General features: G+C 63.6%; 54 protein-coding genes and 3 tRNA genes (2 of these 57 only partly in view). 40 read left to right on the forward strand and 17 right to left on the reverse strand.

Features of this window, described 5'->3' with window-relative positions; genetic code table 11:
* Positions 1–1,317: the 5' portion of a cryptochrome/photolyase family protein gene (locus sphantq_RS00560; protein WP_272800268.1), read on the reverse strand. 60 nt of this gene lie to the left of the window's left edge; 1,317 of the gene's 1,377 nt are visible here — the first part of the coding sequence; its start codon is at positions 1,315–1,317; its stop codon lies beyond the left edge, outside the window.
* Positions 1,318–1,549: 232 nt separating this feature from the next.
* On the opposite strand from sphantq_RS00560, the gene sphantq_RS00565 reads away from it, so the two are divergent.
* The 11 genes from sphantq_RS00565 to sphantq_RS00615 all read left to right on the forward strand — a co-directional run bounded on the left by sphantq_RS00565 (position 1,550) and on the right by sphantq_RS00615 (position 11,666).
* Entirely contained in the window at positions 1,550–2,035 is a 486-nt protein-coding gene (locus sphantq_RS00565) for an RNA pyrophosphohydrolase (RefSeq protein ID WP_272799313.1), read from the forward strand.
* Between the two features lie 55 nt (positions 2,036–2,090).
* Positions 2,091–2,999: a DUF481 domain-containing protein gene (locus sphantq_RS00570; protein WP_066601489.1), complete on the forward strand. Its 909-nt coding sequence runs from the start codon at positions 2,091–2,093 to the stop codon at positions 2,997–2,999.
* Positions 3,000–3,058: 59 nt separating this feature from the next.
* Positions 3,059–4,303 carry a hydrolase gene (locus sphantq_RS00575; protein ID WP_272799314.1) on the forward strand — a complete coding sequence of 415 codons (1,245 nt, stop codon included), beginning with the start codon at positions 3,059–3,061 and terminating at the stop codon, positions 4,301–4,303.
* Complete coding sequence (locus sphantq_RS00580; RefSeq protein ID WP_272799315.1) at positions 4,300–5,319, forward strand: arginine N-succinyltransferase; 1,020 nt, start codon at positions 4,300–4,302, stop codon at positions 5,317–5,319. The genes sphantq_RS00575 and sphantq_RS00580 overlap by 4 nt, the downstream gene beginning before the upstream one ends.
* Positions 5,316–6,575 (forward strand): N-succinylarginine dihydrolase, encoded by a 1,260-nt coding sequence (locus sphantq_RS00585; RefSeq protein WP_272799316.1) that lies wholly within the window; start codon positions 5,316–5,318, stop codon positions 6,573–6,575. Before sphantq_RS00580 ends, sphantq_RS00585 begins: the two co-directional genes overlap by 4 nt.
* Before the next feature lie 29 nt (positions 6,576–6,604).
* The gene (locus sphantq_RS00590) at positions 6,605–6,820 is read left to right on the forward strand and encodes a hypothetical protein (RefSeq protein ID WP_066605181.1); all 216 of its coding nucleotides are present in this window, start codon (positions 6,605–6,607) and stop codon (positions 6,818–6,820) included.
* Between the two features lie 196 nt (positions 6,821–7,016).
* On the forward strand, positions 7,017–7,901 hold the full coding sequence (locus sphantq_RS00595) for a PAS domain-containing protein (protein WP_272799317.1): 885 nt from the start codon (positions 7,017–7,019) through the stop codon (positions 7,899–7,901).
* A 170-nt stretch (positions 7,902–8,071) separates the two neighbouring features.
* Positions 8,072–8,536 carry a TadE/TadG family type IV pilus assembly protein gene (locus sphantq_RS00600; RefSeq protein WP_129926432.1) on the forward strand — a complete coding sequence of 155 codons (465 nt, stop codon included), beginning with the start codon at positions 8,072–8,074 and terminating at the stop codon, positions 8,534–8,536.
* The gene (locus sphantq_RS00605; protein ID WP_272799318.1) at positions 8,533–9,603 is read left to right on the forward strand and encodes a pilus assembly protein TadG-related protein; all 1,071 of its coding nucleotides are present in this window, start codon (positions 8,533–8,535) and stop codon (positions 9,601–9,603) included. The genes sphantq_RS00600 and sphantq_RS00605 overlap by 4 nt, the downstream gene beginning before the upstream one ends.
* 5 nt (positions 9,604–9,608) lie before the next feature.
* Positions 9,609–10,160 carry a hypothetical protein gene (locus tag sphantq_RS00610; protein ID WP_272799319.1) on the forward strand — a complete coding sequence of 184 codons (552 nt, stop codon included), beginning with the start codon at positions 9,609–9,611 and terminating at the stop codon, positions 10,158–10,160.
* A 54-nt stretch (positions 10,161–10,214) separates the two neighbouring features.
* Complete coding sequence (locus tag sphantq_RS00615) at positions 10,215–11,666, forward strand: cobyric acid synthase (protein ID WP_272799320.1); 1,452 nt, start codon at positions 10,215–10,217, stop codon at positions 11,664–11,666.
* A 51-nt stretch (positions 11,667–11,717) separates the two neighbouring features.
* Here the strand turns inward: sphantq_RS00615 and sphantq_RS00620 are convergent.
* Positions 11,718–11,794 (reverse strand) — tRNA-Arg (locus tag sphantq_RS00620).
* Between the two features lie 58 nt (positions 11,795–11,852).
* Positions 11,853–11,929: transfer RNA gene (locus sphantq_RS00625), tRNA-Arg, on the reverse strand.
* 113 nt (positions 11,930–12,042) lie between these two features.
* On the opposite strand from sphantq_RS00625, the gene sphantq_RS00630 reads away from it, so the two are divergent.
* The gene (locus tag sphantq_RS00630) at positions 12,043–12,543 is read left to right on the forward strand and encodes a hypothetical protein (protein WP_082678988.1); all 501 of its coding nucleotides are present in this window, start codon (positions 12,043–12,045) and stop codon (positions 12,541–12,543) included.
* A gap of 40 nt (positions 12,544–12,583) precedes the next feature.
* Here sphantq_RS00630 and ppdK read toward each other — a convergent pair whose 3' ends face one another.
* The 3 genes from ppdK to sphantq_RS00645 form a co-directional block, all read right to left on the reverse strand.
* A complete protein-coding gene (gene ppdK / locus sphantq_RS00635) occupies positions 12,584–15,283 on the reverse strand; it encodes a pyruvate, phosphate dikinase (RefSeq protein ID WP_272799321.1) in 2,700 nt (899 codons plus the stop codon).
* 145 nt (positions 15,284–15,428) lie between these two features.
* On the reverse strand, positions 15,429–17,621 hold the full coding sequence (gene glyS, locus sphantq_RS00640; RefSeq protein WP_272799322.1) for a glycine--tRNA ligase subunit beta: 2,193 nt from the start codon (positions 17,619–17,621) through the stop codon (positions 15,429–15,431).
* Positions 17,621–18,520, reverse strand: a complete 900-nt coding sequence (locus sphantq_RS00645) for a glycine--tRNA ligase subunit alpha (RefSeq protein ID WP_129926437.1) — start codon at positions 18,518–18,520, stop codon at positions 17,621–17,623. The genes glyS and sphantq_RS00645 overlap by 1 nt, the downstream gene beginning before the upstream one ends.
* Positions 18,521–18,701: 181 nt before the next feature.
* Between sphantq_RS00645 and sphantq_RS00650 the strand changes: the two genes are divergently transcribed.
* The 6 genes from sphantq_RS00650 to sphantq_RS00675 all read left to right on the forward strand — a co-directional run bounded on the left by sphantq_RS00650 (position 18,702) and on the right by sphantq_RS00675 (position 24,479).
* On the forward strand, positions 18,702–19,616 hold the full coding sequence (locus sphantq_RS00650; RefSeq protein WP_082678987.1) for a TraB/GumN family protein: 915 nt from the start codon (positions 18,702–18,704) through the stop codon (positions 19,614–19,616).
* Positions 19,616–20,500 carry a TraB/GumN family protein gene (locus sphantq_RS00655; protein WP_443021564.1) on the forward strand — a complete coding sequence of 295 codons (885 nt, stop codon included), beginning with the start codon at positions 19,616–19,618 and terminating at the stop codon, positions 20,498–20,500. Before sphantq_RS00650 ends, sphantq_RS00655 begins: the two co-directional genes overlap by 1 nt.
* A gap of 147 nt (positions 20,501–20,647) precedes the next feature.
* Positions 20,648–21,265, forward strand: a complete 618-nt coding sequence (locus tag sphantq_RS00660) for a 50S ribosomal protein L25/general stress protein Ctc (protein WP_066601468.1) — start codon at positions 20,648–20,650, stop codon at positions 21,263–21,265.
* A gap of 137 nt (positions 21,266–21,402) precedes the next feature.
* Positions 21,403–21,972, forward strand: a complete 570-nt coding sequence (gene pth / locus sphantq_RS00665; protein WP_066601467.1) for an aminoacyl-tRNA hydrolase — start codon at positions 21,403–21,405, stop codon at positions 21,970–21,972.
* Positions 21,973–22,061: 89 nt separating this feature from the next.
* Positions 22,062–23,690 carry an alpha-D-glucose phosphate-specific phosphoglucomutase gene (locus tag sphantq_RS00670; protein WP_272799324.1) on the forward strand — a complete coding sequence of 543 codons (1,629 nt, stop codon included), beginning with the start codon at positions 22,062–22,064 and terminating at the stop codon, positions 23,688–23,690.
* 105 nt (positions 23,691–23,795) lie between these two features.
* Positions 23,796–24,479 carry a DUF2490 domain-containing protein gene (locus tag sphantq_RS00675; protein WP_272799325.1) on the forward strand — a complete coding sequence of 228 codons (684 nt, stop codon included), beginning with the start codon at positions 23,796–23,798 and terminating at the stop codon, positions 24,477–24,479.
* Between the two features lie 200 nt (positions 24,480–24,679).
* On the opposite strand, the gene sphantq_RS00680 is transcribed toward sphantq_RS00675, so the two are convergent.
* Positions 24,680–25,423, reverse strand: coding sequence for a hypothetical protein (locus sphantq_RS00680; RefSeq protein ID WP_272799326.1), 744 nt, complete (start codon positions 25,421–25,423; stop codon positions 24,680–24,682).
* 157 nt (positions 25,424–25,580) lie between these two features.
* Here sphantq_RS00680 and sphantq_RS00685 point away from each other — a divergent pair, with 157 nt between their 5' ends.
* Both sphantq_RS00685 and rarD read left to right on the forward strand, forming a co-directional pair.
* Positions 25,581–25,802 (forward strand): hypothetical protein, encoded by a 222-nt coding sequence (locus sphantq_RS00685; protein WP_066605161.1) that lies wholly within the window; start codon positions 25,581–25,583, stop codon positions 25,800–25,802.
* A 41-nt stretch (positions 25,803–25,843) separates the two neighbouring features.
* Positions 25,844–26,698, forward strand: a complete 855-nt coding sequence (gene rarD, locus sphantq_RS00690; protein WP_066601458.1) for an EamA family transporter RarD — start codon at positions 25,844–25,846, stop codon at positions 26,696–26,698.
* 4 nt (positions 26,699–26,702) lie between these two features.
* On the opposite strand, the gene sphantq_RS00695 is transcribed toward rarD, so the two are convergent.
* Positions 26,703–28,034 carry a dihydroorotase gene (locus sphantq_RS00695; RefSeq protein ID WP_272799327.1) on the reverse strand — a complete coding sequence of 444 codons (1,332 nt, stop codon included), beginning with the start codon at positions 28,032–28,034 and terminating at the stop codon, positions 26,703–26,705.
* A 69-nt stretch (positions 28,035–28,103) separates the two neighbouring features.
* On the opposite strand from sphantq_RS00695, the gene ygfZ reads away from it, so the two are divergent.
* The gene (gene ygfZ, locus sphantq_RS00700) at positions 28,104–28,841 is read left to right on the forward strand and encodes a CAF17-like 4Fe-4S cluster assembly/insertion protein YgfZ (protein WP_066601451.1); all 738 of its coding nucleotides are present in this window, start codon (positions 28,104–28,106) and stop codon (positions 28,839–28,841) included.
* On the forward strand, positions 28,838–29,590 hold the full coding sequence (locus tag sphantq_RS00705) for a glutaminyl-peptide cyclotransferase (protein WP_129926445.1): 753 nt from the start codon (positions 28,838–28,840) through the stop codon (positions 29,588–29,590). Before ygfZ ends, sphantq_RS00705 begins: the two co-directional genes overlap by 4 nt.
* Here the strand turns inward: sphantq_RS00705 and sphantq_RS00710 are convergent.
* A complete protein-coding gene (locus tag sphantq_RS00710; RefSeq protein WP_272799328.1) occupies positions 29,587–30,030 on the reverse strand; it encodes a DUF983 domain-containing protein in 444 nt (147 codons plus the stop codon). The two genes, sphantq_RS00705 and sphantq_RS00710, sit on opposite strands and share 4 nt — an antisense overlap.
* A gap of 160 nt (positions 30,031–30,190) precedes the next feature.
* On the opposite strand from sphantq_RS00710, the gene ychF reads away from it, so the two are divergent.
* From ychF to sphantq_RS00730, 4 genes are all read left to right on the forward strand, one after another.
* A complete protein-coding gene (gene ychF, locus sphantq_RS00715) occupies positions 30,191–31,291 on the forward strand; it encodes a redox-regulated ATPase YchF (RefSeq protein ID WP_272799329.1) in 1,101 nt (366 codons plus the stop codon).
* A 4-nt stretch (positions 31,292–31,295) separates the two neighbouring features.
* On the forward strand, positions 31,296–31,826 hold the full coding sequence (locus sphantq_RS00720) for a DNA-deoxyinosine glycosylase (RefSeq protein WP_066601448.1): 531 nt from the start codon (positions 31,296–31,298) through the stop codon (positions 31,824–31,826).
* Between the two features lie 70 nt (positions 31,827–31,896).
* Positions 31,897–33,177, forward strand: a complete 1,281-nt coding sequence (locus sphantq_RS00725) for an alkaline phosphatase family protein (RefSeq protein WP_272799330.1) — start codon at positions 31,897–31,899, stop codon at positions 33,175–33,177.
* 64 nt (positions 33,178–33,241) lie between these two features.
* Positions 33,242–33,715 (forward strand): MaoC family dehydratase, encoded by a 474-nt coding sequence (locus sphantq_RS00730; protein WP_066601444.1) that lies wholly within the window; start codon positions 33,242–33,244, stop codon positions 33,713–33,715.
* A 56-nt stretch (positions 33,716–33,771) separates the two neighbouring features.
* Here the strand turns inward: sphantq_RS00730 and sphantq_RS00735 are convergent, their stop codons facing one another.
* Positions 33,772–34,263 (reverse strand): hypothetical protein, encoded by a 492-nt coding sequence (locus sphantq_RS00735; RefSeq protein WP_066601443.1) that lies wholly within the window; start codon positions 34,261–34,263, stop codon positions 33,772–33,774.
* A 4-nt stretch (positions 34,264–34,267) separates the two neighbouring features.
* Positions 34,268–36,058, reverse strand: a complete 1,791-nt coding sequence (gene mutL, locus sphantq_RS00740) for a DNA mismatch repair endonuclease MutL (protein WP_272799331.1) — start codon at positions 36,056–36,058, stop codon at positions 34,268–34,270.
* Between the two features lie 161 nt (positions 36,059–36,219).
* On the opposite strand from mutL, the gene sphantq_RS00745 reads away from it, so the two are divergent.
* The 6 genes from sphantq_RS00745 to sphantq_RS00770 all read left to right on the forward strand — a co-directional run bounded on the left by sphantq_RS00745 (position 36,220) and on the right by sphantq_RS00770 (position 42,085).
* Entirely contained in the window at positions 36,220–37,266 is a 1,047-nt protein-coding gene (locus sphantq_RS00745) for a rod shape-determining protein (RefSeq protein WP_066601439.1), read from the forward strand.
* Between the two features lie 17 nt (positions 37,267–37,283).
* Positions 37,284–38,198 carry a rod shape-determining protein MreC gene (mreC, locus tag sphantq_RS00750; protein ID WP_129926448.1) on the forward strand — a complete coding sequence of 305 codons (915 nt, stop codon included), beginning with the start codon at positions 37,284–37,286 and terminating at the stop codon, positions 38,196–38,198.
* Entirely contained in the window at positions 38,195–38,722 is a 528-nt protein-coding gene (mreD, locus tag sphantq_RS00755; protein WP_129926449.1) for a rod shape-determining protein MreD, read from the forward strand. Before mreC ends, mreD begins: the two co-directional genes overlap by 4 nt.
* On the forward strand, positions 38,719–40,794 hold the full coding sequence (mrdA, locus tag sphantq_RS00760) for a penicillin-binding protein 2 (RefSeq protein ID WP_272799332.1): 2,076 nt from the start codon (positions 38,719–38,721) through the stop codon (positions 40,792–40,794). The genes mreD and mrdA overlap by 4 nt, the downstream gene beginning before the upstream one ends.
* Positions 40,791–41,903 carry a rod shape-determining protein RodA gene (rodA, locus tag sphantq_RS00765; protein WP_066601435.1) on the forward strand — a complete coding sequence of 371 codons (1,113 nt, stop codon included), beginning with the start codon at positions 40,791–40,793 and terminating at the stop codon, positions 41,901–41,903. Before mrdA ends, rodA begins: the two co-directional genes overlap by 4 nt.
* 106 nt (positions 41,904–42,009) lie before the next feature.
* Positions 42,010–42,085, forward strand: a tRNA-Lys gene (locus tag sphantq_RS00770).
* Between the two features lie 773 nt (positions 42,086–42,858).
* Here sphantq_RS00770 and istB (sphantq_RS00775) read toward each other — a convergent pair.
* Together istB (sphantq_RS00775) and istA are read right to left on the reverse strand one after the other, a co-directional pair.
* A complete protein-coding gene (istB, locus tag sphantq_RS00775; protein ID WP_272798407.1) occupies positions 42,859–43,587 on the reverse strand; it encodes an IS21-like element helper ATPase IstB in 729 nt (242 codons plus the stop codon).
* A complete protein-coding gene (istA, locus tag sphantq_RS00780; protein ID WP_125999130.1) occupies positions 43,574–45,088 on the reverse strand; it encodes an IS21 family transposase in 1,515 nt (504 codons plus the stop codon). The genes istB (sphantq_RS00775) and istA overlap by 14 nt, the downstream gene beginning before the upstream one ends.
* 95 nt (positions 45,089–45,183) lie before the next feature.
* Here istA and sphantq_RS00785 point away from each other — a divergent pair, with 95 nt between their 5' ends.
* From sphantq_RS00785 to sphantq_RS00800, 4 genes are all read left to right on the forward strand, one after another.
* Entirely contained in the window at positions 45,184–46,344 is a 1,161-nt protein-coding gene (locus sphantq_RS00785) for a hypothetical protein (protein ID WP_272799333.1), read from the forward strand.
* Between the two features lie 859 nt (positions 46,345–47,203).
* The gene (locus sphantq_RS00790) at positions 47,204–48,778 is read left to right on the forward strand and encodes a flavin-containing monooxygenase (RefSeq protein WP_272800269.1); all 1,575 of its coding nucleotides are present in this window, start codon (positions 47,204–47,206) and stop codon (positions 48,776–48,778) included.
* A gap of 225 nt (positions 48,779–49,003) precedes the next feature.
* On the forward strand, positions 49,004–49,219 hold the full coding sequence (locus sphantq_RS00795; protein WP_272799334.1) for an AMP-binding enzyme: 216 nt from the start codon (positions 49,004–49,006) through the stop codon (positions 49,217–49,219).
* Positions 49,216–49,644 (forward strand): nuclear transport factor 2 family protein, encoded by a 429-nt coding sequence (locus sphantq_RS00800; protein WP_272799335.1) that lies wholly within the window; start codon positions 49,216–49,218, stop codon positions 49,642–49,644. Before sphantq_RS00795 ends, sphantq_RS00800 begins: the two co-directional genes overlap by 4 nt.
* On the opposite strand, the gene sphantq_RS00805 is transcribed toward sphantq_RS00800, so the two are convergent.
* Complete coding sequence (locus tag sphantq_RS00805; RefSeq protein WP_066602698.1) at positions 49,634–50,341, reverse strand: TetR/AcrR family transcriptional regulator; 708 nt, start codon at positions 50,339–50,341, stop codon at positions 49,634–49,636. The two genes, sphantq_RS00800 and sphantq_RS00805, sit on opposite strands and share 11 nt — an antisense overlap.
* 131 nt (positions 50,342–50,472) lie before the next feature.
* Between sphantq_RS00805 and sphantq_RS00810 the strand changes: the two genes are divergently transcribed.
* Positions 50,473–51,249: a DUF2889 domain-containing protein gene (locus sphantq_RS00810; protein ID WP_272799336.1), complete on the forward strand. Its 777-nt coding sequence runs from the start codon at positions 50,473–50,475 to the stop codon at positions 51,247–51,249.
* Positions 51,246–52,379 carry a 3,4-dihydroxy-2-butanone-4-phosphate synthase gene (ribB, locus tag sphantq_RS00815; protein ID WP_009821814.1) on the forward strand — a complete coding sequence of 378 codons (1,134 nt, stop codon included), beginning with the start codon at positions 51,246–51,248 and terminating at the stop codon, positions 52,377–52,379. Before sphantq_RS00810 ends, ribB begins: the two co-directional genes overlap by 4 nt.
* A 159-nt stretch (positions 52,380–52,538) precedes the next feature.
* Here the strand turns inward: ribB and sphantq_RS00820 are convergent, their stop codons facing one another.
* On the reverse strand, positions 52,539–52,856 hold the full coding sequence (locus sphantq_RS00820; protein WP_009821815.1) for a 2Fe-2S iron-sulfur cluster-binding protein: 318 nt from the start codon (positions 52,854–52,856) through the stop codon (positions 52,539–52,541).
* A 4-nt stretch (positions 52,857–52,860) separates the two neighbouring features.
* Entirely contained in the window at positions 52,861–54,114 is a 1,254-nt protein-coding gene (locus sphantq_RS00825) for a cytochrome P450 (protein WP_272800270.1), read from the reverse strand.
* Between the two features lie 156 nt (positions 54,115–54,270).
* Here sphantq_RS00825 and sphantq_RS00830 point away from each other — a divergent pair, with 156 nt between their 5' ends.
* The gene (locus sphantq_RS00830) at positions 54,271–54,975 is read left to right on the forward strand and encodes a MerR family transcriptional regulator (protein ID WP_272799337.1); all 705 of its coding nucleotides are present in this window, start codon (positions 54,271–54,273) and stop codon (positions 54,973–54,975) included.
* A gap of 136 nt (positions 54,976–55,111) precedes the next feature.
* The gene (locus tag sphantq_RS00835; RefSeq protein WP_272799338.1) at positions 55,112–55,690 is read left to right on the forward strand and encodes a TetR/AcrR family transcriptional regulator; all 579 of its coding nucleotides are present in this window, start codon (positions 55,112–55,114) and stop codon (positions 55,688–55,690) included.
* Positions 55,691–55,923: 233 nt separating this feature from the next.
* Here sphantq_RS00835 and istB (sphantq_RS00840) read toward each other — a convergent pair whose 3' ends face one another.
* Positions 55,924–56,427: the 3' portion of an IS21-like element helper ATPase IstB gene (gene istB / locus sphantq_RS00840; protein ID WP_272798407.1), read on the reverse strand. It continues 225 nt past the right edge of the window; the window shows 504 of its 729 coding nt (coding positions 226–729); its start codon lies beyond the right edge, outside the window; its stop codon occupies positions 55,924–55,926.

Below are 56,427 nucleotides of genomic sequence, written 5' to 3' on the forward strand. Positions count from 1 at the left end.
GATCTTCGCCGGATAGTCCGTAGGGCGCGCGTCATGGGCGTCGGGGTCGTGGATCGCCGCGTCCGACAGCTCCGCCAGTTCGGGCACCCATGACCGAATATAGTCGGCCGAGTCGAACTTGTCCGACTGGGTCAATGGCGCCATAATTCGCGTGAACAGATTGGCGTCCACGCCGCTGCCCGCGACCCATTGCCAATTGACGCTGTTATTGGCGTAATCCGCATCGACCAGCGTGTCCCAGAACCAGCGCGCGCCATGCCGCCAGTCGATCAGCAGATGTTTGATGAGGAAGCTGGCGGCGATCATGCGCACCCGGTTATGCATCCAGCCCGTCGTCCAAAGCTGCCGCATACCCGCGTCCACGATCGGATAGCCTGTCCTGCCCGCCTTCCACGCGGTGAAATCGGCCCTCGCCTCCCGCAGGTCGCGCCAAGGCAGCGCATCGAAATTCGATCGCGCATTTTCAGAGCCATAGGCGGGAAATTCGCAAATCTGGACATGCGCATAATCGCGCCAGATCAATTCCTTAAGGAAGATCGTTGCATCATGCCCTGAAGATTCGACCCGGTGCCACACATAGGCAGGCGACACTTCGCCGAAATGCAGATGCGGCGACAGGCGCGATGTCCCCTCGATCGAGGGCAGATTGCGCGCGGTCGGATAATCGCCGGCCTCGTCCAGAAAATGCGCGACATTGGCGCGCGCGCCCTTCTCGCCCGGCGTCCAGTCCGCCGCGAAACCCTGGGCCCAGTCCGGCTTCGTCGGCAATAAGCCCCAGTCGTCCAGCGAATCGCTCGCCGGCCAGTGCGCCGGCCCGTCGATCCGATGCGGCGCGGGATGCGGCGCGGCGGGCGGCATATGCTCCATCACCGCGCGGGAAAAGGGCGTGTAGATACGGTACATGCCGCCCGCCCCGGTCCGCACCGCGCCGGGCGGCAACAACAGGCCGCCGTCATGCAGGCAGAGGTCGAGCGCCTTGCCCACCGCCTTTTCCGCGTTGCGCCACCAGGGTTCATAATGATGCAGCGCATGGACCCGCGACGCGCCGGCCTCCTTCGCCAGCGTGGCCAGAACATCCGAGCACCGCCCGCGCCGCAGAATCAGGCGCGATCCCTTGGTGCGCAGGCTTTCGTCCAACCGCGCAAGGCTATGGTGCAGCCACCAGCGCGTCGCGCCGCCCATTGCCCATTGGCGCGGGCTTTCATCATCCAGGATATAGACCGGGATCACCGGCCCTTCGCTGACGGCGGCGGCCAGGGCGGCCTGATCGGACAGGCGGAGATCCTGGCGGAGCCAGAGGAGAAGGGGAGCGGACATGCCGGGGCAATGCGCCGCGCCGCCGCCGGTTCCAAGCGGCCATTGGGGCATATTGCCGTCATCCCGTCTCTCGTCGCCTCTTCCACCGCATCGCCACAAATCGGCAGGCGGACGATTCGACCGATGGACGCGGAGCCTTCCGCTGCCTATTCTGACCCAAGCGTCGGGAAGCGGCGCCAATGGCGGTCTTTGGAACGGACAACGCCCGAAACCGAACTCTTTTGGGGATGATATGGCATCGATGCCGAACGATACAGAATTGCCATACCGCCCCTGCGTCGGGATCATGCTGGTGAATATGGACGGCAAGATATTCGTCGGCCAGCGGCTCGATAATCTGGTCGAGGCGTGGCAGATGCCGCAGGGCGGGATCGACGAAGGCGAGGATGCCAGGGCGGCTGCGCTGCGTGAATTGCAGGAAGAAACCGGCATCCGCCCCGAACTGGTCGAGATTATCGCCAAGGCGAAGGACGAGCATTTCTACGATCTGCCGCCTGAACTGGTCGGCAAATTATGGGGCGGCAAATATCGCGGCCAGCGCCAATATTGGTATCTCGCCCGCTTCGTCGGCCAGGACGGCGACATCGATATCCAAACCAAGCATCCCGAATTCCGGGAATGGAAATGGACGATCCCCGATACGCTGCCCGACCTGATCGTGCCGTTCAAGCGCAAGCTGTACCGCGACATATTGCAGGAGTTTCGCGCGCTTATCTGACCCGACAGGCGTTTTGGGGGCTTAAAATCCCCGGTCGCTTGGCTATGACGGGACCATGTATGCCCGTCTGATCCCCCTGTCGTTGCTGCTCTTCGCCCTGCCCGCCGCGGCGCAGGCTGGCGAATCGGCACTATTGCCCCCCGCCGTCCGCGAAATGATGGAGGCGGCGATCGCCAACGGCAATGAAACCGACATCGCCACCGTGTCCAAGATCGCCAAGCAGACCAATCCGGCGTCGGCCGACGAAATCCAGCGCATGGTCAATAGCTGGAAGGAGCGGACCAAGGCGACCCACGACACTGTGATTCGCGAAGCGCGCTTCAACGAACTATGGACTGGCCGGGTCGAAGCGGGCGGCTTCCGCTCTACCGGTTCCACCAGCGAACTGGGCATTACCCTGGCGGCGACCGCGACTCGCGCCGGGCTGCAATGGTCGCACAAACTGACCGCCGCCGTCGATTATCGCCGCGCCAATGGCGTAACCTCGCGCGAGCGCTATTTCGCGGGTTACGAACCCAAATATGAATTCGATCCGCGCGGTTTCGTCTACGGTCTCGCGCAGTTCGAACGTGACACGTCGATCGGCTATGACGAGCGATACACCTCGTCAATCGGCGTCGGGTATAAGCTGATCGTCAGCAAACCGATTGATCTATCGGCCGATATCGGTCCATCCATCCGCCACGTTAAATATATGATCGGCGAACGGGAAACCAAATTGGGCGTCCGCGGATCGATGGCGTTGGCCTGGCGCGCGACGCCGACGGTGACGTTCAAGCAGACCGCATCGGGCTACGCCGAAAGCGACGTCTATACCCTCAACGCCCTGTCCTCGGTCGAAACCAAGGTCAGCACACGGCTGTCGGCGGCTTTTTCCTATAACATTCAATATGAATCGGAGACATTGCTGTCCACCCGCGACCTGGACACCCTCAGTCGCCTGACCCTGACCTATGATTTCTGAACCACGCAATTTTATTGCGGGGGTGGAGACGCGCCCGGCGCTCTGATAGACCAGAGCGGATGAGGGATTTTTCATCGCAGGAACGAATGCTGCTCGACCGCGCTGCCGCCGCACCCATGCTGGCGCAGACGCAGGATTGGGCGGCGATCAACAGCGGATCGCGCAATCTGGCCGGGCTGGCCCAGATGGCGGATGTGCTGGCCGACGCCTTTTCCGCGCTGCCCGGCCCGATCCGACTGGTCGATCCCGCGCCGGTCGAAAGCATATCGCCGGACGGCCGCGTCCAGACGATCGACCATGGTCGCCATCTCCATCTGTCCGTGCGCCCCGACGCGCCCATCCGCCTGCTCCTGACCGGGCATATGGACACGGTGTTCCCCATCGATCACCCTTTCCAGCAGCAACGCTGGTTGGAGCCGGGCGTCCTCAACGGCCCCGGCGTCGCCGACATGAAGGGCGGGATCGCGGTCATGCTCTCAGCGCTCCATGCTATCGAGGGATCGGACGCTGTCGCCACGCTGGGCTATGATGTCGTCATCAACAGCGACGAGGAAGTAGGCAGCGCATCGTCCGCGGCGCTGTTGCGGGGACTGGCGGCGGGTAAGCTGGCGGCCTTCACCTACGAGCCGTCCGCATTGCCCGACGGCACGCTGGCCGGCGCGCGGGCGGGGAGCGGCAATTTCTCCATCATCGTCACGGGCCTGAGCGCCCATGCCGGGCGCAACCCCGATGACGGCCGCAACGCCCTGCTCGCCGCCGCTGACCTGGCGCTGCGGCTGAAGGCGGGCAGCGGTGCCGGATTTTCCTGCAACCCTGCGAAGATCGATGGCGGCAGCCCGAACAATGTCGTGCCCGACCATGCCGTGTTGCGCGTCAATTTCCGGCCGCGCACGCCGGAAGACGAGGTCGTCGCCCGCGCCCTGATCGACCGGTCCATGGCCGATGTCGCGCGCGACCATGACGTCAGCCTGCATCTCCACGGTGGCTTTGGTCGCCCGCCCAAGCCCATGGACCCCAAGGCGCAGGCGCTGTTCGGGCTGGTGCGGCAATGCGGCGCGGACCTCAGCCTCACCATCGGCTGGCGCGATACCGGCGGGGTATGCGACGGCAATAATATCGCGGCCTGCGGCGTGCCGGTGGTCGACACGATGGGCGTGCGCGGCGGTAACATCCATAGCGACGCCGAATTTCTGCTGACCGACAGCCTGCCCGAACGGGCGCAACTATCCGCGCTGGCGCTGTGGCGGATCGCGCAGGGCCAGTTCGATCCGGCGCAATTTATAAAAGAGGGGATCACCGCTTGAGCTTCATCATGCGCATCGCGCGCGCCGACGATTTGCAGACGCTCTATGAGATGGCGAAGCTGACCGGCGGCGGCTTCACCAACCTGCCGCCCGATCGCACGGCGCTGTCCGCCAAGCTGGAGCGCACCGAAAAAGCGCTCGCACGCCAAGGCGACGGCATCGAAGACGAACTGATCGTCATGGTGCTGGAAAATGTCGAGACGGGGCAGGTCCGCGGCACCTGCCAGATATTCTCGACCGTGGGCCAAAGCTGGCCCTTCTACTCCTATCGTCTGGGCGTGCTGACCCAGCATAGCCGGGAACTGGGCCGCACCTTCCGCGCGCAGATGCTTTCGCTCACCACCGATCTGGAAGGATCGGTCGAGGTCGGCGGCCTGTTCCTTCACCCGCGCGAGCGGGCCGAGGGGCTGGGGTTGTTGCTGGCGCGCAGCCGCTATCTCTATATCCGCAGCCATCGCGCGCGCTTTGGCGACCGGGTGATTGCAGAATTGCGCGGCGTCATCGACGAAGCGGGTGGATCGCCCTTCTGGGACGGCCTGGCCGGTCGCTTCTTCGGCATGAATTTTCAGGAAGCGGACGAGTTCAACGCGGTGAACGGCAATCAGTTCATCGCCGACCTGATGCCCAAGACGCCCATCTATACCGCCATGCTGACCGACAGCGCCCGCGCCGTCATCGGCCTGCCCCACCCCAATGGCCGCGCGGCGATGCGGATGCTGGAGACGGAGGGGTTCGACAATGCCGGCTATGTCGATATCTTCGACGGCGGCCCGACCATGGTGGGACAGATCGACCAGCTAAAGACGATCGCAGCGGCCCGCGACGTCATCCTCTCCGCTACCCATGAAAAGGGTGGGGACAAGATGCTGATCGCGACCGGCAAACTGGCCGATTATCGCTGCACCTGGGGCTTCGTGCAGGAAGGCGCGGATGGCGCGGTGTCGCTCGACGCGGCCAGCGCGGCGCGGCTCGGCCTCGAAACCGGCGGCTCCTTCACCATGGCGGGGCGGGCATGAGCGTCCGGGAAATCAATTTCGACGGGATCGTCGGTCCCAGCCACAATTATGCGGGCCTCAGCCTCGGCAATCTCGCGTCCGCGCGCAATGCCGGCGCGGTGGCGCATCCGCGCGCGGCGGCGCTACAAGGGCTGGAAAAGATGCGCGGCAATATCCACCTCGGCCTCGCCCAGGGCATCTTCCTGCCACAATGGCGGCCCGACGTCGCCTGGCTGACGAAGCTGGGCACCGATGTCGGCGACGCCGATCCCCATATTCGAGCGGCCGCCATGTCCGCTTCCTCCATGTGGGCGGCCAACGCCGCCACGGTGTCGCCCGCCAGCGACACGGCGGATGGGCGGACACACCTGACCGTCGCCAATCTCGTCACCATGCCGCATCGCAGCCATGAATGGCCGCAGACTCTGGCGCAGCTCCGCATCGCCTTTTCCGACACCCGCGCCTTTGCCGTCCATGATCCCATCCCCGCCCCCTTTGGCGACGAGGGCGCGGCCAATCATATGCGTCTGGCCGAACGCCACGACCAGCCGGGCGTGGAGGTGTTCGTCTATGGCCGGTCGGGCGGCGCCTTCCCCGCCCGCCAGCATCGGGAGGCCAGCAAGGCGGTCGCCCGCATCCATGGCCTCGATCCGGCGCGCACCCTGTTCGTCGAACAGTCCGAAGCCGCGATCGCTGCGGGCGCCTTCCATAATGACGTCGTCGCCGTGGCGAACGAGCGCGTGCTGTTCACCCATGAGCAGGCCTTTGCCGACAAGGACGCTTTCTACGCCGATCTGCGCGCCGCCCTGCCCTGCGTCGAGATCGTGGAGGTGCCCGCCAGCGCGGTCAGCCTGGCCGATGCGATCAAATCCTATCTGTTCAACGCGCAACTCGTCACCCTGTCTGATGGCGGCATGGCGCTGATCCTGCCGACAGAGGCGCGGGACACCCCCGCGGTCTGGACCTGGCTGGAACAGATGATCGCGGGCAACGGCCCGATCCGCCGCGTCGTGCCGGTCGATGTGCGTCAATCCATGGCCAATGGCGGCGGCCCCGCCTGCCTGCGGCTGCGCGTCGTCGCCGATCCCGTCGACATCGATCCGCGCTTCCTGGTGGACGAAGCGCAGTTGGATAATATTGCGCGGATCGTGTCCCAATATTGGCCAGAATCGATCGCGCCCCAGGATTTGAGCGACACACGGCTGATTGCCCGGATCGAGCAATCATGGTTAACGCTTGTTGACCATTTGCAGCTGTCGGGCGATCTTTCGCCCTGATGGCGGGGGCAACGCCGGATGGAATCGATATGGAACGGATCAAGAGCCTCTTCATCATCAAGACCAAGTTCGAGGCGTTTCTGGTGATCTATGCCCTCGCGCTGGGCGCTGCCGAGCGCGGCCATGTCTATATGCAGCAATATCCCGGCGCCGGCGGCCATCTGCTGGCGCTCGCCTGTTCCGGCGCCGTGTTCATGGCGGGTGGCAAGATCCTCGACGCGCTGGATTATCAGCGGGGAATCTAGAGCGTTTTTCAAGCAGGCAGATTCACCTGCTGACTCGGAAAACGCGCCAAATCAAAAGACTAGAGCAACTGAGCAGATGCAATCGGATCGGCTGCTCTTGCGACTGCCCTCGTTCCGAAACGGATCGAACTGCGCCACAACCACAGTCCGTTCTGCATTATCCTGCCTGCGTTCACGACAACGGAGTGCCGACAGGATGCTGGACGATCGACGCAGGCGCAGCGTGCCCGCCGCCGAACTGGTGCGCAATTTCGCCCATTGGCGCGAGGTCGGATCGCACGAACCGGTGATGGTGACCCATCATGGCCGCGAAACCCATGTCTTCATGGGGCTGGACCGGTTCCGCACGATGACGATCGGCGATGATGGCGCGGTGGCGCCCGACCGCACCTTCGAACTCGCCGCCCGCATCCATCAGGGCCTGGTCCTGTGCCGCGGCGACCTCACCATCGACTATGTCAATGGCGTCGCTCTGGCGATGGCCCAACGCTGGGACCGGCATCTGGAGGGACAGTCGCTATGGGACGCCTTTCCCGAACTGGCCGGCACGTTGACGGAGGCGCATATCCGCCACAGTCTGGCCTCTGGCGAAGCGAGCACGGCCGATATCCCGTCCCCCTTTCGCAGCGATGTCTGGCTGCATGTCCAGACCTTCCCCTTTGCCAGCGGCGTCGCGCTGCTGCTACGGGACATCACCGCCGACATGCAGCGCCACCGGCTGGCTGACGTCAAATCGGCCATCCTCAAGGCGATGGGCGTGCATGGCGGTGTGGGCTATGTCCGCGTATCGATGCGGGGTTTCATCGATGTCGTGAACGACAGTTTCTGCGCGATGGTGGGTCTGACCGCCGATCGGCTGGCGGACGCCCCAGTCGCCGATCTGGTCGCGCTGCCCGCCCGGCCCCATTTTCGCGAGCGGATGGAGCGGGTGCTGCGCGGCGAAGGCGACATGCGCTTTCCCACTCAATTGCTGACCAACGATGGTTCGCTCGCGCCGACCGACGCGGCGATAGCCCGGTTGCACGGCATTTATGGAACGGAGGGGGCGGTGATCGTCATGACCCCCACGAACGCCGCCTGAATGTGCGACAACAACGTCCATATCGGAGGATGCCAAGCGGCCCTGCGCAAGCTTTGCGCCAAAGTCCGCTTTTCGCCTGCCGGACGCGCCTGCCGACTATGTAAAATCCGTCAATCGCGCGGTTGGCGAAGCAAACCCGATATTGAGCCGCGCGCTCTAGCATCCCCCTCATGCCCTACGATAGCGCCCGCCCTGTCACCCGCCATCCTGTCACCCGATCGCGTCGACCGCTGGCCGCCCTGCGGCGCCATCAGGCCGGCAGCAGCCTGATCGAGGCGGCCTTCGCCCTGCCGCTGCTCATCCTGCTGCTGATGGGCATATTGGCCTATGGCAACTGGTTTATGACCGCCCACAGCCTCCAGCAAGCGGCGAATGACGCTGCTCGCGCATCGGTGGCCGGGCTGAACGCGACCGAACGCCGCACCCTGGTCGATCAGAGCGTCGTCGCCGCCCGCGCCGCCTTTCCGGTCGCCGGCGCCCAGACGATCGCCGTCAGCACTGGCGAAAGCAGCGGCTATTACACCGTCACGCTGCGCTACACCCTCGCGAGCGCGCCGCTATTCGCGGCCATGCCCTTGCCCATGCCCGGCAATGTGCTGGAACGCAGCGCCGTCGTGCGGATCGCCAGCCAATGATCGGCGCGCGCCTTGGCCGGGCGCTGGCGCGGGACCGGCATGGCGGCGTGACGTTCATCCTGGCCGGGTCGCTGTTCATGCTGGCGGGCGCCGCCACCGTCGCGGTCGATCTGGGGTCGGTCTATCTGGCCCGTCGCCAGTTGCAGGGTGTGGCGGACGCCGCCGCGCTGGCCGCCGCCGATGGCGGACGCACCGCCGCCGAACAACTGGTCGGGCGCAGCGGGATCAGCGGCGCGGCGCTCGCGACCTTCGACAGCGGCAGCTATGTCGCCGATCCTTCTCTTCCGATGGACCAGCGTTTCCGCGCGGGCGACGCCAATGGCGGCGCGATGCGGGTGGAGGTGCGCCGCCGCGCGCCGCTCTTCTTCGGCCGCTTGCTGGTCGGCCGCGACGGCATCGACCTCAGCGCCCGCGCCACCGCCGCCCGCACCGACGCCGCCGCCTTTTCACTCGGCACCGGCCTCGCCTCGATCAGCGGCGGATTGCCTGACATGCTGCTGTCCAACCTGGCCGGGACCGAACTCAACCTGTCGGTCATGGACTATAATGGCCTGGCCAGCGCGAATCTCGACCTGCTGCATGTCGCCGATGCGCTGCGGGTGCGGACCGGGCGCGACGGGGAAGCCTATGGCGCACTGTTCGACCGGGACATTCCGTTGACCGACCTGCTGGCCGCGATGGCGGACAGCGCCGGGACCAGTCCCGCCGCCGCCACGCTGCTGGCGCTGTCGAGCCGCATTCCCGGCCGCTCCACCCGCCTGAGCGACATCGTCGATCTTGGCCCGATGCGCGGCGCGGTCAGCGCCACCGGCCAACCCAATATCCTGCTCGATGCTTTCTCGATGCTGCGCATGGTGCTCAGCCCGCCATTGGGAACGACCGTGCCGATGGACCTGCGCGTCACCGTGCCGGGCCTCACCAGCACCCGGCTGATGCTGGTGACGGGCGAGGGACAGGCCAGATCGCCGCTGATGAGCATCACCGCCAAGCGCGACGTGGTGCTGCGCACCGCCCAGACGCGCGCATCTATCTGGAAAGCACGGTCGCCACCGTCCTGTCCGGCATAGCCTCCGTGCGCGTGCCGCTTTATGTCGAACTGGCGGCGGCGGAGGCGCGCCTGTCGGATATCCAGTGCGGCAGCGATGGGGGCGTCACCCTGGCGGTCACGCCATCGGTCGGCACCGCGGCGCTGGGCGATGTCGATATGACTGCGCTGACCAATTTTTCGGTCCCCGCCAACCCGCGCGCCGCCATGCTGGCACAGGCGCTCGGTACGCGCGTCACCGGCTATGCCAATATCAGCCTGGGCGGCACCCAGACCCATAGCGTCCATTTCTCCCCGTCGGAGATCAGCGCGCAGCAGGCAAAGACCGTCAGCACGCAGGATCTGACACAGGGCATCGCCGCCAGCTTGGCGGGCCAGACCCAGATACAGGTGTCGCTGCTGGGCATCACCATAGGCAATAGCCCGCTCAGCCCACTGGTCGGCGCCGTACTGGGCACCACCGCACCGCTGCTGGACGGCATCATCAACAGCGTCACCGCCACGCTGGGCGTCCGCGTCGGCTCCGCCGAAGTGCGCGTGCATCAGCGGCGCTGCGGCATGGCGGCTATCGTCGCCTGACCCTGGCCTTGATCTCCCCTTGCGCTGGCGGCGCTGCACCGTCAGGAGCAGGCCATGGGCGCTATCATGTTGCAGGGAACCGGATCGGACGTCGGCAAATCGGTGCTGGTCGCGGGACTATGCCGCGCGCTGCTGCGCCGGGGCTATCGGGTCCGCCCGTTCAAGCCGCAGAATATGTCGAACAACGCCGCCGTCACCAGCGATGGCGGGGAGATCGGCCGGGCGCAGGCGTTGCAGGCGATCGCCTGCGGCATCGCGCCGCATACGGACATGAACCCGGTGCTGCTCAAGCCCCAGGCCGACCGGACGTCGCAACTGATCGTCCATGGTCAGGTGCGCGGGACGCTGGGGTCGGGCAATTTCCGCAGCGCGCGCGGGCCGTTGCTGGGCGCTGTGCTGGAAAGCTACGAACGGCTGCGCGGCCAGTGCGACATCGTCGTGGTCGAAGGCGCGGGATCGCCGGCCGAGATCAACCTGCGCGCCGGCGATATCGCCAATATGGGTTTCGCCCGCGCCGCCGATGTGCCGGTAATCCTGGTCGGCGACATCGACCGGGGCGGCGTGATCGCGGCTGTGGTCGGCACCCGCGCGGTCATTGATCCCGACGATGCGGCGATGATCCGCGGCTTCCTCATCAACAAATTCAGGGGCGACCCGGCGCTGTTCGAGGATGGCTATGCCCAGATCGAAGCGCTGTCGGGCTGGCGCGGCTTTGGCGTCGTGCCGTGGCTGAACGCCGTCGCCCGGCTACCCAGCGAAGACGCGGTGGTGCTGGAACGGCGTGGTTTTTCGACCGCCGCGCCGCTGGTCGTCGCCTGCCCGGTGCTGCCGCGCATCTCCAATTTCGACGATCTCGACCCGCTCAAGCTGGAACCGGGTATCGATCTACGCATGATCGGACCGGGCCAGGCGATCCCCGGCGACGCGGCGCTGGTGATCCTGCCCGGATCGAAAGCCACGGTCGCCGACATGCGCGCGATGGTCGCGCAAGGGTGGGATATCGACATTCGCGCCCATCATCGGCGCGGCGGCGCGGTGCTGGCCCTATGCGGCGGCTACCAGATGCTGGGGCGCCTGATCGCCGATCCCGACGGGCTGGAGGGACCGGCTGGGTCCGTCGCGGGGCTGGGGCTGCTTGACATCGAAACGCGCCTGTCCGGGGTCAAGACGCTGGAGCAGGTGCGCGGCCGCGCGCTCGATGCCGACTTTACCGGCTATGAAATGCATATGGGCGTAACCCACGGCCCGGATTGCGCCCGCCCCTTCGCCCTGATCGACGGCGGGCGCCCGGATGGAGCGATCAGCCGCGACGGACGGGTGATGGGCAGCTACATCCATGGCCTGCTCGCCAGCACGGCGCTGCGCGATGCGCTGTTGCGGCGGCTGGGCGGCGCGTCGGCGGGGCATGACTATGACCAGTCGGTCGAGGACGCCCTGGACGAGGTCGCTACGCTATTGGAAAGCCATGTCGATATCGACGCCATGGTGGCGCTGGCGATGGCCTGACCGGCACGTAAAAAAGGCGGCCAGATGCCGCCTTTTTATTCGATCATAATATGGTGCACCCAGAGCGATTCGAACGCCCGACCCTCAGATTCGTAGTCTGATGCTCTATCCAGCTGAGCTATGGGTGCGAAGGAAAGACGAACGAACCGCGGCTGTAAGCCCGGACCAAAAGCCCTTCTGAAACTATGGTGCACCCAGAGCGATTCGAACGCCCGACCCTCAGATTCGTAGTCTGATGCTCTATCCAGCTGAGCTATGGGTGCGTGGAGACGCGCAGATAGAAGCGCTTGGCCGATTGGGCAAGCCCCTTTTTTGCACTTTTATGGCCGGGCAACTTTTATCCCCCGTCCCTCGTTCAGTGGGGCAGGAGGACGCCATGATGAGCTTCAATCTGAACGAGGTTGCGTTGCTGCTGGTGGTGCTGGTCATCGGCTGGCTGCTGGGTCTGATGATGAGCGGTCGCGGCAAATATCGGCGGCTGTGGCAGGACGAACAGGCGGTGCATCGCAGCGCTATCAAGGAGCGGGACGCCCGCATCGAAGCGTCCCATAAGCGGATCGCCGAACTGGAGCGCCACTCGGCCGCCCCGATCGCCGTCGGCGCCACCACGACGGCCGCTGGGGTTGGTCATGGCCGCGACGATCTGAGCCGGATCAGCGGCGTCAGCCAGGCGCAGGAAAGCGCGCTGAACGAAGCGGGCTATCACCGCTATGGCCAAATCGCCGCGCTCAATGCCGAGCAGGAAGCGACGCTGGAGGCGCGGCTGGGCCTGAAACCCGGCGCCATCGCGCATGACGACTGGCGCGGTCAGGCTCTGGCGCTGGAACGGGGCGACAGCAAGCCCGGCTTGCTCAGCCGCCTGACCGGATCGCACTGAAACGAAAAAAGGGCGGGGTTGACGCCCCGCCCTTTCCTCATCACTTCCGGGCAAGCGCCGCCTGCGCCGCCGCCAGTCGAGCGATCGGCACGCGATAGGGCGATGCCGACACATAATCCAGGCCTGTCGCCTCGCAGAAGGCGATCGACGCCGGATCGCCGCCATGTTCACCGCAAATGCCGAGCTTGATGTCGGGACGGGTCTTGCGACCACGCTCGGCGGCGATCTCGATCAGTTCGCCCACGCCTTCCACATCGATGCTGACGAAGGGATCGCGCGCAAAGATGCCCTTGTCCACATATTGCGTCAGGAACCGGCCCGCATCGTCGCGGCTGATGCCGATCGTCGTCTGCGTCAGGTCATTGGTGCCGAAGGAGAAGAATTCGCCCACCTCGGCAATCTCGCCCGCCTTCAATGCCGCGCGCGGCAGTTCGATCATGGTGCCGACCAGATAGTCGACGCGCTCGCCCTGCTCTTCGAACACTTCGGCCGCGACGCGATCGACGATCGCCTTCATCAGCTCCAGCTCCTTGGCGGTCGCGACCAGCGGGATCATCACTTCGGGGATCGGCGCTTCGCCGCCCCGTGCCTTGACGATCAGCGCGGCTTCGAAGATCGCGCGCGCCTGCATCTCGTAGATTTCGGGATAGGTCACGCCCAAGCGGCAACCGCGATGGCCCAGCATCGGATTGAACTCATGCAGTTCGTTCGCGCGGCGCTTGAGCGTATCGACGCTGACGCCCGCCGCCTTCGCCACTTCCTCGAACTCCGCTTCGCCATGCGGCAGGAATTCGTGCAGCGGCGGATCGAGCAGGCGGATGGTGACGGGCAGGCCCGCCATCACCATGAATATCTGTGCGAAATCGTCGCGCTGTTCCGGCAGCAGCTTGTCGAGCGCGACGCGGCGGCCCTTCTCGCTGTCCGCCAGGATCATCTCGCGCACCGCGGTGATGCGCGCCGCGTCGAAGAACATATGTTCGGTGCGGCACAGCCCAACGCCTTCCGCGCCGAACTCGCGCGCGACCTTGCAGTCCTGCGGTGTTTCCGCGTTGGCGCGCACCTTCAGGCGACGGACCTTGTCGGCCCATACCATCAGCGTGCCGAAATCGCCCGCCAGTTCGGGCTGCACGGTCGGCACTTCGCCCGCCATCACTTCCCCGGTCGACCCGTCGATGGTCAGGATGTCGCCTTCCTTCAGCTCGCGGCGGCCGACGCGCAGGATCTTGGTCTTGCCGTCGATCGAAATGCCGCCCGCACCGGACACGCAGGGACGACCCATGCCGCGCGCCACCACGGCCGCGTGCGACGTCATGCCGCCGCGCGCGGTCAGGATGCCCTTGGCCGCATGCATCCCATGAATATCTTCCGGGCTGGTTTCCACGCGCACCAGGATGACCGCGTCGCCCATTTCCGCGCGCCGTTCGGCGGTGTCGGCATCGAACACGATCGCGCCCGAAGCCGCGCCTGGCGAAGCCGGCAAGCCCTTGGTCAGCACGTCGCGCGGCGCCTTGGGATCGAGCGTGGGGTGCAGCAACTGGTCGAGCGCAGCCGGATCGACGCGGGCGACGGCTTCTTCCTCGGTGATGAGGCCCTCATGGGCCATGTCCACAGCCATTTTCAGCGCAGCCTTGGCGGTGCGCTTGCCCGACCGGGTCTGGAGCATCCACAGCTTGCCCTGCTGCACCGTAAATTCGATGTCCTGCATGTCGCGATAATGGGTTTCCAGGATCTGGAAAACGCCTGCCAGTTCGGCATAGGTTTCCGGCATCGCTTCTTCCATCGACAGCGGCTTGGCCCCTGCCCGCTCACGCGCGGCCAGCGTCAGATATTGCGGCGTGCGGATGCCCGCGACGACATCCTCGCCCTGCGCGTTGATCAGATATTCGCCATAATAGGCGTTCTCGCCGGTCGACGGATCGCGGGTGAACGCGACGCCGGTCGCCGACGTTTCGCCCATATTGCCAAACACCATCGCCTGCACGTTGACGGCGGTGCCCCATTCGCCGGGGATGTTGTTCAGGCGGCGATAGACCTTCGCGCGCTCCGACTGCCACGATCCGAACACGGCCGAAATCGCGCCCCACAACTGGTCATGCACATCCTGCGGGAAGGGCTTGTTCCACAGCTTCTGCACCAGCGCCTTATATTCGGCGACCAGCGCCTTCCAGTCGGCGGCCGTCATTTCGGTGTCCAGGCTGTAACCCTGGTCTTCCTTGGCGACCTCCAGCGCTTCCTCGAACGCGCCATGGTCCAGTTCCAGCACCACGTCGGAATACATCTGGATGAAGCGGCGATAGCTGTCCCAGGCGAACCGCTCGTCTCCGCTGGTCGTCGCCAGGCCGATGACGGTCTCGTCGTTGAGGCCCAGGTTCAGCACCGTATCCATCATGCCCGGCATAGACGCGCGCGCGCCCGAACGGACCGACACCAGCAGCGGATCGGCGGCATTGCCGAAACGCTTGCCGGTGATCCCCTCGATATGGGCGATGCCGTTTGCGACTTCGGCGTTCAGGCTTTCGGGATATTGGCCGCCATCTTCATAATAGCGGGTGCACATGGCCGTCGTGATGGTGAAACCCGGCGGCACCGGCAGGCCGATCGCGGCCATGCCGTCCAGATTCGCGCCCTTGCCGCCCAGCAGGTTGCGGTCACCCTGCCCGCCATCATCCACGCCGCCGCCGAAACGATAGACATAGCGCGTCGCGGTGCTGTTCATGATGGCCTCTTCCGTCGTAACCATGTGATCCGGCTCTCCCTGCACTGATTGCCGTGAATATTGTGCGCTGCAACAGCCTTTACAAAAGACGTGCGGGAATTGCACCCGCCTTTATTGGACTTTGTCGTCATATCGTCATTTTTATGGACGGATATGTCCGACTTGTCTCTCAGCCCGTAATTTTCGAAAAGTCCGCGACGCCATGCACAGCCGCCCGCACCCGGTCGAGCAGCGCAAGACGCGCGCCCCGTTTTGCAGGATCGGCGTCGTTGACCGTAACGGACTCGAAGAAAGCGTCGATCGGCGCGCGCAGCGTGGCGAGCGCGGCCATGGCGTCTGCAAAGCGTTCGTCAGTGACAGCCCGCGCCGCGAGGGGCTCGGCAGCGTCGAGCGCGGCGAGCAAAGCGGCTTCCGCCGGTTCGGACGGCGCCGCCGGGACGATCGCGGGATCGACGGCTTCCTTTTTCAGGATATTGGCCGCCCGCTTGTACCCGGCGAGCAGGTTCGCGCCATCATCCGTCGCGACGAAGGATTGCAAAGCATGGACGCGCGCCAGCAAGCGGACGAGATCATCCTCCCCGCCAAGCGCGAACACCGCGTCGATCAGGTCGTGGCGGACGCCGGCTTCGCGTTGCTGGACTTTGAGGCGGTCGGCGAAGAAGTCGAGGAACGGCACATCCGACGACGCGAACGCGCCCACGAAGGATTTGATCTCCGGCCGCGACAGATTGGCCGCCTGCCAATCCACCTCGGTCACCTTCGACGGATCGAGCCCGAACTTCGCCAGCGTCTGCGCATCGACATCGGCCAGCGCCTTGGTGTTCAGGAACACATGGCGATAGACATGGTCGCTCAGCGCAAAGGCGTGCACCTTCTTCAGGTTCAACCGCAGCCCGTTGGTTTCCAGCAGTCGCAGGATGGACAACGCAGCGCGACGTAGCGCGAACGGATCTTTCGACCCGGTCGGTCCCTGCTCAATGCCGAAGAAGCCGACCAGCGTATCCAGCTTGTCCGCCAGGCTCACCGCCACCGTCACTGGCGCGGTCGGCACGTCATCGCCCTGCCCGACCGGCTTATAATGGTCGCGGATCGCGTCGGCCACCGCGTCGGGCAAACCCTCCGCGCGGGCGTAATAGCCGCCCATGACGCCCTGCAATTCGGGGAACTCGCCGACCATCTCCGTGACGAGGTCGGCCTTGGCGAGGCGCGCGGCCTGTTCGACCAGGTCTGCATCCGCGCCCTTGACGATCCCCTCCTCCACCAGCCACCGCGCCAGCTTCGCAACCCGCTCCACCTTGTCGGCGACCGTACCCAGCTTCTCGTGGAACGTAATCCGCTCCAGCTTCTGCGCATGATCGACAAGCGCTGTCTTGCGATCCTGCTCCCAGAAGAAGCGCGCATCGCTCAACCGCGCGGCCAGCACCTTGCGGTTGCCCGCGACGATCGCCGCGCCGCCGTCCTTCGCCTCGATATTGGCGGTGCAGATAAAGGCGGGGGCCAGCTTGCCCGCGCTATCGCGCAGCACGAAATATTTCTGGTTGATGCGCAGCGTCAACTGGATGACTTCGGGCGGCACCTCCAAAAAGGCCGGGTCGAAATCGCCCAGCAGCGGCACCGGCCATTCGGTCAGCCCCGCATTCTCCGCGACCAGGCCCTTATCCTCGATCACCGTGTAACCATGCGCCGCAGCAGCCTGCGCCGCCTTCGCCGCGATGATCGCCTGCCGCTCCTGATGGCTCACGATCACATGGCAGGCGCGCAGCTTTTCGACATAATCGTCCGCGCCGCCGATCGTGATCGCGCCGGGATGGTGAAAGCGATGGCCCAGCGTCGCATAGCCCGACCGCACATCCTCGACCACGATATCGACCAGTTGCTCACCCAAAATGGCGACGATGCCCTGCAACGGGCGGACCCAGCGCAGGCTCTCCGTCGTCTGGCTTGCCACGCCCCAGCGCATCGCCTTGGGCCAGGGAAAGGCGCGGATGACGGCGGGCACGGCGTCGCCAAGCACATCCATGGTGGCGCGGCCGGGCTTGTTCACGACGGCGAACCAGACGCCGTCCCGGTCTTCCAACTGGTCCTGGGTCAGGCCGGTCTTGCGCAGAAAGCCTTCGAGCGCCTGGGGCGGCGCGGATGTGCGCGGACCTTTATGCTCTTCGCTCACCGCCGCGGTTTCCAGCGGCAGGCCACGCGCGATCAGCGCCAGCCGGCGCGGCGTGACAAAACTGTCGATCGTAGCGGGCTTGAGGCCGGCCCTGGCCAGTTCTTCGCTGAACAGGCGGGCAAGGTCTTCGGACGCCTTCAATTGCATACGCGCGGGAATTTCCTCGCAGCGCAATTCGAGGAGGAAATCAGTCATCACGCGGTCCACCCCGGAAATTTGGCGCTCCAGGCGTCGGCATTGCTGGCGATCCACGCCTCGCAACTGCCCTTCGCCATGTCGCGCACCTGGCCCATATAGCTGGCGCGTTCCTGCACGGAAATCACGCCGCGCGCCTGGAGCAGGTTGAACACATGGCTCGCCTTGATCGCCTGGTCATAGGCGGCCAGCGGCACGTTCGCTTCGATGCAACGACCATATTCGGCCTGGCAATCCTTGAACCAGCGGAACAGCTTGTCCGTGTCCGCGACCTCGAAATTCCATTTCGACATCTGCTGTTCGTTGGCCAGAAACACGTCGCCATAGGTGACGCCGGCGTCGTTGAATTTCAGGTCGTAAACGCTGTCGACGCCCTGAATATACATGGCCAGCCGCTCCAACCCATAGGTCAGCTCGCCCGCGACCGGCTTGCAGTCGTAACCGCCCATCTGCTGGAAATAGGTGAACTGGGTGACTTCCATCCCGTCGCACCACACTTCCCAGCCCAGGCCCCAGGCGCCCAGCGTCGGGCTTTCCCAGTCATCCTCGACGAAGCGAATGTCGTGGACCAGCGGGTCGATGCCGATCTCCACCAGACTGCCCAGATAGAGTTCCTGGAGGTTCGCTGGCGACGGCTTCATGATCACCTGATATTGGTAATAATGCTGCAACCGGTTGGGATTTTCGCCATAGCGCCCGTCGGTCGGGCGGCGGCTGGGCTGGACATAGGCGGCGTTCCAGGGCTGTGGCCCCAGCGCGCGCAGCGTGGTCGCCGGATGGAATGTGCCCGCCCCCACTTCCATGTCATAGGGTTGGAGGATGACGCAGCCCTGTTTCCCCCAATAGGCATGGAGGGTCAGGATCAGGTCCTGGAAGGAAAGCGCTTTGCCTTCGGCCACGAAACGTCCTTATCGAAATCGCTGAATTACGTGGCCGCGCCTTGGCGCATGGGGCCGATAGGGTCAAGGGCCAAGGGTCGGGGCCAAGGGTCGGGGGCCAAGGGCCAAGGGTTGGGGAAAGCCGCCCTAAACAGGGTTAAGCGGCTTGCCCTCCCGCCCCGCGCTCCCCATTGAAGGAGGCATGAAGCTGCTTCCTACCCTGTTGCGGGCCATCGGCGCCGCATGGCTGCTGATCGGCGGCGTCCCGGCCCATGCCAAACCCGCCGTCACCACGACGACCGCCACCCCGGCGCTGTGGGCGGTGCAGGATGCCGACACCACCATCTATCTGTTCGGCACCGTCCATGTGATGAAGCCGGACATTGACTGGTTCCATGGCGACATAAAGCGCGCCTTCGACCGCTCGAACGAACTGGTGCTGGAAATCATCGAGCCGGACGATCCAGACGCGATCGGCGCGGCGATGGCGGGCATGGCGCTGGCCAAGGACGGGGTGAAGCTGTCCGACCGGCTGACCCCGAACGCGCGCGCGCGATATCAGGCGGCGATGGACGCCAATAGCCTGCCCTGGCGCACGTTCGACATGTTCAATCCCTGGATGAGCGGCATGGCCCTGTCGGTCGCGCCGCTCGCAAAGCTGGGCTATAAAAATGATCTGGGCGCGGAGAAAATCCTGCGCATCGCGGCGCAGGCCGCGAGCAAGAAGGTCGATGCGCTCGAAACGGTCGAACAACAGCTAGGCTTCTTCGCCAGCCTGCCGATGGCGCAGCAGGTGCAGTTCCTGAACGCCACCGTGGACGGCCTGCCGGACATGGAGAGCGAATTTGGCGACCTGCTGCGTTACTGGCAGGCGGGTCAGCCGGACAGGCTGGCCAAATCGATGAACGAATCGCTCGAAGCGACGCCGGAACTGGCGCAGGTGCTGCTGACCGGCCGCAACGCCAACTGGGCCAAGTGGATCAAGGCCCGGCTCGACCAGCCCGGCACCGTCTTCGTCGCCGTGGGCGCGGGTCATCTGGCCGGCAAGGGCAGCGTGCAGGACCAACTCAAATCTTTGGGCCTGCGCGCCCGCCGCCTGAAGGACGTAAAACCATGATGCGCCTCGTCACCCGCCTCCTCGCTCTGTTCGCGCTGACGCTGGTCGCGGCGTGCGGACAAAATGACGCGCCGGCCGCCAAGGCGCAGGGCGGCCCCGCCCTGTGGCAGGTGCAGCGGGGCGAACTGAACGGCTGGCTGTTCGGCACCATCCATGTCCTGCCCAAGGGGCTTGCCTGGCAAACGCCCGCCATCACTGAAGCGATGACCGCGTCCGACCGGCTGGTGCTGGAGGCTGCCGATTTGCAGGACGAACAGAAGACCTTGTCGCTGTTCGAGAAAATGGGCCGCAGCGCCGGCCTGCCGCCACTGGAACGGCGCGTGCCGGACGAGGAAAAAACGGCCCTGGTCAAGGCGATGGCCGATGGCGGCACCAACAGCCAGCTGCTGTCGGGCTATGAAAGCTGGGCCGCCGCGATGCTGCTGTCCGCTTCCAGCCAGCAGGGCCTGGGCGTCAGCCAGGATGACGGCGTGGAGCCGGTGCTGATCGAGGCGTTCAAAAAGGCCGGCAAGCCGATCGGCGGGCTGGAGACGGTGGAGCGGCAATTCGCCGCCTTCGACACGCTGCCCGAAGCGGCGCAATCCCGCCTGCTGGTCCAGACCATCCATGAAGCCAAGGGCATGAAGGCGCTCTACGACCGCATCCTCGCCGCTTGGGGCAAGGGCGACATGGAAGCGATCGCCAAGGAAGACCAGATTGGCGAGCAGCCCGACCCGATGGTCGAGGAAGCCGTGCTGGTCGCCCGCAACCGCGACTGGGTGAAGGCGATCGAACCGATGCAGGGCCGCCCCTTCATCGCGGTGGGCGCGGGCCACCTGACCGGCCGGGAAAATCTGATCGAGTTGTTGAAAGCCAAGGGGTTTACGGTGACGCGGGTGCAGTAACGCCTCCCCCACCACCAAACGGAACTTGCGCAATATAGCTCCCGCTCTTGCATTCCCGCCCTTTTCTGCTAAAGGGCCGCCTCCCGCTATGGTCATCCCTGGAGGCGTGGCGGGAAAGTACATCAATTTTGCTTTTGGAGACACGCAATGAGCGAGCAGCTTACGCTGTCGGCCGAGGCACGCGATCGGGCAGGCAAGGGAGCCTCCCGCGCCCTCCGCCGTGAGGGCCGCGTACCCGCCGTCATCTATGGAATGAACGAAGAACCCCTGTCGATCCATGTCGAGGAAAAGCTCCTCAACAAGCAGCTCGGCACCGGCCACTTCTTCAATTCGGTCATCATGGTCGAAGTCGGCGGCAAGACCGTCCGCACCCTCGCCAAGGACGTGGCCTTCCACCCCGTCTCGGACCGTCCGCTGCACGCCGATTTCCTGCGCGTTTCGGAACATGCCTCGGTCAACGTCAACGTCCCGGTGCGTTTCGAAAATGAAGACGCTTCGCCTGGTCTGAAGAAGGGCGGCGTGCTGAACGTCGTTCGTCATGAGATCGAACTGATCGTCGATGCCGCCGAAATCCCCGAAGACGTCGTTGTCGACCTCAAGGGCTTCGAAGTCGGCGATTCGATCCACATCAGCGCGGTGACGCTGCCCAAGGGCGCGAAGACCGCGATCGACGATCGCGACTTCACCATCGCGACCATCGTCGCCCCTTCGGCTCTCAAGAGCGCCGAGGGCGAATCGGAAGCTGAAGCGGGCGAGGCCGAATAAGTCTTTCGAGCTATACGCTAATGGCTCAACCCCGTTCGGGCTGAGCCTGTCGAAGCCTGATCCTTCCCTATTCGGAAGCAGAAAGGCCCTTCGACAGGCTCAGGGCGAACGGGGTTTTGCTTTTCTGGAGGATATGGATGCAGATCTGGGCGGGCCTTGGCAATCCGGGGCAGCAATATGCGATGCACCGGCACAATGTCGGCTTCATGGTCGCGGATCTGGTCGCGGACATGCACCGTTTCTCCCCGCCCAAAAAGCAGTTCCAGGGCTGGGTGCAGGAAGGACGGATCGGGCCGGAAAAAATCATCCTGCTCAAACCCGCCACCTTCATGAACGAAAGCGGCCGGTCGGTCGGCGATGCGATGCGCTTCTACAAGCTGACGCCGCAGGACGTCACCGTCTTCCACGACGAACTCGACCTCGTGCCCATGAAGGTCAAGGTGAAGCGCGGCGGCGGCAATGCCGGGCATAACGGCCTGCGCTCGACCGACGCGCATATCGGCAATGATTTCCGCCGGGTGCGGATCGGCATCGGCCATCCGGGGCATAAGGACAAGGTCCATGGCTATGTCCTGGGCAATTACGCCAAGAGCGAGATGGACGCCCTGACCGACATGCTGGCCGCGATCGGCGCGGAAGCCGAATGGCTGGCGAAGAATGACGACGCCCGCTTCATGAACGAAGTGGCGCTGCGGCTGGCGGCCTGAAAAAGCTTAACCCGATTGCGCGTTGCAACATTGCCGGGCCATAAGGCCCATAATATTGCAGTGCGCAAACGCAGTTCAGGGGATATTGGGTGATTCACACCGTTGCCACGACGCCGTTCGACGACCAGAAGCCCGGCACGTCCGGCCTGCGCAAAAAGGTCCGCGTCTTCGCGCAGCCCCATTATGCCGAAAATTTCGTCCAGTCGGTGTTCGACAGCCTTGATGGCTTTGCCGGGCAGACGCTGGTGGTGGGGGGCGATGGCCGTTACCTCAACCGCGAAGTCATCCAGATCGTCCTGAAGATGGCGGCGGCCAACGGCTTTGGCCGGGCGCTGGTCGGCCAGGGCGGCATCTTGTCCACCCCCGCCGCCTCCCACCTGATCCGCGCATCCGGCGCGTTCGGGGGACTGGTGCTGTCGGCCAGCCACAATCCGGGCGGCCCGGACGAGGATTTCGGCATCAAATATAATATCGGCAATGGTGGCCCCGCGCCGGAAAAGGTGACCGACGCCATCGCCGCCCGTTCGCTCGTCATCGACCACTACGCCATCCTCGACGCCGCCGATGTTGACATCGACACGATCGGCGAAATCCAGTTGGGCGACATGACGGTCGAAGTGGTCGATCCGGTGGCCGCCTATGCCGATCTGATGGAAAGCCTGTTCGATTTCGCCGCGATCCGAGCCCAGATCGCGGGCGGCTTCACCCTCGCCTTCGACAGCATGAGCGCTGTGACCGGCCCCTATGCGGTCGAGATTTTCGAACGCCGTCTGGGCGCGCCGCAGGACACGGTGATGAACGGCACCCCGCTCCCCGATTTTGGCCATCATCACCCCGATCCCAATCTGGTCCATGCCAAAGCGCTTTACGACCGGATGATGGCCCCCGACGCGCCCGATTTCGGCGCGGCGTCGGACGGCGATGGCGACCGCAACCTCATCATCGGCCGGCACAGCTATGTGACGCCCTCGGACTCGCTCGCGGTGCTGGCCGCCAACGCCCATCTGGCGCCCGGCTATGCCGCGGGCCTAAAGGGCATCGCCCGTTCCATGCCCACCAGCGGCGCGGCCGACCGGGTCGCCGAAAAGCTGGGCGTGCCGCTCTATGAAACGCCGACCGGCTGGAAATTCTTCGGCAACCTGCTTGACGCGGGCATGGCGACCATCTGCGGCGAGGAAAGCGCCGGCACCGGCTCCGACCATGTGCGCGAAAAGGACGGCATCTGGGCGGTGCTGCTGTGGCTCAATATCCTGGCCGTCCGTCAGCAAAGCGTCGCCGCGATCATGGCGGACCATTGGGCGACCTATGGCCGCAACTATTATGCCCGCCACGATTATGAAGCCATCGCCAAGGACAAGGCCGATGCGCTGATGGCGGCGTTGCGCGCCAAGCTCGACAGCCTGTCCGGCACGGTAAATAGCGGCGGCACGGTCAAGGCCGCCGACGATTTCGCCTATACCGACCCCACCGACCAGTCGGTCAGCCGCAACCAGGGCGTCCGCATCCTGTTTACGGACGGATCGCGCGTGGTGTTCCGCCTGTCCGGCACTGGAACCGAGGGCGCCACCCTGCGCGTCTATATCGAACGCTATGTCGCCCCTGACGGCGACCTCGCCCTCGAAACCGGCGACGCCCTCGCCCCTCTGATCGCCGCCGCGCAGGAATTGGCCGACATTACGGGTTATACCGGCATGGATCAGCCTAGCGTCATCACCTGATCGCCCGGCTTCGCTGGCGCAGATATAAACTAACGCATCGGCAACAAAGTGGAAACGCGCGCGGATTAGAGGGACGGGCATCCCTTTCCCAACTCCAGGACATCCATGCGCCGCCTCGCTCTCTGCCTGTCCGCCTGCCTCGCGCTGCTCTCTGCCCCTGCCCGCGCGGCCACCAGCGAGGATGAGCAATTCTGGCTTAACCTGACCGCCATGGGATCGATCAAGGACGAACTGGTCTATTTCGCCGAAATTCAGCCGCGCTTCGGCGATGGCGTCTCGCGGATCGACCAGTCGCTCTTCCGCGGCGCTGTGGGCTGGAAATTCTCGCCCACGCTGACCCTCTATCAGGGCTATGCCCATGTCGTCGCACCGATCGAGGGCGGCAAGGACGTCAACGAGGAACGCAGCTTCCAGCAGCTAAACTGGACGCTCGGCAAGCCCTGGGGCGGCGAACTCTCGTCGCGCACCCGCCTCGAACAGCGCTGGCGCTCGGACGGCGACGACATGGGCTGGCGCGTGCGCGAAATGCTCCGCTACGAAAAGCCGCTGCGCGCCGACAGCGACGCCGTCAACGCGCTGGTCTATGCCGAGGGGTTCGCGGCGCTCAACGACACGGACTGGGGCGCGCGCAACGGGTTCGACCAGCTACGCAGTTTCGTCGGCGCGGAAATCGGCCTGCCCGGCGCATCGACGCTGGAGGTGGGTTACCTCAACCAGTTGGTCAACCAGCGCGCGGGCAACATGCGCGTCAACCATGTGGCGTCGCTGACGCTGTTTTTCCGGCACTAAGGACAGCGGCGACGTCCTCGTCAGGATGATTTGCGCGAATTTACCGTCAATCACAGACGTCACAAGTCATTGGTTATAAAGAAAAATAGGATGATTACCGTCCACATCGAATGACAGGCTGTCAAAAAATCCCCGCATAACAATAGCTTGCAATCGCCCGATGTGGCGCAACTGTCCAACTCGCTGTCTCGGAACGCGGCTTATCGCCCGTTGTCGGCGATGATGTCGACGCTGGTCTTGCCGCCCGGCGCGTCGGTGAACAGGATGAAATAGGCGCTGCCGTCGGACCTGCGGGTGCCGCCCAGCACATGGTCGCCGCCCAATATCTTATGCTCGCCATCATAGCCTGCGCGGCGCGCCAGCGTGTAATAATAGTCCATCACGCCCTGCCGCGGCGCCGGCGTCACGAAACTCGCCGCGCGCAGGGTGCAGCCATCGACCTGCGCGCCCGCCGCCTCGGTCAGTTGCGCGCCGGGAAACAGGCCGAAGGGTTCGGGCAGCCGCTGCGCCCATTCCATGCCGTAATTCAGCTTCTTCGCGCAAGCGCCGTTGCCGCCACGACGGCCGGAGTCCGCGCGCGCGACCGCGCCCAGCGTCACGGTCGACGCCATGGCCTCACCCTCGCTCGCGGTCGGCGTGGATAGCAGCTTGCCGCCGGCCAGCTTCACCGCTTCCGCCTGCGCCGCGCCCGCATCTCCGGCCAGCGCCGGCAGCGCGCCATTGGCGGGCCGATCGGCGGAGCGCACGGCGTTGCGATTGGCCTGGCCCACCAGTTGCGGATCGACCACGATCGGATCGGCGAGCACCCCCTTGAGCGCCGGGTCGGTCGCATTGTTGGTCAACTGCGCGTCGAGCGCGGCCAGGCTGGCGTCCTTGTCCCCCTTGCCGCAGGCGGCCAGCGCCAACGCCAAAGACACCATCGCTATAGATCGGACACGCGCCATGCTTCACTCCTTCGTAAACAAGCCATGAAGAGGGCAAGTTAATTTTCCATTAGGATATGTGGTGAATCTGCCGATTTTTGCGCAGATGGCCAGCGCTTATCGACTGGCCTTGTCCCGCTGTCTTGCTCTGGGACAATATCGCGGCCATGATGGGCCGATGCTCAATATATTGTCAGGCTTCATCGGCCTTGTCACCCTCATCCTCATGATCCCGGCGGTCATCCCGCTGCTCGGCGCGCTCAACTGGATATTGGTGCCGCTGGCCCTGTTCGGCGCGCTTGTCGGCATGATCTCGTCGAAAAATGGCGGGCGGAACTTCTGCCTGATCGTCGCCGGCTTCGGCGCGCTGCGACTATTCCTGGGCGGGGGCATTTTCTGAGCGACATCGACGCGGAAACGCGGCGTGGCTTGCTGGCCGCAATGGTCGCCTATGGCCTGTGGGGGCTGCTGCCGCTCTTTTTCCGCCTGCTGCACCATGTCGATCCGGTGGAGATCGTGACCCAACGAATCCTTTGGTCGCTGCTGCTGATCGCCGCCATTCTCGCCGCGCGAAAAAGCCTGCCCGCTTTTCTGGCCGCCATGCGCGACCGCCGATTGGTGGTGCCGCTGGCCGGATCGGCGCTGATGATCGGCATCAACTGGCTGACCTATGTCTGGGCGGTCAATGACGATCATGTCGTCGCGGCGAGCCTGGGCTATTTCCTCAATCCGTTGGTCAATGTCACACTGGGCGTATTGGTGCTCAAGGAAAGGCTGCGCCGGGGGCAGATGCTCGCGATCGGGGTGGCCACGATCGGCGTCGCCATCCTTGCCGCATCGGCGCTGACGACATTGTGGATCAGCCTGGCGCTGGCGTTCAGCTTCGCCTTTTACGGCCTGCTGCGGAAACTGACGCCGGTCGCGCCTATGACCGGCCTTGGCGTCGAGACGCTGTTGTTGGCGCCGCTCGCCATCGCCTATCTGTTCTGGGAAGCAGGCCATGGCGGCATCGGGTTCGGGCAGGACATATCCACCAGCGCCTTGCTCATCCTCTCCGGCGCGGTGACGACGGTGCCGCTGGTGCTGTTCGCCGTGGCGGCGCAACGTCTGCCGATGGCGACGCTTGGCCTCATGCAATATCTCGCGCCCACGCTGCAATTTCTCTGCGGACTGCTGCTGGGCGAAAAGCTCAGCATGGGACAGATGGCCAGCTTCGGCCTGATCTGGATCGGCCTGATCCTCTTCGCCGGCGACGGCATCGCCGCCGCCCGCCGCAACCGGCAGGCGACGACATGATCCGTCATCCGAACTGGGTCGCCTCGAAGCGCACCGCTTCGCCGACCGCCGCATTGGCCAGCGCATCCTCCCACATCACGCGATTGCCGCGAATGATGGTGCCGATGGCCTTGCCGGTCAGTTGATCTCCCTCGAACGGCGACCAGTTACAGCGCGAGGCGAGCCACTCGCTGCCCACGGTCCAGCGCTTCTTGAGGTCGACTACGGTGAAGTCGGCGTCATAGCCGAGCGCAATCCGCCCCTTGCCGACCAGCCCGAACACCCGCTGCGGTCCTGACGAGGTGAGTTCGATAAAGCGCCGCAACGACAGCCGCCCCTGCGCCACATGGTTCAGCAGCAGCGGCACCAAAGTCTGCACGCCGGGCATCCCGCTTGGCGAAGCGGGATAGGTCTTGGCCTTTTCCTCGATCGTGTGCGGCGCATGGTCGCTGCCCAACACGTCGGGCACGCCCTGATTGAGCCAGAACCACAGGCCGTCGCGGTGCGCGCCCGACCGGATCGGCGGGTTCATCTGCGCATAGGTGCCCAGCCGCGGATAGGCGTCTTCGCCCGCCAGCGTCAGATGTTGCGGCGTCACTTCGCAGGTCGCGATATCCTTGTTCTGCGCGATATATTCCAACTCGGCGGGCGTGGTGATGTGCAGGATGTGGATGCGGCGACGCGCCTTGCGGGCCAATGCGATGATCCGCTTGGTCGCGATCATCGCGCTTTCGTCGTCGCGCCAGACGGGGTGGGTCGACGGATCGCCTTCCAGCGCATGGACCTTGCGCGCGTTCATCCGCGTCTCGTCCTCGGCATGGATGGCGACGCGGCGGGTGCCCGACGTCAGCACGCGCGACAGGGCATCGTCATCATCCACCAGCAGGCTGCCGGTCGATGCGCCCATGAAGATCTTCACCCCCGATGTGCCGGGAATCCGCTCCAGTTCCTTGAGCTGCTCGGCATTGTCCGCCGTCGCGCCGACATAGAAGGCATGGTCGCACCACATGCGGTGATGCGCGCGCTTCAGCTTGTCATGCACCCGCTCGGCGGTATCGGTGTTGGGATTGGTGTTTGGCATTTCGAACACGGCGGTCACGCCGCCCAGCACCGCGGCGCGACTGCCCGATTCGAGGTCTTCCTTATGCTCCAGCCCCGGCTCGCGGAAATGGACCTGGCTGTCGATACAGCCGGGCAGCACGTCCAGGCCGGTGCAGTCGATCACCTCGCCCGCATCGCCCAGCGCCGTGCCGATCGCCACGATCTTGCCAGCCCGCACGCCTACATCCACGCTCTCCGCGCCGCCCGGCGTATGGACGGTGCCGTTCCTGAGGATCATGTCGAAGGTCTGGGTCATGACGATATTCCTATATTCCGTTCGCGCAGACGGCTTGGCTAAGTCGTGCTGCCGTCCTACCTAAAGCCGATGACCGGCACCACCCTAAGCGATCGCGCGATCCTGAGAATTTCCGGCGAGGAGGGCAAAGCCTTCCTGCAAGGGCTGCTCACCCGCGACGTCCTGACCCTTGCCCCCGGCCAGCCGCGCTGGACCGGGCTGCTGACGCCGCAGGGCAAGGCGCTGTTCGATTTCATCCTGTGGGGGGATGGCGACGACATCCTGATAGACTGCGAAGCCGCGCAGGCGGATGCGCTGGCCAAGCGGCTGAACATCTACCGCCTGCGGCGCAAGGTGGCGATTGCCCGCGAGGAAGGACTCGCAGTCCACTGGTCGCCCGACGCCAGCGACCACCCGCTCGACCCGCGCCTGCCCGCGCTCGGCCATCGCTGGATCGCGCCCGCCACGCCGGGCGACGCCGCGCCTGCCTTCCGCGCGCACCGCCTGGCGCTGGGCGTGTTCGAAGGCGCGGCGGAACTGGGGCAGGACCAGACGCTGTGGCTGGAAACCAATGCGGAGGAACTGCACGGCGTCGATTATGACAAGGGCTGCTATGTCGGGCAGGAGAACACCGCCCGGATGCATTACCGCAACAAGGTGAGCCGCCGCCTCGTCGCCGTGCCGATGGCGCAGGCGGACGAAAAGCGCCAACGCGCCGCCCTGCCCGATATGGGCCTGTCGATCGAGTTGCGCCGGGTCGAAACGCTCGATCCCGCTACCCTTCCCTCATGGCTGGCTACCGCGATCGAAAGCCAGGCGGCGGAATGAATCGCATCCTGTTCGCGCTCGTCAGCGCCTTTCTTCTGGTTCCCCCCGCCCAAGCCGACACCCCCTGGAAGCTGGTCGCCACCCATCCCCACGACGCGACCGCCTTCACCGAAGGTCTCTTCTACCATGACGGCGCGCTCTACGAGAGTACCGGGCTGGAGGGCCAGTCGGACATCCGCAAGGTGGCGCTCAAGACGGGGAAAGTCCTGCAACGCCGCATCATCGACCCGCCCTATTTCGGCGAGGGCATCGTCAACTGGGGCGACAAGCTGGTCAGCCTGACTTGGCGGCACCGTCGGGGCTTCGTCTGGAACCTGGCCGATTTCGCACCGCTATCCGACTTCCGCTATGATGGCGAAGGCTGGGGCATGACGCAGGATGGCCGCAGCCTCATCATGAGCGACGGCACCGCGCAACTGCGTTTCCTCGATCCCGACAGCCTGGCCGAACAGCGCCGTATCACCGTCACCTGGAACGGCCGGGCGGTCGATCGGCTGAACGAGTTGGAATATGTGAAGGGGGAGGTGTGGGCCAATATCTGGTACGACACCCGCATCGCCCGCATCGATCCCGCGACCGGCGCCGTGATCGACTGGATCGACGTGGCGCGCCTGCGCAAGGCCGCGGGCGTCACCGATAGCGAAGCGGTGGCCAACGGCATCGCCTATGACGCAGCGAAGGACCGCGTCTTCATCACCGGCAAAAACTGGCCTAAACTGTTCGAGATAAAGGTCGCGCCAAAGCCTTAGCCGCGCGGCGGGCCATCATGCAGCTTGGCCCATAGCGCGCCCGTCCCAGCCTCCTGCGCGCGAGTCGTGAACTGGGCGGCGATCAGCCAGCCTTTGATTGGCCGCATGGGCAGCAGGGTCGTCAGGATCAGCACCGGCAACCCGACGGCCAGATGCACCCAAAGGCCGGGACGCGCGATAATCTCCAGCATCAGGATGAACACCACGCCCGGCACGCAGGCGAACAGTTGCACGAACACCGCCGGGCCATCGGCCGGGTCGGCGAAGCTGTAATCAAGCCCACAGACCTCGCAATGGTCGCGCATCGTCAGGAACCCGGTGAAAATATGCCCCTCGCCGCAGCGCGGGCAGCGACCGAATACGCCCGTTTCATGCGCCGGACGCTTTTTCCACGCCCGACCCTTTTCGTCGATCCAGTGGGTTTCGCTGCTCTGTTCCATATCATCTCCCGACATCATCCCCTATGTCGGCAAAGCGCCGCTGATTGCAATTGCGCCTTTTGTCCCACCCCTTCTGGCCCACGAACGCGCCAAGGCTGGCCATCGGGCGCGCAAACCGCTATCGGGCGCGCCAATGTTTCCGATCTTATAAGGCAGTCAAATGGGTTTTCGTTGCGGTATCGTCGGCCTCCCCAATGTGGGCAAGTCCACCCTGTTCAACGCGCTGACCGAAACGCAGGCGGCGCAGGCGGCCAACTATCCTTTTTGCACGATCGAACCCAATGAAGGCCGCGTCGCCGTACCCGACGACAGGCTCGATACGATCGCGAAGATCGGCGGCAGCGCGAAGATCATCGAAACCCAGCTCAGCTTCGTCGACATCGCCGGGCTGGTCCGCGGCGCATCCAAGGGTGAAGGGCTGGGCAACCAGTTCCTGGCCAACATCCGCGAAACCGACGCGATCGTCCATGTCCTGCGCTGTTTCGAGGATGACGACATCACCCATGTCGAGGGCAAGGTCGATCCGATCGCCGACGCCGAGACGGTCGAGATGGAATTGATGCTGGCCGATCTGGAAAGCCTGGAAAAGCGCGTCCCCAACCTCGCCAAGAAGGCCGCGCAGGGCGACAAGGAGGCCAAGGCCGCCGCCACCGTGCTGGGCCAGGCGCTCGACCTGCTGCGCGAAGGCAAGCCTGCTCGCCTCACCGTCCCGCGCGACGCCGAGGAAGAGCGGCTGTTCAATCAGGCGCAGTTGCTGACCGCCAAGCCGGTCCTCTATGTCTGCAATGTCGAGGAAGACGCCGCATCGGAGGGCAACGAATTTTCCGCCCGCGTGTTCGAAAAAGCGAAGGCCGAAAACGCCAGCGCGGTCATCGTGTCGGCCGCGATCGAGGCCGAACTTGTCACCATGCCGGTGGAAGAACGCGCCGAATATCTCGAAGCGCTGGGCCTGGCCGAAGCCGGCCTCGCCCGCATCATCCGTGCGGGTTACGAACTGCTGGGCCTCATCACCTTCTTCACCGTAGGGCCGAAGGAAGCGCGCGCCTGGACCGTCGCCAAGGGATCGAAAGCGCCCCAGGCCGCCGGCGCGATCCATAGCGACTTCGAGAAGGGCTTCATCCGCGCCGAGACCATGGCCTATGCCGATTATGTCCAATTTAACGGCGAAGCCGGCGCCAAGGAAGCGGGCAAGTGGCGTTCGGAAGGCAAGGAATATGTGACGCAGGACGGCGACATCATGCTGTTCCGTTTCAACGTCTGATCCCATGGCGCTGCGGCTTGGCCAGATGCCTGCCCGGCGCAAGGCCGCCTTCCCGCCCAGCGTCGACGCCGATACGCGCCTGCTGATCCTGGGCAGCCTGCCCGGCGATGCGTCGATCCGGCAGGGCGAATATTATGCCCATCGCGGCAACGCCTTCTGGGCCTTGCTCGGCGAGGTGTTGGGCGAGGATCTGCGCGGCCAGCCCTATGCGATGCGGCTGAAACGGCTGCGCGCGCGCGGCGTCGGCCTGTGGGACGTGATAGAAAGCGCCGAGCGCGAAGGCAGTCTGGACGGCGCGATCCGCGGTGCGGAACTGCGCGACCTTGGCGCCTTCGTCGCCCGCCTGCCCGCGCTCAAAGCCATCGCCTTCAATGGCAAGACCGCCGCGCTGCATGGCCGACGGCAATTGGGCGCGCGGACGGGCCTGGCGCTGATCGACCTGCCATCCTCCAGCGGCGCCTATGCCAGCCTGTCGCGCGACGCCAAGCAAGCGGCCTGGATGCCGATCGCCGATCATCTGCCTGCCGCATCCTGACGTCTTCGTCACTTTACCGACATGGTCCGGCTGCTAAGCAGCGAACAACGCCAAACATGAAGAGTCGCTGATGTACATCCGCTCCCTGTCCCTCGCCCTCACCCTGTCCGTCTCCTCCTTGGTCGCCGCCTGCGCCCCGGTGCAGCAACATCCCGTCGCCAGCGCATCCGCGCCGACGGAGCAGCGCGCGCCGGTCACCATATTGGTGTCGATCGACGGCTTCCGCCCCGATTATCTGACCCGCGGCGTATCGCCCCACCTCAATGCATTGGCGTCCGGCGGCGTCGAAGCGTCGATGCGCCCGTCCTTCCCGACCAAGACCTTCCCCAATCATTGGGCGATCGTGACTGGCGACCGGCCCGATCGCAGCGGCATCGTCGCCAATAATATGGAAGATGAGAGCCGGCCCAAGGACAAGTTCACCATGGCCAGCGACGATCCCTATTGGTGGAACGAGGCCGAGCCGATCTGGATCACCGCCGAAAAGCAGGGCGTGCGCACCGCCACCATGTTCTGGCCCGGCTCCAACGTCGCCTGGGGCGGCGCCAAGGCGGCGGAATGGCCCTACACCATCAGCAACGGATCGCGCCCTAGCGACTGGGCGCAGTTCAACGAAGCGATCAGCCCGACCCAGCGCGTGAACGGCGTGCTGGACGTGCTGCGCCGCCCTGCCGATATCCGCCCGCAGTTCGTCACCCTCTATTTCGACGAGGTCGATACCGCCGGCCATATCAACGGTCCCGATGCGGCGCAAACGACGCAGGCCGTGGCCGATGTCGACGCGCATATCGGCAATCTGGTCGCCGGGCTGAAGGCGCTCGGCCGACCCGCCAACATCGTTATCGTCTCCGATCATGGCATGGCGGCCAAGGCCAACGACCGGGTCATCGTGCTAGACAAGATCGCGAACCCGGCCGACTATCGCACGGTTGAAACCGGCCCCTATGCCAGCCTGGCTCCGATACCCGGCCATGAAAAGGCGCTGGAATCTGCGCTGTTCAAGCCGCGCGACCATATGCAATGCTGGCGCAAAAGCGAGATCCCGGCCCGCTTCCACTATGGCACCCACCGCCGCATCCCGCCCTATTTCTGCCTGGCGGAAACCGGCTGGGTGTTTCAAAATACGACCCCGACCAGGCCGATAACAGGCGGTGACCATGGCTGGGACGATCGCGCACCCGACATGCAGGCGCTGTTCATCGTCAACGGCCCAGCCTTCGATCGCGCATTTCGCCCATCGGCCGACTTCGCCAATATCGACGTCTATCCGCTGCTGGCTCGCTTGCTGGGTGTGACGCCGCTGGCGTCGGATGGCGATGCCACTGTGTTGCAGGGGTTGGTAAAGCCCTGACATTGACGTAAACGGAAAGCGCCTCTAAGCCATCACCTGTTGAAATGGGAGTGGGAGACGGGTGATGGCGGAAGAAATTGTCTATTTCGAAGATATCGCGATTGGCGATGGCTTCGACTTCGGCCCGCTGACCGTCTCGCGCGAGGAAACGGTCGCCTTCGCCGCCGAGTTCGACCCACAGCCCTTCCATCTGTCCGACGAAGCGGCGGCGCAGACCCACTTCGGTACGCTGTCCGCCAGCGGATGGCACACCACAGCCCTGTTCATGAAGATGTTCGTCGCGGAAATGCAGCGCCAGCCCGGCCGCCAGGCGGCCAGCCTGGGCGCCATGGGAGTGGACGAACTACGCTGGCTGCGTCCCCTCCGCCCCGGCGACGCGCTGCATGGCCGGAGCGAAGTGATCGACAAAAAGGCGTCGCAAAGCCGCCCGGAAATGGGCATCGTTCGCAGCAAGGTTACGATCTTCAACCAGGACGACAAGCCGATCCTGACTATGATCCCGATCGCCATGTGGCGCACGCGGCCGGCTGGATTGTGATGCTCAACGAAAAAAAGTGCAGCGCTTCGACAGGCTCAGCCAAACGGGTTTAGGGTTCAATTCGCAGGGTGGTTCGCCTGCGCATCCGCCGCCATCACCCGCACCGAAGCCGCCTTCGATCCCACAATCTGGACCAGATGCCTCCCGGCGCGCAGGTCGAACCAAACAATCTTGCGGATGCCCGAACAGTCCGGCCCATGGCCATGCTCTACCGAGGCGATGGAAGCGTCGCCCGTCACCACATCCACCCAGGCAGGCCCCGACAGCGCGATGCCGACCCGCGCCGCCTGCTTGAGCGACAGGCTGAACAGCCCGCCATAACCGTCCTTCGCCCCCTTGCCTGGCGCAACGCGAAACTGGACCTGCGCGGCCGGGGACAGCGCGGCGGTCAACGGCTTGCCCAGGATCAGCGCCGGCGCGCCATGCGCCAGCACGCCGGCCGTCGCCTGCCCGCTCCGGGTCCAACTGGTCCAGGGTTCGTCCAGCACCGCCGGCACAGCGCAGACGGGTTCGGCAGCGGCCAACAACAAGGCGGCTAGGATCATCATCGACTCATTTCCTCCCGAACAGCTTTTCTATGTCGCCATGGCCCAGTTTCACCCATGTCGGCCGCCCATGGTTGCACTGGCCCGACCGCGGGGTGACTTCCATCTCGCGGAGCAGCGCGTTCATCTCCGCGACGCTGAGCACCCGTCCCGCGCGCACCGATCCGTGGCAGGCCATGGTCGCGGCGACCAGATCGAGCCGTTCCTTCAGTGACAGCGCGCTGTCATAAGCCGCCAGATCGTCGGCCAGGTCCGTCACCAATCCCTGCACATCCGATTGCCCCAGCATTGCCGGGACCGAACGGACCAGCATGGCCGATGGGCCGAACCGCTCCAGGTCGAGGCCGAATTCCTTGAGTTCGGCGATCCGCGCCTCCAGCCGGTCGCAGGCCGGCTCGTCCAGTTCGACCACTTCGGGCAGCAGCAGCGCCTGACTGGCAACGCCCTTCCCGTCCATCGCGCGCCGCATCCGCTCCAGCGTCAGCCGCTCATGCGCGGCATGTTGGTCTACGATGACCAGCCCATCCTCCGCCTCCGCCACAATGTAGGTGCGCGCCACCTGGCCCCGTGCGACGCCGAGCGGGAAACTGGCGCCTTCCGGCGCGGGCGCGGCAGCCGGTTCGGCGCGCGCCTGGGGCGGTGGGGTGATGAAGGACGGGCGATGATCGGCGAAAGAGGATGGCGCGAACTGGTTGTAGCTCGCTGGTGAAGACATCGGCGCTTCGAAGATCGGCATCGCCCCGATGGGAGTGGGCGAAAGCGGTTCGGGTTTCCATGCCGACAAGGCCGCCGGATCGGCATGTTGCACAGCGCGGAAACCTTCGGCATCGAGCGCGCGGCGCAGGCCGGACACGATCATGCCGCGGATCAGCGCGGGATCGCGAAAGCGCACCTCGGTCTTGGCGGGATGGACGTTCACATCCACGTCCAGCGGCGGCACGTCGAGGAACAGCGCGACGACCGGATGCCGGTCGCGCGCCAGCATGTCGGCGTAGGCGCCGCGCAGCGCCCCGATCAACAACCGGTCCTTCACCGGCCGTCCGTTAACGAACAGATATTGATGATCGCCCACGCCGCGATTGTAGGTCGGGATAGATGCGACGCCCGACAGGCGGATGCCTTCCCGCTCCAGCGATACGATCACGTGATTTTCCGCCAACGCCCGGTCGGTCAGCGCAGCCACCCGCTCCTCGCGCGCCTCATCGGCCTGCACGCCCAAAACCCGGCGGCCATCATGTTCGACCGAAAAAGCGACGGTGGGATGTGCCATTGCGAGACGACGGACGATGTCGAGGCAGGCGGCATATTCGGCCTTGGGCGAGCGCAAAAACTTGCGCCGGGCCGGCACCTTGCCGAACAGCTGCTCCACGACGACGCGGGTGCCGGGTGGCAAGGCCGTCGGCCCCTCCGCCACCAGCTGTCCATTGTCGACCGTACGGTTCCATCCGTCGGTCCCGCGCGGCCGGCTGTCGATGGACAGGCGCGCCACGCTGGCGATCGACGGCAGCGCCTCCCCCCGGAAACCCAATGTGGCCACATTTTCAATGGCATCGTCGGGCAGCTTCGACGTAGCGTGGCGCTCCAGCGCCAGCGCCATGTCGCCCGAATCCATGCCGCAGCCATCGTCGCTGACCTCGATCCGGTCCAGCCCGCCATTGGACAGGCGGATGGCGACGCGAGTCGCGCCCGCGTCCAAAGCGTTTTCGACAATCTCCTTCAGCGCGCTGGCGGGTCTTTCGACCACTTCACCGGCAGCGATACGATTGACCAGATGTTCGGGCAGACGGCGTATTGACATTGATTAGGGACTAGCCCAATCGAGCGCTTTCCGCGAGCCGCGAACCTCATATTTTTTGCACTGCAAGGCGCAAGAAAGACAAGGTGAACGGCAGGAGCAGAACAGCTTTCCGACCGGCCCCCTATCGCGTCGCGGGGACGGCGGGCGATACAGGATAAGGCATGTCGATCTTCTCGCGTCTCTTCAAATTCACCTCGCAGGATATGGCCATCGACCTGGGCACCGCCAATACGGTGGTCTATGTGCGCGGCCGCGGCATCGTACTGAACGAGCCGTCGGTGGTGGCGGTCGAGACGCTGAACGGCGTCAAGCGGGTGAAGGCGGTCGGCGTGGACGCCAAGCTGATGATGGGCAAGACCCCGGATTCGATCGAAGCCATCCGCCCGCTGCGCGATGGCGTGATCGCCGACATCGACGTCGCCGAACAGATGATCAAGCATTTCATCACCAAGGTGCATGGCGGCAAGCATAGCCCCTGGCGCGCGCCTGAAATCGTGATCTGCGTGCCGTCGGGTTCGACCAGCGTGGAACGGCGCGCGATCCGTGACGCCGCCAGCAATGCCGGCGCCAGCCAGGTGTTCCTGATCGAAGAGCCGATGGCCGCCGCGATCGGCGCCGACATGCCGGTGACCGAACCGATCGGGTCGATGGTGGTGGACATCGGCGGCGGCACGACCGAAGTCGCCGTGCTGTCGCTGCGAGGCCTGGCCTACACCACGTCGGTGCGCGTGGGCGGCGACAAGATGGACGAGGCGATCGTGTCCTTCGTGCGCCGCCATCATAACCTGCTGATCGGCGAAGCGACGGCCGAGCGGATCAAGAAGCAATATGGCGTCGCCCAGCCGCCCGAAGACGGCGTGGGCGAGACGATCCACATCAAGGGCCGCGATCTGGTGAACGGGGTTCCCAAGGAAATCTCGATCAACCAGGGGCAGATCGCCGATGCGCTGGCGGAACCGATCAGCACAATCGTCGAAGGTGTCCGCATCGCGCTGGAAAACACCGCGCCTGAACTGGCCGCCGACATCGTCGATCAGGGCATCGTCCTGACCGGCGGCGGCGCGCTGCTCAAGGGGCTGGACGACGAATTGCGCGACGAAACCGGCCTGCCGGTAACTATCGCCGAAGACCCGTTGACCTGTGTCGCCATCGGTACCGGCCGCGCAATGGAAGATCCCATCTTCCGGGGCGTGCTGCAAACGGCCTGATCGAGAAGGACGATTAAATGGCGCGGCCAACCAGCCGACGCCCCGGTATCAACCGGAAGGCGCAATATAGCCTTTTCGCCAGCTATGTCGTGGCGGTGACTGGTGCAGCCGCAGGCCTGTTGCTGGTGGTGGTCGCGATCTTCGATCCCACGGGTTTCTCTGCGATCCGCATTGCGACAGCCGAGATCGGTCGCCCGGTTTCCATGGCGCTCAAGGGCATGGTGAGCGGGGTCAGTTCGCTGGACGAGGTTCTGGCCGCCTATTGGCGCGCCGGGTCGCAGAATGTCGCGCTGCGCCGACAGGTCGAGGCTGACCGTAACCGCATCATCGAAGCCAAGGGCGTGGCACAGGAAAATCTGCGCCTGAAAAAGCTGCTCAAGCTCGTCGATGCCGACGCCAGCCAGGTGCTGACGGCCCGCCTCATTGCCTCATCCGCCACCAGCACGCGGCGATTTGCGCGGCTCAATGCGGGACGCTGGCAGGGTGTGCGACCGGGTATGCCGGTGCGTGCACCGGAGGGGTTGATCGGCCGCATCCACATTGCCACGCCCAACAGCTCGGACGTGCTGTTGCTGACCGACACGAGCAATATCGTGCCCGTCCGCCGCACGAACGACAATATCCCGGCCATCTCCACCGGCCTTGGCGACGGGACTGTGGAAATCCGGGCGCTGACGGCCGGGCGCAACCCTTTCAAACCGGGCGACCTGCTGGTGACGTCCGGCATAGGCGGCGTCTATCAACCCAATATACCTGTCGCAGTCGTTGTCCGCGCGCAGGGCGAAATCGCCTATGGCGTGCCGCTGGCGAACCCCGGCCGGGTCGATGCCGTCGTGGTCGAACGCGCCTTCGAGGAAGCGGTGACCCGGCCCGGCCCGGCAGCACCCCCGATGTCCGAAGAGGGCGTGGCCGACAACGGCGCCACGCCATGATCGACCCGCATCTGCACCATGTGCCCAGGCTGGGTCGACACCCCTCGCGGTTCCGACTGGCCGGTACGCCAGTCATCACCGTGATGTTGGGTTCGTTCCTGACGGCGCTGCCGGTTATCGCGCAATCCCCAGTCATGCCGCCTTTTGGCCTGCTGCTGCTCCTGTCCTGGCGATTGCTGCGACCCGATCTGTGGCGCACCTGGATCGGCCTGCCGCTCGGCCTGTTCGACGACATGATGAGCGGGCAACCGATCGGCTCGGCCATGTCCCTGTGGACCGTGGCGTTGATCGGCATCGACATGATCGAGCATCGCATGGTCTGGCGCAGCTATCGGCAGGACTGGCTAATTGCAGCGCTCGCCATTATCTTCTGCATCGCCGGTGGCCTGTTCTTCGCAAGGATCACCGGTGGAGGTAATGTGCGTTTCTTGCTGGTCGCGCCACAGATGGTCTGGACGATATTGCTGTTTCCCTTCGTCGTCCGGCAGTGCGCGCGGATCGACCGCTGGCGCGTCATGGCATGAAATTCCTTACCCCCAAGCGCAAGATCATCACCGAAGCCGCCCAGTCCTTCACCTTCACCCGCCGCGCGATGGTGGTTGGTGGACTGCAAGGCGCGATCGGCGCCCTGCTGGTCGGGCGGATGGCCTGGATCAGCGTGGCGGAGAATGAGAAATACAGCCTCCTGTCCGAAAGCAATCGCGTCAACCTGACACTCATTCCGCCAAGGCGTGGCTGGATCGTGGATCGCAACGGCCGGCCGCTGGCCAATAATCGCACCGATTTTCGCGTCGACCTGATCCCCCAGCGCATCGTCGATGCCGAAGCGACCATCCGTCACCTGGCGCAATTGCTCGATCTGGAGCCGGATGAGGTCGATCGCATCCGCGAGGATCTGGAAAAGTCCGCCGGTTTCCGGCCGGTGCAGGTCGCCGACAAGCTGACTTACGACCAATATGCCGCGATCAGCGTGCGCCTGCCCGACCTTCCCGGCGTGGCGCCCAGCCAGGGCTTTTCCCGTCATTATCCCGCCGGCGCCACGGTCGGCCATCTGCTCGGCTATGTCGGCGCGGCGACGGCGGAGGATTATAAGGCGCGCAAGGACCCGCTGCTGATCACGCCCGGCTTCAAGCTGGGCAAGGACGGGCTGGAAAAGGCGTTCGACCGGCATCTGACCGGCAAGGCCGGCGCGAAGCGGGTAGAGGTGACCGCGCGCGGCAAAATCGTGCGGGAATTGACCACGCGCCCCGATACGCCGGGCAAGTCGATCAAGTTGACGATCGACGCAGGGCTTCAGGAATATGCCGGCCGCCGCCTTGCCACGCAGAGCGGATCGGTGGTGGTGATCGACTGCCAGAATGGCGATGTGCTGGCCCTGGCGTCGATGCCCAGCTTCGACCCCAACAGTTTTTCCGACGGCATCAGCCATCTGGAATATGAGATGCTGTCGAAAGACGACCATGTACCGCTGCGCAACAAGACGCTGCAGGGCCTTTATCCACCCGGCTCGACGGTCAAGCCGATGGTGGCATTGGCGCTGCTGGAAGCCGGCATAGGGCCGCAAGAGACGGTCAGTTGCGGCGGCGCGATCCGGGTGGGCAATACCCTGTTCCATTGCCATAAGAGGCGCGGCCATGGGCCGCTCAACATGCGCGGCGCGATCGCCCAGAGTTGCGACATCTATTTCTACCAGATGGCGCAGCGCATCGGCATGGATCGGATCGCCAGCATGGCTCGCCGGGTCGGCATGGGCCAGAAATTCGACCTCCCTTTCCCCAGCCAAAGCTATGGCACCGTGCCGGACCCGGCGTGGAAGGAAAAGAAATATGACCAGAAATGGCAGGTTTACGACACGGTGAACGCCACCATCGGCCAAGGTTATATGCTGATCAACCCGCTGCAAATGGCGGTGATGGCGGCGCGCCTGGCGACCGGCAAACAGTTGATGCCCAATTTCATCCATAACGCCAGGCGGCCCGATCCCGCGACCGTGGGCGCGACCGAAGAGCATTTGATCGTCATCCGCGATGCGATGAACGCGGTGGTCAATGGCGGCGGCACCGGCGGCGCGGCGCGCAGTTCGATTCCCGGCGTCATGATCGCGGGCAAGACCGGCACCGCGCAGGTCCGGCGGATCACCATGGCGGAGCGCGCGGGCGGCGTGCGCGGCAATAGCTCGCTGGCGTTCAAGCTGCGCGACCACGCGCTGTTCCAGGGCTTCGCGCCGTTCGACAATCCACGCTATGCGATCGCCTGCATCATCGAACATGGCGGGCATATGATCCGCAATGAAGATGCGCCGATGATCGCCAGCGACACCTTGTCCTATCTGTTCGATCCAGCCAAAGCGATGGAGAAGCTGGAAACGCTGGAAAAGGGCTGGGGTGGCACGCCCGCCCAGCGACAGGCGCGACAGATGGCCAGCTTCCGCATCGCAAAAGCGATCGAGAAGGGCGATGTTCCGCCACCTTCGGACAATGTAGCGGACAATGCCGGCAATGCAGCCGCGCTCTCCCCGGCCCCATCGCCACCTGCGCGCGATGAAAGCGAAGATGATGCGCCGCCGCCGGGCGCCGATGTGACCGGCGCGCCATGAGCATCATTCCGCAACCCCTGACCGAATTTCCCTGGCGTATACTGGCTCTGCTGCTGGCGATCGCCGGCTTCGGAACGATCGTGCTCTACAGCGCGGCGAGCGGGAACATCTTTCCCTGGGCGGCGATGCAGGCGGTGCGCTTCTGCATCTTTTCGGCCATGGCGCTGACGCTCAGCCGCATTCCGGTGGAAATTTTCGCCCGCTTCGCCTTCCCCGCCTATGGCGCGGTTCTGGCGTCCCTGTTCCTGGTGGAACTGATCGGCGGCGTCGCGGGCGGCAGCCAGCGGTGGATCAATCTAGGCTTCATGCAACTCCAGCCGTCGGAATTCATGAAGCCGATCATCGTCCTGACGGTGGCGCGCTTCTATGCGATGTTGCCGGTGGGCGAAATCCGGCGCTGGAACGCGATCTGGCCCGCTTTGGTGCTGATCGGCCTGCCTTGGGCGTTGGTGCTCATACAGCCTGACCTTGGCACCGCCACGATGATCGCGGCGGGCGGGGTGACCGTCATGTTCTTGGCCGGCCTGCCGCTGCGGCTGTTCATCGGCACCGGCCTCCTCGTGGCGTCGGCGATCCCGATCGCCTTTAGTTTCCTGCACGATTATCAGAAAAACCGTGTCCTCATATTCCTTGATCCCGAAAGCGATCCGCTGGGCGCGGGGTATCATATCAGCCAATCGAAGATCGCGATCGGATCTGGCGGCTTCTGGGGCAAGGGATTCCTGCAAGGCACGCAGAGCCATCTCGACTACCTGCCCGAAGGCCATACCGACTTCGTCTTCGCAACCATGGCGGAGGAATGGGGATTGCTGGGCGGCGCGTTGCTGATCCTGGCCTTCATGCTGCTGTTCCGCTGGGGCATCCGGGTCGCGATGCGCAGCCAGGACAAGTTCGCGCGCTTGGCGGCGGCAGGGCTGACCACCACCATATTCTTTTATGTCGCGATCAATCTGATGATGGTGATGGGATTGGCCCCGGTGGTGGGCATCCCCCTGCCCTTCATGTCCTATGGCGGTTCTTCGATGCTGACCGTGATGCTGTGCATAGGCGTCATCATGGCCATCGATCGCGCGAGCAAGCGTCGCACGGGAACGGGAAACTGGGCGTAAATCGGCTCGGCCGAAAAATTTCCGGCATAGGGGCGATTTATGGTTTGCAAACAGCCGAGCGACTGCTAACAGCCCGCCCACACCGGAGCGCCTACCGCATCGGAATGGACGCATAGCTCAGTTGGTAGAGCAGCTGACTCTTAATCAGCGGGTCCTTGGTTCGAGCCCAAGTGCGTCCACCACTTTCCTCAATAAGTTGAATGGTTTAGCGGGCGTCCGGAGCCTTGCGCTCGCCTCCCTTTGCTCTACTAGGTAGCTCTCTAGGTAGCAGCGTAGATATGCGATTGGCTTGATCGCTTTGGCAGTTTGTCGCGTCCTGGATGTGGACGCATTCGGAATCGCAAGGACGGCTGCGATAGCGCTGGAGCTACGAAGGTAGTTTTTAGTCCGCAGAGTTTCGACAGATGCCCGTGCGAGAGCCGCTTGTCGCATAGTCTGACGCTCTGCTTCGTGCCGCACATACCTGTTTGCAAGGCTGGAGATCCGCCGAGATGAGCCAAAGGTTCACCCGCGAAGAATTCTATGAGCTAGTCTGGTCAAAGCCGATGACGCACCTGGCCAAGGATTTCAGAATGTCGGACGTTGCACTTCACAAGATATGCAGAAAGCACGACATCCCCAACCCACCTCTCGGCTGGTGGGCCAAGCATGCCGCCGGCCACAAAGTGAAGCGAATTCCGCTTCCGAAGGCCAAAGCTGGGGTAGCCCTCACAGTAGTCATAGCAAGTGGTGAGGTCAGGCAAGAACCTGGCAACTTAGCGTCGGCACGAGAACAAGCACGTATAAAGGCGTCAGAACTGGATCTGTCGGGAGAGGTGCTCTCGCATCCCTTGGTGCTGTCAATCGGCGTGCAAACGGGACCCCTTATCGGCGCGCAAAAGGGACCCCCTGTCAGGATGGCGGAGCGTTGATGTGACGGGCAAAACATCTTCTAATTGATCGGTGCTGGGGGGGATCAGCTGCGGTTTTTGAAGCGCCAGCTGTCATTGCCGGTCTCGACGATGTCGCAATGATGGGTGACGCGGTCGAGGAGCGCGGTGGTCATCTTGGGATCGCCGAACACGGTGGGCCACTCGCCAAAGGCGAGGTTGGTGGTGATGATGACGCTGGTCTGCTCATAGAGTTTGCTGATCAGGTGGAACAGCAGCTGGCCGCCTGATCGGGCGAACGGCAGATAGCCCAGTTCATCGAGCACGATCAGATCGAGGCGGGATAGCTGGGCGGCGAGAGCGCCACTCTTGCCGATCCTGGCCTCCTCTTCGAGGCGGGTCACCAGATCGACCGTGTTGAAGTAGCGGCCTCGGGCGCCGGAGCGCACTACATTGGCGGTGATGGCGATGGCCAGATGGGTCTTTCCTGTGCCTGTGCCGCCGACCAGGACGATATTGCGCCGTGCGGGCAGGAACGCGCCGCTGTGCAATGAACGCACAAGCCCCTCGTTGATCGGGGTACCCTCGAACCGGAAGGCATCGATGTCCTTTACGACTGGCAGCCTGGCAGCGGCCATCCGGTATCGGATCGACGCGGCATGACGATGCGTCGCCTCCGCTCGCAGGAGATCGGTCAGTATCTCCATGGTGGTGCGCTGGCGCTGAAGGCCGGTGGTGACGGCATCGTCGAACGCGCCCGCCATGCCCTTGAGTCCAAGCCCGCGCATGGCCTCGATCATATCATGCCGCTGCATCGAAGGTCCTCAGCTGGTCGTAACGGGCACAGTCGGCGATCGGGGGATGGCGCAGAGCGCTATCCTCGGAGGTGATGATCGTCAGAGGACGCGGCGGTTCCCGGCGTCGTGCCAGGATGTTGAGGATCAGGTCGTCGCTTGCCGTGCCCGTCGCCAGTGCCTCACGCACAGCGGCTTCGACAGGCTCCAGGCCATCGGTCAGTACGGCCGACAACACACGGACGAACCGGCGATCGGCATCGTCGCCATTACCCAGCTTGCGGCGCAGGCGGGCAAGCGCCGGTGGCAGATCCCAGTCCTGGAAGGGGGCACCGTTCCGCAGCGCGCCAGGCTTGCGGGCCAGCACTGGCAGATAATGCCAGGGGTCATAGATCGTGCGGTTGCGCCCAAAGTAGCGAGGATGTTCAGCGACAACCTCTTCGCCGCAGCGAACGACGATGCGATCGGCATAGGCGCGGACCTGCACCGTGCGTCGTGCCACCGTCGATAGCACCGAGTAGCGATTGCGGTCGAAGCTGATCAGGCAGGTGCCGGTCACAGCATGCTCGCTCTCATTGAAGCCGTCGAACGGTCCCAGCATCGGCTGCAGCGCAGATCGTTCGATCTCCAGCATCTGCGCCACGGTCAGCTCTCCCTGTTCGGGATGGGGCTGCCGTTCCGCCCAGCGCCGACACTCGGCCTCCAGCCAGCCATTGAGCTCTTCGAGACTGGCGAACCGCAACCGGGGCTGGAAGAAGCGACCCCGGATCGTCTGCACCTGGTTCTCGACCTGACCCTTCTCCCATCCCGCCGCAGGCGAGCAGGCCGTGGGCTCGACCATATAATGGTCGGTCATGATCAGGAACCGCCGGTTGAAGACGCGTTCCTTGCCGGTGAACACGCTCGTCACAGCCGTCTTCATATTATCGTAGATGCCGCGCCCTGGCACGCCGCCGAAGAAAGCAAAGCCGCGCGCATGCGCGTCGAACAGCATCTCCTGGCTCTCACGAGGATAAGCCCGGACATAGACCGCGCGTGAGGCACACAGTCGCATATGCGCGACCTTCACCCGCATCGGTGCCCCGGCGATCTCAACATCTTCATGGCTCCAGTCGAACTGGTAGGCCTCGCCTGGCCTGAACATCAGCGGGATGAAGGCCGTGACACCATCGCCGGCATCTTTGCGCCGCTCGATCTTCCAGCGCGTCGTATAGCGCCGCACCGCATCGTAAGAACCCTCAAAGCCTTCGCGCACCAGCAGGTCATGGATCCGCGTCATCCGCAGCCGGTCACGCCTGCCGCGCAGCTCGTTCTCTTCCAGCAGCGTGTTCAGGCGCTCCTGAAACGGACCGATCCTGGGCAGCGGCTGAACCTTGCGCTGATAATCAAAGGCGCCCTCCGGCGCTCGGACCGCTTTGCGGATGACCTTCCGCGACACATGCAGATCCCGTGCGATCGCCTTGATCGCCTTGCCTCCGGCATACTCGCGCCGGATCCGTAAAACTGTCTCCAAAACCAACATCCCGATCTCGCCGCCTGAAAATCCAGCCGGCTGCTTAAACCATCGAAATGAGGGGTCCCTTTTAGACGCCGATCACCCCGCTAACGGGGTCCTTTTTGCACGCCGATCCACACTCCGAAGCGTTCAGTGCCATATGGTTTCTGAGCGACCGTAGCGCCGATGTTCGGCAGACCCTGCCCTATGGACCGGGCCGCTCACCGTTGGCCGCATCGCGCCATCTTGAATTTCTGCTTGGTCATCGGTCCGAATGGAAGGAAGAGATTGCCCGCCCCTATGGCGCGGACGTCATCGTTGCGGGTTCGGCGGCCGGCGCCAGAAGGATATCGGTACTTCTGGAGCACGCCTTTTTGCGGCTTCTCCATGCCGAATTCGCTTTGGAGGACGCCTATGAGTTGGTGGTCGCGACTGGAGTTGCGCCCGAGCGGCACAAGCAGGAGATCGAGGCATTTGCCGAGCGCCTGTTTCCTCAGGCAAGCCTTATGCTCGCGCCTGTCATGCGGGTATCGGGCGGCCACGGCGAGGTGGTTCTCGCGGCAAAGGTGCCATCAATGCGGGCGGTGTCGGATCGCCATTTCGAGCAAGTCTGTGCCCGACAGCTCATCAGGGCGAACTGGGAGATACTGGAAAGCCTCGACGATGGCCCCGGCTTTGTCATGGTCGAGGGAGAGGAGCGTTATGAGGTCGAATGCCGGCTCAGTTCCAGGTCCTACGACGCAAGTCGAGATAATGGCGACACTCGCGGCTGGGGCGGCGACAATATCATCGTCGTAGGCGAGCCTGTCCGGCAAAGGGCTTTTCTGCGCCATGTCCTGAACGGACGCACGATGATCCATTACAGCCGCATCCCTGCCCTGCGCTCCATAATTCGCAGACGCTACGACTATGCGCTGACCGCGCTGCGACGGGGCCAGATCGATATCGAGCAGGACGTCATCCCGGCATGCCTGAACTGGCTTGCTGTCCAGCAGCAGGTTCACGCCCTGCTTCCCGGTAAAGCGCGCATATCCCTAACCACCCATGAGGCGGCGGCCGAATATCGCATCGGAACCGATTTCCTGTCGCTTGACCTGCCTATGCTCGTCAGCCCGCGATCCACCAGGCGGCAGTCCATCCCTGGACAACCCATCGGCGGACAGGCCGACGCTCCACGATCCTTGGAGCCCCGCGCGGTACGCGCGCCCAAAACGGTGACAGTGACAGCGAGGATCGCACTCCTCCGGAGCGGCTGGGAAATTACGGACCTTGTCAGCGCGTGATCGGGAGAAAGATCACAACTTCTGGTTCGACAAGGATCGAGGCGCGATGAGATCGATGTTCGCACGCGCGGGGATTTTGCTCGGGATCCGTGTGAAAAGCGCGGCGCGCATCTCGGATGGAGACTTGAACTCCGTAGCGCGCCTTGGGCTTCCAGACGGAAGAACGGTCATCGCGAAGCGCGGCCCGCTGGTGGAAAAGGAAGCTGCCATGATCGATGCCATCCGGGAGACGGGCACGCCAGTCCCGGCCACGCTGGCTGTCGAGAAAGGCCTTCTCATTCTTTCCGATCTGCCCGCGGAGGGGTGGCTTGCGCGATCATGGGGCCGTCTCTTGCGGCGGAGTCCGTGCCAGCGATCTTTATCGAATGCGCGATAGACACCAGAGGCTGCGTGCCGCGTCCGACAAGATGGAACATAGAGCGCGATCGCTCATCCTGGGTAGGATGATTTCCTGAAATACGTCGATACGCAGTAATGCATTGGCGTGCCTAGGCCTGGTTACACGACAAGAGACGAACGGGAAGGTCCGTGCGCAAACCAGGTCGATTTGAGCTTCACGTCGCTTTCCGAATCCCATCCGTCCAACATGATGGAACGCGGCTGGATCACCATCAACTGCGTCTCGCGGAAGGCCATCACCTAAAAACAGATCGAATCAACCATTGTTTCGGTATGATAACAACGTCCGATATTAGCCATTTTCTGAGCCGAAATGGGCCGCTATTCCAAATTCCCTTGACAGATCGTCAACGCGGGCGTTGACAGTAAGAAAGATCGTTCCAAGGAGAGATGTGTCGTGAGTGGAGTTGAGACGAAGCCGGATTATGATGCGATCGTCATCGGTGCAGGTGTCACTGGCATGAACCAGACATACCTGCTTGACCGGGAAGGCTTGCGGGTTCTGGGCATCGAGGCGGGCGAAGATGTCGGCGGGACCTGGTACTGGAACCGCTATCCCGGATGCCGGCTCGACACCGAAAGCTACACCTATGGCTATTTCGCGCTGAGCGGCATCATCCCCGAATGGGACTGGAGCGAAACCTTCGCCGGGCAGCCCGAGATGCTGCGTTACGCCAATTATGCAGCCGACAAAATGGATGTCCGCCGCCACTACAAGTTCCGCACAAAGGTGGAGTCTGCTCATTATGACGACCTCGCCAATGTCTGGAAGGTCGGCCTGGACAGCGGCGAGAAGCTGACCTGCCGCTTCCTGATATCGGCGACCGGCCCGCTGTCTGCCTCGCGGATGCCGGACTATGCGGGGATCGAGGACTTCAAGGGCGAAGCCTTTCACACCTCCCGCTGGCCTACCGACGACGAGGGCAATCCGCAGACGATCGATTTCACGGGCAAGCGGGTCGGCGTCATCGGCACAGGCGCGACTGGCGTGCAGATCATCCCCATCGCTGCGCAGACCGCCCAGGACCTTTATGTTTTCCAGCGGACGCCGAACTGGTGCACGCCGCTAGGCAACATGCCGCTTGAAAAGGACGAGATGGATCTCATCCGCAAGCGCTATCCCACGATCCTGGAATATGTGAAATCGACGCCGACGGCGTTCCCCTATCACCGCGACACGCGCAAGGGGACGGAGGTTTCGGAGGCGGAACGCGAGGTATTTTTCGAGCAGCTTTATAACCAGCCGGGCTATGGCATCTGGCTCAGCGGCTTTCGCGACCTCCTGCTGAGCAAGGAGTCGAACAAGTTCCTCGCCGATTTCATCGCGAAGAAAATCCGCCAGCGTGTTACCGATCCGGCGGTTGCGGAGAAGCTGATCCCGACGGACCACCCGTTCGGTGCGAAGCGCGTGCCGATGGAGACCAACTATTACGAGGCCTATAACCAGGCCAATGTCCATCTGGTCGATATCAAGGGCGCCCCGATCCAGCATTTCACGCCCGAAGGGATCGTGACGGCGGACGGCGCATATGATCTCGACGTGATCATCTTCGCCACCGGTTTCGATGCCGTCACCGGCTCACTTGATCGCATCGACATCACCGGCAAGAACGGCCAGCGCCTCAAGGATGCCTGGGCCGATGGCCCTTCGACATTCCTGGGCCTCCAGGCGCGCGGCTTCCCCAATTTCTTCACGCTGGTCGGCCCGCACAATGGATCGGCCTTCTGCAATGTGGGCGTGTGCGGTGGCTTGCAGGGCGAGTGGGTCACCCGCATGATCACCTATATGCAGGATCGCGGCCTGACCTTCTCGGAAGCCAGCGAAGCCGCCGAAGCGCAGTGGACCGAGGCGGTCTATGCCGATTTCGCCCGGACGCTCATGGCCGACGCCAATGCCTGGTGGGTCAAGACCACGACCAAGCCGGACGGTAGCACGGTAAAGCGCACCCTCGTTTATGTCGGCGGTGGCCCAGAGTATCGCAAGCGCTGCGAGGAAGTGGCCTATTCGGACTATGCGGGGTTCGAGCTCGCCTAGGCGCATGATCACGGGTTCGCGCAGGTGTTCCAGGATCGGCGAACCCGGCTCGAAGAGCGCAGTTCCATTGCCACAAGATTCATCCCGCGCGCCGGCGCGACCGTCCCGCAGGACGCCATCGGCGCATCCAGACCCGTCCACCGAAAGATGAGGAAGCCATGAAACCAATCTACATCCTGTCCGGCGTACGCACCGCGATCGGCGACTTTGGGGGAAGCCTTCGCGATGTTCCGCCTCGATGAAGTTCCGGTTGCGTTCGTCGAAATTCATCCGGGACATGACATCGACGAAGAAGGCCTCATCGCGCACTGCCGGGGCCGGATCGCAAGCTACAAGGTACCGCGCGCGATCATATTTCTTGCTGCATCCGACTGGCCGATGTCCGCCACGAAGGTCGACAAGCGGGCGCTCAGGGATCGGCTCAAAGAGCCGGCTTCGTGAGCGAGCCCAAGGCTATCGTTGCCGCGTTTCTGGATAGCTTTTCATCGGGCGATGTAGAGGCGATCCTCGAATATCTGACCGAAGACGCGACATGGTGGGTCTTGGGGAACCTGGATGGTATGTCCGGGACGATCGACAAGGCCACGCTCGGCAGTTTGCTGCGCCAAGTAAAACCGCTCTATCTCGACGGGGCGTTAACGATCACGCCGTCGAGCATGATCAGCGAGGGCCGACAGGTGTCAGCGGAAGCCACCTCGCATGCACGGCTGTGCGACGGTCGCGTCTATGCCAATGCCTATCATTTCAGGTTCGATCTCGACGGGGACCGGATATGCAGCGTGCGGGAATATTCCGACACGCAGCATATGCTGGAAATATTCGGACGGCAGTCCGGGGTTGGCGTGCTGGACAACCTCAGCCGGTGACGGCGCTGAGGACCGGCGGCGATGGAAGCGCCTTAGCACGGCCCGCGTCGGTAAGCGCTCCGCCGGTATAGATCGACCAGAATGTTTCGGCGACCTGTCGTCCTGTCAGGCTGCCGCCCGGTACGAACCAGCGATGCGTCCAGTTCAGCATTCCGAACAGGGCATTCTCATGGAGACGGGGCGGTATGTCCGATCGCAGATCGCCATCCTCGATACCCTCCTTAATGAAATCGATCAGCATCCGGTCGAACAAACGCGTGCGCTTCATGATCAACTGCGCCCATTCGGTTTCCTGCACGCCGACCTGATGCATCTGCTCCTGGATATAGACGAAAGTCGCCGGATAATTTTCTTCATAGCTCGTCATTAGGATCACGAAGATCTGATGCAGCCGCTGCATGCCGGTGAGTGCGTCATTCGCACGCAATTCCTCCGCGGCAGCGATGGCCGTGTCTAGGACACCCCCAACGATATCCTGCAGCAGTTCCTCCTTGCTACCGGCGTAATAATAGATGGTAGCCCGATCGAGACCAGCTTCTCGGGCGACATCCACGAGCCGCGTGGAATGGAAGCCCTGCTGCTTGAACAAAGTGGCGGCCGCGCCCAGCACCTCCGCCCGCTTGGCGACGTAATCGGCGCTGTCTTTTGCACGAGCCGTCCGCCGGCGTTTAGAAATGTTGCTGCTTTTATCATTCATGTCCCCGAACTTGCACTCAACACACGTGGGAGGCAAGCGGCGTCATCAACGTCAACGTCGGCGTTGACGACATCCGGTTTTCATATAAGATGAAATCTGGAGAGGAATAAGTGAGTCTAAGCCATTTCCCTGTGAACCCGGAATATGGGACCGGCTGCTTTCGGCGGCTGGTTCGAACATTCCGCGTGCCCGGAAAAATCCTCGTTACGCTCGACGATACCCATCATTCGATGTGGCTGGTCATGCATCATGCCAATGGGCATGTAACTGATATCGAGGCGCGAGTGGCGCGTGGACCGGCAACCAGCTGTGGTTCGGCCGACCGTCCGCTCGGCAAGTTGAAAGGCCTGCCTGTCGCTGGTGACATGCTGGCGTTCCGCGAGCGTTTGCCACCTGTTCTCAACTGCACGCATCTGATGGATCTGGCATATTGGGCGTTCAGGAACGCCACCAGCCAGACGCCGCTCAAGCGCGAGGTTCTCATCGAGATACCCGACGAAGCTGGTGCGCCGGTATGGATCAAGGTCGAGCGAGACGGGGCGATCGTCCACAACTGGTACGTTCAGGATCACCATATAGTCGAGCCACCGAAACTTGCTGGCAAACCGATGATGAAAGGCTTTGCGTCGTGGGCACGCGAGCAGTTCAGCGGGGACGACCTCGATCTGGCGATCATGCTGCAGCGAGGTGTTTTCGTCGCCCGAGGCCGGCGGCATCTGGTTGATCTTTCGCCGGCAGTGCCACTCAACGCTGCGCCAGCGATGCGCGACGCCTGCCACAGCTATTCCCAGGACCATTTCGACACCGCGACCAGCATCGTCGGCTACGTCCGGGACTTTACCGACGGCGTCGCCGTCGCCTCACTTCCACCGCATGTTACCGCATATTTCAAAGGCTTTTTCCAATGACTGACTATGGTGAAATTGCGCCGATCGAAGAGATCATCGAGGATGCGCGCAACGGGCTTCCCTATATTCTCGTGGATGCGCCGGATCGCGAAAACGAAGGCGACATCATCATTCCCGCGCAGTTCGCGACACCGCGGATCATCACCTTCATGGCGACCCATGCCCGTGGCCTGATCTGCCTAGCGATCACAAACGAACGCGCCAAGCAACTCGATCTGCGGCCGATGGCAACCCGCAACGAAAGCGGTCATGGTACGGCGTTCACCGTCTCGATCGAAGCCCGCGAAGGGGTTTCAACCGGGATCTCGGCGCATGACCGGGCTCATACCATTGCCGTAGCGGTGGACCCCTCCAAGCAGGCGCATGATATCGTCTCGCCCGGACATGTGTTCCCGCTTACCGCCCGCGACGGCGGCGTGCTGGTTCGCGCTGGCCATACCGAGGCAGCCGTCGATATCTCGCGTCTGGCTGGCCTCACGCCTGCTGGCGTCATTTGCGAGGTCATGAATGACGACGGCACGATGAGTCGCTTGCCTGATCTTCTGCGCTTCGCTCGCGAACACAAGATGAAGGTCGGGACGATATCCGACCTTATCGCCTACCGTCGACGTCTTGAGACGTTGGTAGAGCGCGTGGCTGAGGCGCCGTTCGAGAGTTGGCATGGTGACTTCCAGGTGATCGTCTATCGCAACAAGATAGACGGCGCCGAGCATGTCGCGCTCGTCCGGGGCTCGCCTACGAAGGATAAACCGACGCTGGTGCGCGTGCATCAGCTGGATCTGACGGCGGATATTCTGGGCTGGCGGGAAGCACATCGCAACTATGTCCCGACAGCACTGGCTGCACTTTCGGAGTATGACGGGCCAGCCGTGGCGGTGTTCGTATCCGATCCCAATCCGTCATCGATTTCGGAGCGGATCAAGGGCAACCGCAAAGCCTATTCCGACACGCACGGCTATCGCGACTACGGTATCGGAGCGCAGATGTTGCTTGATCTGGGGGTAGGAGAAATGATCCTTCTCACCTCAAGCCCGACGAAAATGACTGCGCTGGAAGGCTTTGGTCTGAAGGTGGTGGCCAAGCGACCGCTTGTTGAGCCGGCCATGCGCCTGGTGCAGTCGCAGGCTTGACTTGTATCGCCATCGGGAATGCCGGCTCGCCGGCATTCCCCTGAAGCGCATGCAGCGCCCGGTGACCTGACGCGATAAGCCAACATACACTGCTCGAACGACGTACGGAGCGCGACCGGTAGGGCGCGCTCCGCAGTTTAGTCGTCCTATCGGGTAAGGTCAGTCTTCAGGCGCGATCGTCAACGCCATCCCGTTCATGCCCGCATTGACCACGAGCTGACAGGCCAGACGCGAGCGCTCGTTCCGGTGATCGGAACTGTCCAACAGGTCGTTTTCATCATCGGAGAGCGCGGGCAGCCGGTCTTCAAACTCCTCAGCCACATAGACATGGCAGGTCGCGCAGGAACAGCATCCGCCACATAGCGCCAGCAGCTCGTCGATCCCGGCGTCCCTCACCGCTTCCATTACGCTGATGCCTTCAACCACTTCGATTATGCGCGACTCGCCCGTTCGCGTCATGACATTGATACTCGGCATAAGTTCAGCGCTCCGACCAGATAAGAGGGACATTGTCGACAGCTGCAACAATGCCGGAATGATAGATAGGCTGCGCTCCTGGCTTCATGGCGAAGGTGGGAATGCGCTTGAGCCATTCCTCGATGGTGACGATCACTTCCATGCGCGCAAGGTGGAGGCCGGCGCAGCGATGAGGACCACCGCCGAAGGTGCTGTGCGAGATGCCGCGACGTTCGAGATTGATGCGCCAGGGATCGTCGTTCAACTGGTCGTCCAGGCCATGCAATGCGGTCGGCAGCAAGATCATGTCGCCCCGCTTGAGTTCGATGCCTCGGAAATCCTGGTCCTTCGCGACCATGCGCGCCTCGGAAACAACCGGAAAACGCCGAAACATCTCTTCCGCGCTGCGCATCAGCTTCAGGGGATCAGCGCGCAATTCGTCGACGACCTGCGGGTTCTTCGCAAGGTGGATCATCATGAAGCTGAGGAAGTTCACGACCGTATCGAGACCACCCAGCAAAAGCAGGGAAATGAGACCGAGCGCCTTGTCATGCGTGATCCGCTCGCCGTTGATCTCGGCATTCACCATGACGGTGATCAGATCTTCGCCCTCCTTGCCTCGACGGGCCTGGATGATCGGTTCGACATAGGCGAAGAAGCCCTTATTGCCTTCCTCAAGATGCTTGGCCATTTCCTCGGGCGTGTTGCCCTCCGGGCGCGTCATCATCTTGGCGAAGCGGCTGAGCGTGGGCACGTCGCTTTCGGGGAGATCTGCAAGCGCCATGAAGACCCTGACAGGGAAGACATTGGCATATTCGGCCGAAAAGTCGCATTCGCCCCGGCTGACGAAACTGTCGATGAGATCGACCGCGACCTCGCGCACTTTCGATTCCACCTTGCGAATCTGGGCAAGGCTCAATCCCTTGTCGAGCGCCTTGCGGTAAGGCGTATGCTCTGGCGGGTCCATGCGGGTCGGGACCATCTCATATTTTTCGCCAGCTTCCTTCGGCAGGAAAATGACCTCGCTCGAGAAGCGGGTAGGATCACTGTAGACCTCGCGGACGGTATCCCCATTGGTCGCGATCCAGTGACCACCGGTAAAGGGGGTCCAGATGAGATCTGGCATGTCGGGCTTGGGGATATTCTTCCAAGCCTCATGATAGCCCTGCTCGATGCCTTCGAGTGCATACATGTCGATTTCATGCACATATTGCTCGGGAATATGGTCCGGGCGGGGAGCGCGGGCGCGCGACATCGTTTCAGGGACATGTTCAGGCATCGTAGCCAAGATCGCTCTCCTTATCTCAACATGCCCAGCCGTTCCCGGGCCATGCGTGTTCTTTACACGCACGAAAAATACCGCGCAAGAACTTTCAACGCGGGCGTTGATCCGAAACATTTGCGCCGAACGTGGTCACGCGCTTAGGTAGTCGACATGAAAATGCGCGAACTAGAAGAGCGGACCGGTGTTGATCGCGAGGTCATACGGATCATGATCCGTGAAGGCCTGCTGCCCGAGCCACAGCGCCCAGCGCGCAATGCTGCGGAATATGACGAGGGTCACGTCAGCGGCATCGCCACGATCAGGCATTTGCAACAGACTTCGCGCATGACGCTCAAGGAGATCAGATCCGCCCTGTCGGGGGAGGCGCTCGAACGCCCAGGCCCCGCATCGGCTTACAGTCACCTGGAGGCTTTGCTGTCACGCTCTTTCGGACTGGAGCAACCGACATCGGTCTCTTTGCAAAGCCTTTGCGAGCGCTATCCCCGCGCCGAACGCGATGCCCGTGCGTTCGAGGCCATGGGTATGCTGACACTTTTGCCGACCGAGAGCGGTTGCAGCCTCAGCCTGACCGATGCGCGACTTGTGGAAATATGGGGAAAGATACGGGAAGCGGGATTTGTCGAGGAGCAGGGCTTCCCTCCGGAAAATATCAGCTTCTATCGCGAAGCCGCGGAGCTGGTCGCCCGGCATGAGGCATCGATATTCTTCAGCGGGTCGGATGGCGCGATCAGTGAAGAAGATGCCGCCAGGATGCTCCAGATAGCTCTGCCACTGATGCTCGATTTCTTCGGCCTTCTCCGGATCAAGGCTTTTATGACCAATGTACATCGGTCCCTCGAGACGGGCGACCGCTAGGCCGTCGCGGCTCTCTTCCGATCCAGACATCGTGCCAGCAAACGCAAGAAGGGATTTTCGACCGCCAAACCCCTTTCGATTAGGCTGGTTAGAAGCAACTGGAACGGTTACGGACAATATTGTCCGGATAAGACGAATGGAATTGGGTGTGCGCAGAGATGCCAAAGATCGGCGTGAGCGGATTATCGCAGCGGCGGCGACGATATTCGCAAGGCACGGATATGCCGTGGCGCTTGATGCGATCGCTGCGGAGGCTTCCGTCGGCCGTACTACGCTCTACCGGAATTTTGCCGATCGATACGCGCTCGCTCTTGCGGTTATGGAACGTCGCATCGAGGATGTCGCAGCAATAGCGGACGAACATCACGACCGGCCCGACACCTTTCTCCTGATGGTCAGGAAGATGTGCGAGAGCCGTACCGATTACGCAGCGCTGGCCAACGCCGTAGCCATCCAGCATGGCACCGAAGGTCGCCAGGCAATCGCCGTGCTGCGCGCTCGCATGGAGGGGGTCTGCTCCGTTCCGATCGCACGCGCCCAGCGTGCCGGCCTCATTCGATCCGACTTCGCTATCACCGAAGTTCACCGCCTCACCATGATGCTGGCCGCCGGTGCCACGGAATGGGATCAGGACGACCGCGATCGCGAATTCGATCGCGCCCTGCGCCTCGTCATGGAAGGGCTGCAGCCACCCACGGCGGCGCGGAAAAAATAAATCATCAACATTGATGTTGACGAATCGCTTAATAAGCGGTCATTTGTGTCCGGAAATGTCAATCGGCGTGCAAACGGGACCCCTTATCGGCGCGCAAAAGGGACCCCCTGTCAGGATGGCGGAGCGTTGATGTGACGGGCTTCCTTGCGCTGCGCGCGGCGTAGGGAGGGCGTAGCCCGACCGGAGGCGCGCGCAGCGCAAAACATCTTCTAATTGATCGGTGCTGGGGGGGATCAGCTGCGGTTTTTGAAGCGCCAGCTGTCATTGCCGGTCTCGACGATGTCGCAATGATGGGTGACGCGGTCGAGGAGCGCGGTGGTCATCTTGGGATCGCCGAACACGGTGGGCCACTCGCCAAAGGCGAGGTTGGTGGTGATGATGACGCTGGTCTGCTCATAGAGTTTGCTGATCAGGTGGAACAGCAGCTGGCCGCCTGATCGGGCGAACGGCAGATAGCCCAGTTCATCGAGCACGATCAGATCGAGGCGGGATAGCTGGGCGGCGAGAGCGCCACTCTTGCCGATCCTGGCCTCCTCTTCGAGGCGGGTCACCAGATCGACCGTGTTGAAGTAGCGGCCTCGGGCGCCGGAGCGCACTACATTGGCGGTGATGGCGATGGCCAGATGGGTCTTTCCTGTGCCTGTGCCGCCGACCAGGACGATATTGCGCCGTGCGGGCAGGAACGCGCCGCTGTGCAATGAACGCACAAGCCCCTCGTTGATCGGGGTACCCTCGAA

The sequence above is a fragment of the Sphingobium sp. AntQ-1 genome (genome assembly GCF_028538045.1).
Classification (GTDB): Bacteria; Pseudomonadota; Alphaproteobacteria; order Sphingomonadales; family Sphingomonadaceae; genus Sphingobium; species Sphingobium cupriresistens.

Excerpts from the sequence above, each read along its gene's own strand:
- sphantq_RS00570 (WP_066601489.1), top strand. The coding sequence starts at position 2,091 with ATGTATGCCCGTCTGATCCCCCTGTCGTTGCTGCTCTTCGCCCTGCCC.
- sphantq_RS00595 (WP_272799317.1), top strand. The coding sequence starts at position 7,017 with ATGCTGGACGATCGACGCAGGCGCAGCGTGCCCGCCGCCGAACTGGTG.
- sphantq_RS00695 (WP_272799327.1), bottom strand. The coding sequence starts at position 28,034 with ATGACCCAGACCTTCGACATGATCCTCAGGAACGGCACCGTCCATACG.
- sphantq_RS00650 (WP_082678987.1), top strand. The coding sequence starts at position 18,702 with ATGAAGCTGCTTCCTACCCTGTTGCGGGCCATCGGCGCCGCATGGCTG.
- sphantq_RS00630 (WP_082678988.1), top strand. The coding sequence starts at position 12,043 with ATGATGAGCTTCAATCTGAACGAGGTTGCGTTGCTGCTGGTGGTGCTG.
- sphantq_RS00825 (WP_272800270.1), bottom strand. The coding sequence starts at position 54,114 with ATGCCTGAACATGTCCCTGAAACGATGTCGCGCGCCCGCGCTCCCCGC.
- mrdA (WP_272799332.1), top strand. The coding sequence starts at position 38,719 with ATGAAATTCCTTACCCCCAAGCGCAAGATCATCACCGAAGCCGCCCAG.
- sphantq_RS00660 (WP_066601468.1), top strand. The coding sequence starts at position 20,648 with ATGAGCGAGCAGCTTACGCTGTCGGCCGAGGCACGCGATCGGGCAGGC.
- sphantq_RS00730 (WP_066601444.1), top strand. The coding sequence starts at position 33,242 with ATGGCGGAAGAAATTGTCTATTTCGAAGATATCGCGATTGGCGATGGC.
- sphantq_RS00575 (WP_272799314.1), top strand. The coding sequence starts at position 3,059 with ATGAGGGATTTTTCATCGCAGGAACGAATGCTGCTCGACCGCGCTGCC.
- sphantq_RS00735 (WP_066601443.1), bottom strand. The coding sequence starts at position 34,263 with ATGATGATCCTAGCCGCCTTGTTGTTGGCCGCTGCCGAACCCGTCTGC.
- sphantq_RS00600 (WP_129926432.1), top strand. The coding sequence starts at position 8,072 with ATGCCCTACGATAGCGCCCGCCCTGTCACCCGCCATCCTGTCACCCGA.
- sphantq_RS00710 (WP_272799328.1), bottom strand. The coding sequence starts at position 30,030 with ATGGAACAGAGCAGCGAAACCCACTGGATCGACGAAAAGGGTCGGGCG.
- glyS (WP_272799322.1), bottom strand. The coding sequence starts at position 17,621 with ATGACTGATTTCCTCCTCGAATTGCGCTGCGAGGAAATTCCCGCGCGT.
- ygfZ (WP_066601451.1), top strand. The coding sequence starts at position 28,104 with ATGACCGGCACCACCCTAAGCGATCGCGCGATCCTGAGAATTTCCGGC.
- sphantq_RS00585 (WP_272799316.1), top strand. The coding sequence starts at position 5,316 with ATGAGCGTCCGGGAAATCAATTTCGACGGGATCGTCGGTCCCAGCCAC.
- sphantq_RS00655 (WP_443021564.1), top strand. The coding sequence starts at position 19,616 with ATGCGCCTCGTCACCCGCCTCCTCGCTCTGTTCGCGCTGACGCTGGTC.
- sphantq_RS00830 (WP_272799337.1), top strand. The coding sequence starts at position 54,271 with ATGAAAATGCGCGAACTAGAAGAGCGGACCGGTGTTGATCGCGAGGTC.
- sphantq_RS00835 (WP_272799338.1), top strand. The coding sequence starts at position 55,112 with ATGGAATTGGGTGTGCGCAGAGATGCCAAAGATCGGCGTGAGCGGATT.
- mutL (WP_272799331.1), bottom strand. The coding sequence starts at position 36,058 with ATGTCAATACGCCGTCTGCCCGAACATCTGGTCAATCGTATCGCTGCC.
- sphantq_RS00745 (WP_066601439.1), top strand. The coding sequence starts at position 36,220 with ATGTCGATCTTCTCGCGTCTCTTCAAATTCACCTCGCAGGATATGGCC.
- mreD (WP_129926449.1), top strand. The coding sequence starts at position 38,195 with ATGATCGACCCGCATCTGCACCATGTGCCCAGGCTGGGTCGACACCCC.
- sphantq_RS00805 (WP_066602698.1), bottom strand. The coding sequence starts at position 50,341 with ATGAATGATAAAAGCAGCAACATTTCTAAACGCCGGCGGACGGCTCGT.
- sphantq_RS00615 (WP_272799320.1), top strand. The coding sequence starts at position 10,215 with ATGGGCGCTATCATGTTGCAGGGAACCGGATCGGACGTCGGCAAATCG.
- sphantq_RS00675 (WP_272799325.1), top strand. The coding sequence starts at position 23,796 with ATGCGCCGCCTCGCTCTCTGCCTGTCCGCCTGCCTCGCGCTGCTCTCT.
- sphantq_RS00720 (WP_066601448.1), top strand. The coding sequence starts at position 31,296 with ATGGCGCTGCGGCTTGGCCAGATGCCTGCCCGGCGCAAGGCCGCCTTC.
- rodA (WP_066601435.1), top strand. The coding sequence starts at position 40,791 with ATGAGCATCATTCCGCAACCCCTGACCGAATTTCCCTGGCGTATACTG.
- ychF (WP_272799329.1), top strand. The coding sequence starts at position 30,191 with ATGGGTTTTCGTTGCGGTATCGTCGGCCTCCCCAATGTGGGCAAGTCC.
- sphantq_RS00790 (WP_272800269.1), top strand. The coding sequence starts at position 47,204 with ATGAACCAGACATACCTGCTTGACCGGGAAGGCTTGCGGGTTCTGGGC.
- sphantq_RS00685 (WP_066605161.1), top strand. The coding sequence starts at position 25,581 with ATGCTCAATATATTGTCAGGCTTCATCGGCCTTGTCACCCTCATCCTC.
- sphantq_RS00605 (WP_272799318.1), top strand. The coding sequence starts at position 8,533 with ATGATCGGCGCGCGCCTTGGCCGGGCGCTGGCGCGGGACCGGCATGGC.
- ppdK (WP_272799321.1), bottom strand. The coding sequence starts at position 15,283 with ATGGTTACGACGGAAGAGGCCATCATGAACAGCACCGCGACGCGCTAT.
- ribB (WP_009821814.1), top strand. The coding sequence starts at position 51,246 with ATGACTGACTATGGTGAAATTGCGCCGATCGAAGAGATCATCGAGGAT.
- sphantq_RS00705 (WP_129926445.1), top strand. The coding sequence starts at position 28,838 with ATGAATCGCATCCTGTTCGCGCTCGTCAGCGCCTTTCTTCTGGTTCCC.
- mreC (WP_129926448.1), top strand. The coding sequence starts at position 37,284 with ATGGCGCGGCCAACCAGCCGACGCCCCGGTATCAACCGGAAGGCGCAA.
- sphantq_RS00820 (WP_009821815.1), bottom strand. The coding sequence starts at position 52,856 with ATGCCGAGTATCAATGTCATGACGCGAACGGGCGAGTCGCGCATAATC.
- sphantq_RS00725 (WP_272799330.1), top strand. The coding sequence starts at position 31,897 with ATGTACATCCGCTCCCTGTCCCTCGCCCTCACCCTGTCCGTCTCCTCC.
- sphantq_RS00565 (WP_272799313.1), top strand. The coding sequence starts at position 1,550 with ATGGCATCGATGCCGAACGATACAGAATTGCCATACCGCCCCTGCGTC.
- sphantq_RS00795 (WP_272799334.1), top strand. The coding sequence starts at position 49,004 with ATGTTCCGCCTCGATGAAGTTCCGGTTGCGTTCGTCGAAATTCATCCG.
- pth (WP_066601467.1), top strand. The coding sequence starts at position 21,403 with ATGCAGATCTGGGCGGGCCTTGGCAATCCGGGGCAGCAATATGCGATG.
- sphantq_RS00590 (WP_066605181.1), top strand. The coding sequence starts at position 6,605 with ATGGAACGGATCAAGAGCCTCTTCATCATCAAGACCAAGTTCGAGGCG.
- rarD (WP_066601458.1), top strand. The coding sequence starts at position 25,844 with ATGGTCGCCTATGGCCTGTGGGGGCTGCTGCCGCTCTTTTTCCGCCTG.
- sphantq_RS00680 (WP_272799326.1), bottom strand. The coding sequence starts at position 25,423 with ATGGCGCGTGTCCGATCTATAGCGATGGTGTCTTTGGCGTTGGCGCTG.
- istA (WP_125999130.1), bottom strand. The coding sequence starts at position 45,088 with ATGTTGGTTTTGGAGACAGTTTTACGGATCCGGCGCGAGTATGCCGGA.
- istB (WP_272798407.1), bottom strand. The coding sequence starts at position 43,587 with ATGCAGCGGCATGATATGATCGAGGCCATGCGCGGGCTTGGACTCAAG.